At 60.1% G+C, this 57,671-nt stretch carries 47 protein-coding genes and 1 pseudogene (2 of these 48 running past the window's edge); 31 read left to right on the top strand and 17 right to left on the bottom strand.

Annotated elements, in window-relative coordinates; genetic code table 11:
• On the top strand, nucleotides 1-713 hold the end of the coding sequence (locus ACO08A_RS21445; protein ID WP_422037940.1) for a hypothetical protein. The gene continues 3,523 nt to the left of window position 1, outside the view; only the last 713 of its 4,236 coding nucleotides appear in the window; its start codon lies off the left edge, out of view; its stop codon occupies nucleotides 711-713.
• Nucleotides 714-766: 53 nt separating this feature from the next.
• Here the strand turns inward: ACO08A_RS21445 and ACO08A_RS21450 are convergent, their stop codons facing one another.
• Complete coding sequence (locus ACO08A_RS21450; RefSeq protein WP_422037941.1) at nucleotides 767-1,840, bottom strand: DUF2336 domain-containing protein; 1,074 nt, start codon at nucleotides 1,838-1,840, stop codon at nucleotides 767-769.
• Between the two features lie 352 nt (nucleotides 1,841-2,192).
• On the opposite strand from ACO08A_RS21450, the gene carB reads away from it, so the two are divergent.
• Genes carB through ACO08A_RS21470 form a run of 4 tightly spaced genes read left to right on the top strand, consistent with a single transcriptional unit; the run spans nucleotide 2,193 to nucleotide 9,865 of the window.
• Complete coding sequence (gene carB, locus ACO08A_RS21455) at nucleotides 2,193-5,456, top strand: carbamoyl-phosphate synthase large subunit (RefSeq protein WP_422037942.1); 3,264 nt, start codon at nucleotides 2,193-2,195, stop codon at nucleotides 5,454-5,456.
• Complete coding sequence (gene carA / locus ACO08A_RS21460) at nucleotides 5,440-7,206, top strand: glutamine-hydrolyzing carbamoyl-phosphate synthase small subunit (RefSeq protein WP_422037943.1); 1,767 nt, start codon at nucleotides 5,440-5,442, stop codon at nucleotides 7,204-7,206. Before carB ends, carA begins: the two co-directional genes overlap by 17 nt.
• A gap of 60 nt (nucleotides 7,207-7,266) precedes the next feature.
• The gene (locus tag ACO08A_RS21465; protein ID WP_422037944.1) at nucleotides 7,267-9,171 is read left to right on the top strand and encodes an ATP-binding protein; all 1,905 of its coding nucleotides are present in this window, start codon (nucleotides 7,267-7,269) and stop codon (nucleotides 9,169-9,171) included.
• Entirely contained in the window at nucleotides 9,149-9,865 is a 717-nt protein-coding gene (locus tag ACO08A_RS21470) for a helix-turn-helix domain-containing protein (protein ID WP_422037945.1), read from the top strand. Before ACO08A_RS21465 ends, ACO08A_RS21470 begins: the two co-directional genes overlap by 23 nt.
• Before the next feature lie 86 nt (nucleotides 9,866-9,951).
• Here ACO08A_RS21470 and fliP read toward each other — a convergent pair whose 3' ends face one another.
• Together fliP and ACO08A_RS21480 are read right to left on the bottom strand one after the other, a co-directional pair.
• On the bottom strand, nucleotides 9,952-10,728 hold the full coding sequence (gene fliP / locus ACO08A_RS21475; protein WP_422037946.1) for a flagellar type III secretion system pore protein FliP: 777 nt from the start codon (nucleotides 10,726-10,728) through the stop codon (nucleotides 9,952-9,954).
• Entirely contained in the window at nucleotides 10,725-12,314 is a 1,590-nt protein-coding gene (locus ACO08A_RS21480) for a hypothetical protein (RefSeq protein WP_422037947.1), read from the bottom strand. The genes fliP and ACO08A_RS21480 overlap by 4 nt, the downstream gene beginning before the upstream one ends.
• Nucleotides 12,315-12,731: 417 nt before the next feature.
• Between ACO08A_RS21480 and flgB the strand changes: the two genes are divergently transcribed.
• The 10 genes from flgB (at nucleotide 12,732) to ACO08A_RS21530 (ending at nucleotide 21,721) form a co-directional block, all read left to right on the top strand.
• The gene (gene flgB / locus ACO08A_RS21485) at nucleotides 12,732-13,136 is read left to right on the top strand and encodes a flagellar basal body rod protein FlgB (RefSeq protein WP_422037948.1); all 405 of its coding nucleotides are present in this window, start codon (nucleotides 12,732-12,734) and stop codon (nucleotides 13,134-13,136) included.
• A 30-nt stretch (nucleotides 13,137-13,166) separates the two neighbouring features.
• Entirely contained in the window at nucleotides 13,167-13,577 is a 411-nt protein-coding gene (flgC, locus tag ACO08A_RS21490) for a flagellar basal body rod protein FlgC (RefSeq protein ID WP_319382839.1), read from the top strand.
• 35 nt (nucleotides 13,578-13,612) lie between these two features.
• Entirely contained in the window at nucleotides 13,613-13,927 is a 315-nt protein-coding gene (locus ACO08A_RS21495; RefSeq protein WP_422037949.1) for a flagellar hook-basal body complex protein FliE, read from the top strand.
• A 21-nt stretch (nucleotides 13,928-13,948) separates the two neighbouring features.
• Nucleotides 13,949-14,215, top strand: a complete 267-nt coding sequence (gene fliQ / locus ACO08A_RS21500) for a flagellar biosynthesis protein FliQ (RefSeq protein WP_421983775.1) — start codon at nucleotides 13,949-13,951, stop codon at nucleotides 14,213-14,215.
• A 22-nt stretch (nucleotides 14,216-14,237) separates the two neighbouring features.
• Nucleotides 14,238-15,011 (top strand): flagellar biosynthetic protein FliR, encoded by a 774-nt coding sequence (fliR, locus tag ACO08A_RS21505; RefSeq protein ID WP_422037950.1) that lies wholly within the window; start codon nucleotides 14,238-14,240, stop codon nucleotides 15,009-15,011.
• A 9-nt stretch (nucleotides 15,012-15,020) separates the two neighbouring features.
• Nucleotides 15,021-16,100: a flagellar biosynthesis protein FlhB gene (flhB, locus tag ACO08A_RS21510; RefSeq protein ID WP_422037951.1), complete on the top strand. Its 1,080-nt coding sequence runs from the start codon at nucleotides 15,021-15,023 to the stop codon at nucleotides 16,098-16,100.
• A gap of 202 nt (nucleotides 16,101-16,302) precedes the next feature.
• Nucleotides 16,303-18,858: a cell cycle histidine kinase CckA gene (gene cckA / locus ACO08A_RS21515; protein WP_422037952.1), complete on the top strand. Its 2,556-nt coding sequence runs from the start codon at nucleotides 16,303-16,305 to the stop codon at nucleotides 18,856-18,858.
• 136 nt (nucleotides 18,859-18,994) lie between these two features.
• Nucleotides 18,995-19,813 carry a chromate resistance protein ChrB domain-containing protein gene (locus ACO08A_RS21520; protein WP_422037953.1) on the top strand — a complete coding sequence of 273 codons (819 nt, stop codon included), beginning with the start codon at nucleotides 18,995-18,997 and terminating at the stop codon, nucleotides 19,811-19,813.
• Between the two features lie 4 nt (nucleotides 19,814-19,817).
• Nucleotides 19,818-21,158, top strand: coding sequence for a chromate efflux transporter (chrA, locus tag ACO08A_RS21525; RefSeq protein ID WP_422037954.1), 1,341 nt, complete (start codon nucleotides 19,818-19,820; stop codon nucleotides 21,156-21,158).
• Between the two features lie 227 nt (nucleotides 21,159-21,385).
• The gene (locus ACO08A_RS21530; protein ID WP_422037955.1) at nucleotides 21,386-21,721 is read left to right on the top strand and encodes a cupin domain-containing protein; all 336 of its coding nucleotides are present in this window, start codon (nucleotides 21,386-21,388) and stop codon (nucleotides 21,719-21,721) included.
• Between the two features lie 25 nt (nucleotides 21,722-21,746).
• Here ACO08A_RS21530 and ACO08A_RS21535 read toward each other — a convergent pair whose 3' ends face one another.
• The 5 genes from ACO08A_RS21535 to ACO08A_RS21555 all read right to left on the bottom strand — a co-directional run bounded on the left by ACO08A_RS21535 (nucleotide 21,747) and on the right by ACO08A_RS21555 (nucleotide 29,193).
• Nucleotides 21,747-22,535: a hypothetical protein gene (locus tag ACO08A_RS21535; RefSeq protein WP_422037956.1), complete on the bottom strand. Its 789-nt coding sequence runs from the start codon at nucleotides 22,533-22,535 to the stop codon at nucleotides 21,747-21,749.
• A gap of 221 nt (nucleotides 22,536-22,756) precedes the next feature.
• Nucleotides 22,757-24,427 (bottom strand): sulfatase-like hydrolase/transferase, encoded by a 1,671-nt coding sequence (locus tag ACO08A_RS21540; protein WP_422037957.1) that lies wholly within the window; start codon nucleotides 24,425-24,427, stop codon nucleotides 22,757-22,759.
• 59 nt (nucleotides 24,428-24,486) lie between these two features.
• Entirely contained in the window at nucleotides 24,487-25,758 is a 1,272-nt protein-coding gene (locus ACO08A_RS21545) for a DUF3179 domain-containing (seleno)protein (RefSeq protein WP_422037958.1), read from the bottom strand.
• A 5-nt stretch (nucleotides 25,759-25,763) separates the two neighbouring features.
• Nucleotides 25,764-27,482, bottom strand: coding sequence for an alkaline phosphatase family protein (locus ACO08A_RS21550; RefSeq protein ID WP_422037959.1), 1,719 nt, complete (start codon nucleotides 27,480-27,482; stop codon nucleotides 25,764-25,766).
• 70 nt (nucleotides 27,483-27,552) lie between these two features.
• Nucleotides 27,553-29,193: a sulfatase-like hydrolase/transferase gene (locus ACO08A_RS21555; RefSeq protein ID WP_422037960.1), complete on the bottom strand. Its 1,641-nt coding sequence runs from the start codon at nucleotides 29,191-29,193 to the stop codon at nucleotides 27,553-27,555.
• A gap of 223 nt (nucleotides 29,194-29,416) precedes the next feature.
• Here ACO08A_RS21555 and ACO08A_RS21560 point away from each other — a divergent pair, with 223 nt between their 5' ends.
• Together ACO08A_RS21560 and ACO08A_RS21565 are read left to right on the top strand one after the other, a co-directional pair.
• A complete protein-coding gene (locus ACO08A_RS21560; RefSeq protein WP_422037961.1) occupies nucleotides 29,417-30,361 on the top strand; it encodes a helix-turn-helix domain-containing protein in 945 nt (314 codons plus the stop codon).
• 450 nt (nucleotides 30,362-30,811) lie between these two features.
• On the top strand, nucleotides 30,812-32,557 hold the full coding sequence (locus tag ACO08A_RS21565) for a CAP domain-containing protein (RefSeq protein ID WP_422037962.1): 1,746 nt from the start codon (nucleotides 30,812-30,814) through the stop codon (nucleotides 32,555-32,557).
• 41 nt (nucleotides 32,558-32,598) lie between these two features.
• Here the strand turns inward: ACO08A_RS21565 and ACO08A_RS21570 are convergent, their stop codons facing one another.
• Nucleotides 32,599-35,712, bottom strand: a complete 3,114-nt coding sequence (locus tag ACO08A_RS21570) for an efflux RND transporter permease subunit (protein ID WP_422037963.1) — start codon at nucleotides 35,710-35,712, stop codon at nucleotides 32,599-32,601.
• Nucleotides 35,705-36,832: an efflux RND transporter periplasmic adaptor subunit gene (locus ACO08A_RS21575; RefSeq protein WP_422037964.1), complete on the bottom strand. Its 1,128-nt coding sequence runs from the start codon at nucleotides 36,830-36,832 to the stop codon at nucleotides 35,705-35,707. The genes ACO08A_RS21570 and ACO08A_RS21575 overlap by 8 nt, the downstream gene beginning before the upstream one ends.
• Before the next feature lie 463 nt (nucleotides 36,833-37,295).
• Between ACO08A_RS21575 and ACO08A_RS21580 the strand changes: the two genes are divergently transcribed.
• Nucleotides 37,296-39,335 carry a M10 family metallopeptidase C-terminal domain-containing protein gene (locus ACO08A_RS21580; RefSeq protein ID WP_422037965.1) on the top strand — a complete coding sequence of 680 codons (2,040 nt, stop codon included), beginning with the start codon at nucleotides 37,296-37,298 and terminating at the stop codon, nucleotides 39,333-39,335.
• Nucleotides 39,336-39,392: 57 nt separating this feature from the next.
• Here the strand turns inward: ACO08A_RS21580 and ACO08A_RS21585 are convergent, their stop codons facing one another.
• Genes ACO08A_RS21585 through ACO08A_RS21610 form a run of 6 tightly spaced genes read right to left on the bottom strand, consistent with a single transcriptional unit; the run spans nucleotide 39,393 to nucleotide 45,107 of the window.
• Entirely contained in the window at nucleotides 39,393-40,673 is a 1,281-nt protein-coding gene (locus ACO08A_RS21585) for an amidase family protein (RefSeq protein ID WP_422037966.1), read from the bottom strand.
• Nucleotides 40,674-40,713: 40 nt separating this feature from the next.
• Nucleotides 40,714-41,367 carry a DUF2848 domain-containing protein gene (locus ACO08A_RS21590; RefSeq protein WP_422037967.1) on the bottom strand — a complete coding sequence of 218 codons (654 nt, stop codon included), beginning with the start codon at nucleotides 41,365-41,367 and terminating at the stop codon, nucleotides 40,714-40,716.
• Between the two features lie 11 nt (nucleotides 41,368-41,378).
• A complete protein-coding gene (locus tag ACO08A_RS21595; RefSeq protein ID WP_422037968.1) occupies nucleotides 41,379-42,659 on the bottom strand; it encodes a TRAP transporter large permease in 1,281 nt (426 codons plus the stop codon).
• Nucleotides 42,656-43,189, bottom strand: a complete 534-nt coding sequence (locus tag ACO08A_RS21600; protein ID WP_422037969.1) for a TRAP transporter small permease subunit — start codon at nucleotides 43,187-43,189, stop codon at nucleotides 42,656-42,658. Before ACO08A_RS21600 ends, ACO08A_RS21595 begins: the two co-directional genes overlap by 4 nt.
• A gap of 10 nt (nucleotides 43,190-43,199) precedes the next feature.
• Complete coding sequence (locus ACO08A_RS21605; RefSeq protein WP_422037970.1) at nucleotides 43,200-44,246, bottom strand: TRAP transporter substrate-binding protein; 1,047 nt, start codon at nucleotides 44,244-44,246, stop codon at nucleotides 43,200-43,202.
• A 33-nt stretch (nucleotides 44,247-44,279) separates the two neighbouring features.
• A complete protein-coding gene (locus ACO08A_RS21610; RefSeq protein WP_422037971.1) occupies nucleotides 44,280-45,107 on the bottom strand; it encodes a putative hydro-lyase in 828 nt (275 codons plus the stop codon).
• 111 nt (nucleotides 45,108-45,218) lie between these two features.
• Between ACO08A_RS21610 and ACO08A_RS21615 the strand changes: the two genes are divergently transcribed.
• Both ACO08A_RS21615 and ACO08A_RS21620 read left to right on the top strand, forming a co-directional pair.
• Complete coding sequence (locus ACO08A_RS21615; RefSeq protein WP_319382815.1) at nucleotides 45,219-46,091, top strand: LysR family transcriptional regulator; 873 nt, start codon at nucleotides 45,219-45,221, stop codon at nucleotides 46,089-46,091.
• 235 nt (nucleotides 46,092-46,326) lie between these two features.
• Nucleotides 46,327-47,865: an arylsulfatase gene (locus ACO08A_RS21620; protein WP_422037972.1), complete on the top strand. Its 1,539-nt coding sequence runs from the start codon at nucleotides 46,327-46,329 to the stop codon at nucleotides 47,863-47,865.
• Nucleotides 47,866-47,971: 106 nt separating this feature from the next.
• On the opposite strand, the gene ACO08A_RS21625 is transcribed toward ACO08A_RS21620, so the two are convergent.
• Nucleotides 47,972-48,496 (bottom strand): Crp/Fnr family transcriptional regulator, encoded by a 525-nt coding sequence (locus ACO08A_RS21625; RefSeq protein WP_422037973.1) that lies wholly within the window; start codon nucleotides 48,494-48,496, stop codon nucleotides 47,972-47,974.
• A 71-nt stretch (nucleotides 48,497-48,567) separates the two neighbouring features.
• Here ACO08A_RS21625 and ACO08A_RS21630 point away from each other — a divergent pair, with 71 nt between their 5' ends.
• The 11 genes and pseudogenes from ACO08A_RS21630 to ACO08A_RS21680 all read left to right on the top strand — a co-directional run.
• Nucleotides 48,568-49,167 carry a hypothetical protein gene (locus tag ACO08A_RS21630; RefSeq protein ID WP_422037974.1) on the top strand — a complete coding sequence of 200 codons (600 nt, stop codon included), beginning with the start codon at nucleotides 48,568-48,570 and terminating at the stop codon, nucleotides 49,165-49,167.
• A 300-nt stretch (nucleotides 49,168-49,467) separates the two neighbouring features.
• A complete protein-coding gene (locus ACO08A_RS21635; protein WP_422037975.1) occupies nucleotides 49,468-51,036 on the top strand; it encodes an ABC transporter substrate-binding protein in 1,569 nt (522 codons plus the stop codon).
• Nucleotides 51,037-51,106: 70 nt separating this feature from the next.
• Nucleotides 51,107-51,490: pseudogene (locus ACO08A_RS21640) on the top strand (ATP-binding cassette domain-containing protein); the annotation flags it as partial.
• A gap of 18 nt (nucleotides 51,491-51,508) precedes the next feature.
• Nucleotides 51,509-51,829, top strand: a complete 321-nt coding sequence (locus ACO08A_RS21645; protein ID WP_422041792.1) for an AAA family ATPase — start codon at nucleotides 51,509-51,511, stop codon at nucleotides 51,827-51,829.
• Nucleotides 51,830-51,835: 6 nt separating this feature from the next.
• On the top strand, nucleotides 51,836-52,639 hold the full coding sequence (locus tag ACO08A_RS21650) for an ABC transporter ATP-binding protein (RefSeq protein WP_422037976.1): 804 nt from the start codon (nucleotides 51,836-51,838) through the stop codon (nucleotides 52,637-52,639).
• Nucleotides 52,636-53,643, top strand: a complete 1,008-nt coding sequence (locus ACO08A_RS21655) for an ABC transporter permease (RefSeq protein ID WP_422037977.1) — start codon at nucleotides 52,636-52,638, stop codon at nucleotides 53,641-53,643. The genes ACO08A_RS21650 and ACO08A_RS21655 overlap by 4 nt, the downstream gene beginning before the upstream one ends.
• Nucleotides 53,640-54,515 carry an ABC transporter permease gene (locus ACO08A_RS21660; RefSeq protein ID WP_422037978.1) on the top strand — a complete coding sequence of 292 codons (876 nt, stop codon included), beginning with the start codon at nucleotides 53,640-53,642 and terminating at the stop codon, nucleotides 54,513-54,515. The genes ACO08A_RS21655 and ACO08A_RS21660 overlap by 4 nt, the downstream gene beginning before the upstream one ends.
• A gap of 2 nt (nucleotides 54,516-54,517) precedes the next feature.
• Nucleotides 54,518-55,405, top strand: coding sequence for a DMT family transporter (locus ACO08A_RS21665; protein ID WP_422037979.1), 888 nt, complete (start codon nucleotides 54,518-54,520; stop codon nucleotides 55,403-55,405).
• 326 nt (nucleotides 55,406-55,731) lie between these two features.
• Entirely contained in the window at nucleotides 55,732-55,977 is a 246-nt protein-coding gene (locus ACO08A_RS21670; protein ID WP_422037980.1) for a DUF3302 domain-containing protein, read from the top strand.
• Nucleotides 55,974-57,128, top strand: a complete 1,155-nt coding sequence (locus ACO08A_RS21675) for an HlyD family secretion protein (RefSeq protein ID WP_422037981.1) — start codon at nucleotides 55,974-55,976, stop codon at nucleotides 57,126-57,128. The genes ACO08A_RS21670 and ACO08A_RS21675 overlap by 4 nt, the downstream gene beginning before the upstream one ends.
• A gap of 183 nt (nucleotides 57,129-57,311) precedes the next feature.
• Nucleotides 57,312-57,671: the 5' end (the start) of an SLC13 family permease gene (locus ACO08A_RS21680; RefSeq protein WP_422037982.1), read on the top strand. 1,458 nt of this gene lie beyond the right edge of the window; the window shows 360 of its 1,818 coding nt (coding positions 1-360); its start codon is at nucleotides 57,312-57,314; its stop codon lies off the right edge, out of view.

Here is a 57,671-nt window from a genome sequence, read left to right on the forward strand (position 1 = left end):
AGCGCCTGGTGGAAATCGATCTGCTCGATCAGGCAACCGAATTGTTGCGTCATCAGGTGGACAACCGCCTGAAGGGCGCCGCGAGGGCGCAGATTGCCGCGGATCTTGCAGCGATTTACCTGATGGATCAGAAAGCCGACGAGGCGCTGAGGGTTCTCAACCGCTCCAGGCAGGCCAGCCTGCCGTCCACACTCGAGCGGCAGAGGAACATCGTTGAGGCGCGTGCGCTTACGGAAAACGGCCGTCCGGACCTTGCGCTCGAACTGGTCCGCAACATGCGTGGATCCGACGTCGACCGCCTGCGCGCCGATACCTTCTGGGCGGCGGAAAGCTGGCGCGATGCGGGTGAGCAACTCGAAGCGATGCACGGGTCACGCTGGTCTGACAACATTCCGCTCGACGAACTGGAAAGACGCGACATACTGCGCGCCGGCATCGCCTATTCGCTGGCCGGTGACCAGTTGAGCCTGGAGCGGCTACAGACCAAGTACACCGGTAAAATGGCGAACAGTCCGGAGGCGCTCGCCTTCGAGGTCGTGACGCGGCCGATCGAAACGCAGGGTGTCGAATTCCTGGAAGTCGCCAACCGGCTGGCCGACACGGATTCCCTTGAAACCTTCCTGCAGGAATACAGGCGCCAGTACATGTCGCCCAACCGGGCATCGGATGACCAGGCAGCGGCCGGAACCGCAACGGGCGATCCGGCGGGCTGACGCATCTTTCGCTGATTTGAATGAGACCGGTTGAAGCTGACGGCCGGACCGGCTCAGCCCAGCGCGCCAAGCGCGGGTGACGGCGGTGCGGCTGCCACGTGCGGCTTTTTCAGTTCTGCCTTGTAGCGCATGACCAGTTCCGGGATCGTGCGCGTGTTCCGGTCGAGCCAGCGGCAGCGGGCCTTCAGGAAATCCTTGTAGGTCTTGTCGTCGATCCCGGTCTGAAGCATCAGGCGCAGAATCGCGCCATCGGCATCCGACTTGAGCGTTTCCGCAACGACGTCGTCAGACAGATTGAGCTTGCGTCCGATCAGCCATATCGCGGCGTCAATGCGCTCGTCTTCGAAGAGCGTGCGCAATATGGCGTCAAACGACAATTCCCCGTTGGCGATCTGGATGCTGGCCTCGTGCCGTGAATACCGGACGCCGTCAATCTCGATATCGCCCTCGCGTTCAAGGTCACCGATCGAGGTGGCAAGGCGTTCCAGATCGTCTTCCTCCAATGCTTTCTTGAGAGGAGGAGGGATCAGCGGGCATTCTGTTTCCAGGACGAGTTTGAGCGTCTCCAGGAACTCTTCGTCCTTGATCGCCCGCTTGGCCATGCCCGCGAGCACTTCGATCTCCGTGTTGGCGAAGATCAGCAGCGCCAGCATACCCTTCACGGAAAACGGAACTTCCACGTTGTCGAGAAGAACGTGAACGACATTGCGGCTGCTGCGGGCAATCAGCGTGTCGCTCATTTCCTCGCTGAGATCCGGGCGGCGGGCAACGGACAGCCGTTTGTCGTTGCTGCCTGCCTTCGACAGGTTCATCAGCGCGGTCTGGCTTATGACCGGCGAGCATTCGATCACGGGTTCGGACAGATCGTAGTCTTCCTGGGTCAGACGATCGGCAAGGTCGGAGATGATGCGATCAGTCTTAGCCAGGCGTACCACGAGTTCATAGCGCGCTTCGCGATCGAGCTGATCAAAGACCGAAAGCACAATTCTGGAAAAAAGCTCCCGTTCGACGGGCGTCGGCTCATGCTCTTCCGAACGCGCATACTCGCCGACAAGCGTCCGGATCAGTTTTGACCGCGCTTCCGGTTCTTTGAGTCTTGCAAGTTGTTCAAGCTGATCGCGTATCACGGAACGTCCACACAAATTGCGGCCGACGGGCGGCCTCCCCACTGCCGCAGAGTATTACATGTTCAGATTAATATTCTTCTACTTTTGCTGACGGTAAATCTGTTGCCAGGAAGTGACGTTTCCATACCGTAAAAGCTTTTGAAGTCAGTCACATGAAGTACATTTTTTAAGTTTATCTTAATATGAAGATTTTCTTAAATATTCAATATCATGACTCAAAAATCACTGCGATTTCTAATGTTATTAGAATTGCTGTTCAAGTAAATCATGTTAAGTCGATGGCTCAACGACTAATAAACTCCCGCTGGAGCGGCGCTGCGCTTCAGGCAGCCAACTTTCTGGGAGATTTTCTTTGTCTAAGAGAACGGACATTGACACCATTGTCTTGCTGGGTGCCGGACCCATCGTCATCGGTCAGGCGTGTGAATTTGACTATTCGGGAACACAAGCCTGCAAAGCGCTTCGCGAAGACGGGTACCGGGTCGTGCTCATAAATTCCAATCCGGCCACGATCATGACCGACCCGGAAACCGCGGACGCGACCTATATCGAACCGCTGACGCCGGGTTCGGTGCAGGATGTCATTGCGCGCGAAATGCAGGCGCATCCGAACGAGACCTTTGCCATTCTTCCGACCATGGGAGGGCAGGTTGCCCTGAACGTTGCCCTTGCGCTCTCGGACAGCGGTTTTCTCACCGATGCCGGCATCGAGTTGCTCGGAGCGAGCCCCGACGTCATTCGAAAGGCCGAGGACCGCGAGTTGTTCCGCAACGCGATGGAGAAGATCGGCATCGAATGTGCGAAATCCGTTCAGGTGACTTCGATTGAGCAAGGTCATGCTGCCCTTGATGTAACCGGTTTGCCTGCAATCCTGAGGCCTTCATTCACACTGGGAGGAACCGGCGGCGGGGTTGCTTACACGAAGGAAGAATTCATTGATCTTCTGAAAACCGGTCTCGATGCGTCGCCCGTGGGTTCGGTTCTGGTCGAAGAATCCCTGTTGGGTTGGAAAGAGTCCGAGCTGGAAGTCGTCCGGGACAAAGCGGACAATTGCATCATTGTTTGCCCCATCGAGAACATCGACCCGATGGGTATTCATACTGGCGACTCGATTACCGTCGCACCGGCTCTCACGCTGACCGACAAAGAGTACCAGGCGATGCGTGACAACGCGATGGCGTGTCTTCGCGAGATTGGGGTCGATACGGGCGGATCCAATGTCCAGTTTGCGGTTGATCCTGAAAACGGCCGGCAAATTCTGATCGAGATGAACCCGCGCGTGTCCCGCTCTTCGGCCCTTGCGTCGAAAGCGACCGGATTTCCGATCGCACGGATCGCCGCGAAACTGGCGATCGGATACACGCTGAACGAAATCACCAATGAGATCACCGGATCGACACCGGCAAGCTTCGAGCCGACGATAGATTACGTGGTCACCAAAATCCCGCGGTTTGATTTTTCAAAATTCGGCGAAACGCATCCGCATCTCACCACATCAATGAAATCGGTGGGTGAAGTCATGTCGATCGGACGCAACTTCGCCCAATCGATGCAAAAGGCCCTGCGGTCTCTGGAGATCGGCCTCACCGGGTTCAACGAGACCCGCCACGGTTCGGACAAGGACAGCATTCTTCACGACCTGGAGAAGCCTGCTCCAATGCGGATCTTGCTGGTCGCACAGGCGCTGAGGGCCGGAATTGACGCGGAGACAATCTGCAAGCGCACCGGAATCGATGCCTGGTATGTGTCCCAGATCGCGTCCATTGTCGATCTCGAAACCCGGATACGGGGCGGCGAGATCCGTTTGTCCCAGGATCGCGACACGCTGTTGATGATCAAGAAGCAGGGGCTCAGCGATGCCCGCATCGGAGAACTTGCCGGGTACTCCGAGGCCGAGATAGCGGCCTTTCGCCGGAGCGCCGGTATCGAACCGGTCATCAAGAAGATCGACACCTGTGCAGCAGAGTTCAAATGCATGACGTCGTTCATGTACTCGTCCTACGAGGGCGATGGCATGTTTGCCCCGGAATGCGAATGCGATCCGTCGAACCGGCGGAAAATAGCGGTTCTGGGAAGTGGCCCGAACCGGATCGGCCAGGGAATCGAATTCGACTACTGCTGTGTGCATGCGTGTTCAGCGCTCGCTGAGATCGGATTTGAAACGATCATGATCAACTGCAATCCCGAAACCGTCTCGACAGACTATGACAGCTCCGACCGGCTCTATTTCGAACCGCTGACGCAAGAAGATGTTCTTGAGGTGTTGCGCAAGGAGCAGTCGAGCGGCGATCTGATCGGTGTTGTCGTCCAATTGGGGGGGCAAACACCCTTGAAACTGGCCGCGGCCATTCAGGATGCCGGTATCCCGGTTCTGGGGACACCGCCCCAGTCGATTGATCTTTCCGAGGACCGCGAAAGCTTCAAGGAACTGGTGGAGCGCCTGGGCTTGCAGCAGCCACCAAATGCGATCGCCCGTTCCGCAGCAGAAGCCCTTCGCTGTGCGCAGGAAATTGGCTACCCGGTCGTCATCCGTCCTTCCTACGTGCTTGGAGGGCTGTCTATGCGGATCGTGCGCGATGACGCCGAGTTCAGATCCTACATCGACACTGCGGTCAGCGTCTCGAATGACAGGCCGGTCCTGATTGACGGCTACCTTGAAAACGCAATCGAGTTCGACGTCGACGCATTGTGCGACGGCGATGATGTGCGGATATCAGGGGTCATGGAACATGTCGAACCGGCCGGGGTCCACTCCGGCGACAGCGCCTGCGTGATCCCGCCCTATTCCGTGCCGGCCGATATTGTCGAGCAACTCACCCGGCAGACTGCCGCGATTGCCCGGGAGCTCAAGGTCGTCGGACTGATCAATGTCCAGTTTGCCGTCAAGCGGGATCAGGTATTCCTGATCGAGGCAAATCCGAGAGCCAGCCGAACCGTCCCCTTCGTCGCAAAGGCGAAGGGCGTGCCGGTCGCCAAAATTGCGGCTCAGGTTATCGCTGGCCGCAAACTGCATGAATTTCCGGACATTTTCCCGGAAACGCGCGGGCTTTACTCGGTGAAGGAAGCGGTCCTTCCCTTCAAGCGTTTCGCCGACTGCGACACGCTCCTCGGGCCCGAGATGAAATCCACAGGCGAGGTGATGGGTATTGAATGCACCTTGCCGAAGGCCTTTGCAAAATCCCAGGAGGCGGCCGGCTTCTCGCTGGACCGGGAAGGGGCCGCAATCGTTCCCGCCATGCCGGCGGATACGGCGAGCTTCGTCGAAATGCTGAAACTCCTGCGCAAGAAGGGGATCGACATATGCGCGCCCGAGGGTGTGCGAAAGGTTCTCGGGACGCACGGCCTGGACGTCGGTGCCTATGAAGGCGATCCACTTGAGGAACTCGATCCGGACCAGATACGGCTCGTCCTCAATCCCGACGCGGCCGAATGCGCGGCGCCGGAGGCGAAGCGTATCCGGAAGTTCGCCCTTCGCAATGACATCCCCTGCTACACAACCATGCGGTCTTGCGATCTCGCCGTTGCGGCGCTGACGCAGAGCGGTTCCACCGCGTCAATCCGGCCATGCATTCAGCTACTCAATCAACAGGAGCGTGCCGATGTCCAATCGCGCTGACAATCTGCTCAACATTCTCGTCCGTCAACCGCTGACCCAGTCCTCGGAACTGGAAGCCAGTGTCATCAGTCAGTGTCTGTCCGAGATCAAGCGCATCGACGGGCACTTCGCCAACATTTCACTGCTTGGAAGCGCTGAAGCCCAATCGAACGAGTCGTTTCGCGAGGCCTTCGAACAGAATATCGGCGCGCCTTTCACCCCGCGCAACTTCCGCGACTACCGGCTTTCCCTCATCCGCAATGCCGATGCCTTCATCAACATTCGCACCGCCATGAGCGAGAGCACGGCATTCGAGGTCGCCTACAACATCTTTGGCGGCGAGAACGTGCCGATGCTGTTTGCGGTCTGGCGCAATGCGCCCATCAGGACAACGCTGATCCGGGATCTGGAGGATCTCGGAGACGTTACCTATGTGGAATTCGACAAGGCGCGCGACCTGCGCCGTCCGTTGTGGAATTTTCTCGAACTGGCGGCACGGCAGAAGTTTGCCAGGAGCAGCGACGCGCGCCCGGATCGCGATGCCGCGCCGGCGAAGAAGGTTTACGCCCGCGCCGCTGCGCCCGCACCGTGCCACCACTCGGCATTGCTTGCTCTCGCCGACGGGACCCTGTTTTACGGCAAGGGGATCGGCCGCGAAGGTATCGTGAGCGCGGAACTCTGTTTCAACACGGCAATGACCGGATACCAGGAGATCCTGTCCGATCCTTCCTACGCCGGGCAAGTGGTCACCTTCTCGTTTCCGCATGTCGGCAATGTCGGCGTGAACCGCGATGATGCAGAAGCGCAGATCCCTCTGGCGCGCGGTTGTGTGCTCAGAGATGAAATTACCGATCCCTCGAACCATCGGTCCGAATCCCATTTGGAAAAATGGCTTTGCGATCATGGCCTGACTGGTATCTGCGGCATCGATACACGCGCACTTACCCGTCATCTGCGTGAGAACGGCGCACAGAATTGCGCGATTTCCTTTGATCGCAGCGCCCGCCACGACCCCGCCGGCCTCGTCACCCTGGCGGCAAATCAACCCAGCCTCGTGTCGCAAAAACTTGTTGAAGGCGCCTCGACAAAATCAATCCGAATTGTCCAGGGCCAAGGAGAGAAAACCATGGAGAACACCCAGCCGCATATCGCGATCATCGACTATGGCGTCAAGGGCAACATCGTCGACTGCCTGACGAGGCGTGGTTGCCGGGTCTCGGTCGTGCCTGCAACCGTTTCGTCAAAAGAGGTCATGAAACTTGTGCCGGACGGCATTCTGCTTTCGAACGGACCCGGTGACCCTGTTGCAGTTGCACCCTATACGGTTCCGACCATCCGCAGCCTGACCCGGAACGGCCTGCCGATTTTCGGAATTTGCCTCGGGCACCAGCTGTTGGCGCTCGCCCTCGGCGGCAAGGTTTCAAAAATGCACTTCGGGCATCACGGGGCCAACCATCCGGTTTATGACAAGCACTCGGACACGGTTCTGATCACCAGTCAAAACCATGGATTTGTCGTCGATCGTGACAGCCTGCCAAAGGATGCGATCACGACGCATGTCTCCCTTTTTGACGGAACACTTGCCGGTTTTGAGCTTCCGAAACAGCAAATTCTCTCGGTCCAGTTCCATCCAGAAGCCTCGCCGGGGCCGCATGATGCTGCCTACCTGTTCGATGACTTTGTCGACCGCGCCCGGGCGAGCGTTGCCGAGAAAAAGGTGGCATTGGCCGGCACGTACCCGGAGCCCGACATGTCCGCGATGTCGGCTTGAATGGCCGCAGGACATGTTGCTTGAAACCCGCTATCCCGAGACAATCAAGATCAGGCGTTCATGAGCATACCCGAAGTCTTGAGCTCAATGGGGCTCCTGATCAGTGCCGGCCTGATCATGTTGATGATCGTGGGATTTGCATTCCTGGAGGCAGGTGCCGTTTCGCGCAAATCCGTGGCGGCAATTCTCACCAAGAATGTTGCGGCCCTGGCAGTCACCACGATGTCCTTTTACCTGTTGGGACATCAGTTGATGTTCGGCATCGGAGACGGAAACTTCCTTTCAGCCTATCAGGTCTGGGGGGACGGCGATCTACAGGAAGGCGGGTTGTTGCAACCCGCCTACTGGCTTTTTGTATCGCTCTTCGCGGTTTCCTCCACTTCGATCGTCTCCGGTGCAGTTGCGGAGCGTATGCGGATCAATGCGTTTCTGATCTTTGCCGCTTTCAACGGCGCGCTGGTCTTTCCCCTGATCGGCAATTGGGTCTGGGGTGGTGGTTGGCTGCAGCAGAACGGCTTTCATGACTTCGCCGGCGCAACGGTCGTTCACACGGCAGGCGGCCTGGCCGCCTTGATCGGAAGCCTGATACTCGGGCCGAGACTGAACCGCTTCGATCATCCGGGGGCGAAACGGCAAACCTCCCCGTCGTCTCTGCCTCTTGCGACGCTGGGTGTGTTTCTGCTTTGGATCGGCTGGTTCGGCTTCAATGGCGGTTCCGCCCTGCCTGTTGAAGATCTCGCAGGCTTTGCCGATATCCCGCGTATTGTCGCGTTTACGAATTCGGGTGCGGTTGGCGGAGTGCTTTTTGCCTGTGTCTATTCAAGGCTTGTCCTTCGCCGGTGGGACCTGGTGATCATTTTGAACGGTGCGCTGGCGGGTCTGGTGGCCATAACCGCGGCTCCGCACTCGCAACACGCCTATATGGGCTTTGTGTTTGGTGCATGTGGCGCTGCCATCATGATTGCAACGGATCGACTGTTGCTTCGCCTGAAGATCGACGACGCGGTCGGAGCCGTGCCGGTTCACCTCGGACCGGGGCTGTTCTCGGCGATCGTGGTCGTCAGCTTTGCCAATGACGCTTCCTGGGAAACACAGATCTATGGCTCAACCGCGATCTGTCTTGTCGTCGCCTTCGCCAACCTGCTTCTGTGGTGCGGGCTGACCATGCTCACCAACATCAGGCTGAACCCGTCCGAAGAAATACAGGGCGGCGACCTGACCGAAGTCGGACATGCGGCCTACGATCTCATCGATCCGGACATGAAGAATTTCTCCTACATCGCAACACATGACCTCAAGGAGCCGCTGCGCACGATCTATTCCTTCTCGCAACTGGCGGAAAAGACGGAAAACCGGGAGGAGTGCCGGCAATATCTGACCCGGATACGGGACGCGTCCGTGAAGATGCGCAGTCTCATTGACGATCTGATCATTTACTCCAGCCTGAATCATGTTGCCAATCTCAGCGAGCCGGTCGATTGCCGCAAGCTCGTCAATTCCATCTTTTCCGATCTGGAAAAACGCGGCGACGGAGGACGAGACCACACTCTGAAAATGGACGCGCTGCCCATCGTGACGTGCAATGCAACGCTCATGACGCATGTGTTCCAGAACCTGATCCAGAACGCCGTAAACTACCGGCATCCTGATCGTCCGTTGCAGCTCGAGATAGATTTCACCGAAAAGCCGAGCGTTTACGAGTTCGCGGTTTCCGACAACGGACTGGGTATTGCGCAAAACAACCGCGAAGCTGTGTTCGATGTTTTTTCGCGGTTTCATCCGCAGGCAAAACCGGCCGGTAACGGTGTCGGTCTCGCGATCGTGCGGAAGGCTGTCTTTCGTATGGGGGGCGTGATCTGGCTGCAGACGAAGCTGGGCGCCGGGACAAGCTTCTACTTCACGATACCCAAGGATCCAACGCCAACCCCGAAAGAGCATGCCGATGTACAACAGCTTCGATCCTGACGACAGGCTTGGCGCGAGGCTAAGGGAGAGACGCCGGCAACTCGGGCTCAGTCAGGCCGACCTTGCCAAACGGCTCCGTGTTTCGCCTCAACTTGTCCAGAAACAGGAAGTCGGCGAGTCCCGGATATCGGCCTTCCAGATTTTCAAGCTCGCCGAAGTCCTTGGTGTTCCCGTCGACTATTTTTTCGAAGTGCTTGAGACAAGCGGGAGCGGGCCGGTCCGGGTGCCAAACAAGGAAGACATCATATCGCCCAGACGTCATCGCCGCCTCAACGTGATGCTCATTGAAGACAACGCCAATGACCAGCTGCTGTTTGTAAAGGCCGTTGAGGCAAGCCGCCGCGAGGTCGACGTCACCTGCTACAGTTCGGCAATCGAGGCCGAAGCCCACTTCAGGCAAATCGGTCAACCCGGCAGCCAGACAGTTCCGCCAGACCTGATCTTTCTGGACATCCGGTTGCCGCAACTGCCGGGGATCGACTTTCTGCGTGAATTGTCGCGCAATCCCAACTACTGGAACCAACCCGTCATCATGTTGTCGAATTCGGTCGATGCCGCAGAGATGCACGAATGCTACAAGCGAAACGCGAGCGCCTTTGTCTGCAAGCCGCAGGACTACGATCAATTCGTCGCTGTTATGGATGTCATTCTTCAGTACTGGTCCGAGATCGCAGTCTCGCCGACATTCTACTAGAAGCTTCCGGTCTGCATAGTCCGGGTCCGATCCAGTTTTTGCGTCAGGAGGTTCTGGTACGTTCTGCTGGTGCCCCGCGAGCCAGGCTAGCCGCCGCCGAAACTCTTGACCAGCGATCCGGCCACCAGGTTCCAGCCGTCAACGAGAACAAAGAAGATGAGCTTGAAGGGCAGGGAGATGACGACAGGCGGCAACATCATCATGCCCATCGACATCAGCACCGACGCAATCACGAGGTCGATGATCAGGAAGGGAAGATAAAGCAGGAAACCGATCTCGAACGCACGTCTCAGTTCGGAAATCATGAATGCCGGAATGAGAGTTGCCATGGCCAGATCTTCCGGCCCTTCCGGGGCCTCCTGACCCGAGAGCTCCTGAAACAGTTCCAGATCCTTTTCGCGTACCTGTGACAGCATGAAGGTGCGAAACGGATCGGCCGCACGCTCATAGGCCTGATCGAATTCGATATCGCCTTCTATCAGCGGCTGGACACCCGCGTCATAGGCTGCCTGCAACGTCGGCATCATGATGAATGCCGACAGGAACAGCGCGAGGCTGACCATGACCATGTTGGGCGGCGCGGTCTGAAGGCCAATTGCGGAGCGCAACAGTGACAGCACAACCACGATACGCACGAAGCTTGTGGTCATGACCAGGATGGACGGCGCGAGCGACAGAACGGTCAGCAGGATAACCAGCTGAACGGCGCGTTCCGTCAGGCTGGCGTCGTCCCCGAAACCGACAGAAATTTCCTGGGCCAGGGCCGGCGATGAGAATGCGGACAAGATCACGGTGAGCGCAAGAAAGACGCCCACGTTCCAGAACCGCCACCGATGCCCCGCGTCGCGACGCTCTCCGATCATCGATTTTGCTGTCCGCCCAACTCGAAGAGGATCTTGGCCATTTCATCCTCGATCGGGTTCTTGTCGCCCAATCCCTGAACCACCCGTGGTTCCGGTTCAGCTCCCGGAACAATATCAAGCGTCGCCGCTTGCTTCGCAGCCGAAGGGGCCGATCCTTCGGATCGCATTTCCGGACCTTTTACGGTCGGAACCGGCGAAACGGAACTGTCTTCAACCGGACCGGATTTTTGCGGGTCCGGCGTTTCGATATCGATGAGATCATCCATCTCAAGATCCAGCTTGAGTTCTCGGGGAGGGGAGGCCGATGCGTCTTCGGACGGTGCAGTCTCCTCTTCAACTGGTGCATCTTCGCTGATGGCATCCGCCTCAACGGCCTCTGCCGGTTCGTCGTCACCCCAGTTGAACCTTTCCGTGTTTCCAAACACGTCGGACAGCTTGAGTTTCTCATCCTCCCGGTTCACTTCGGCATTCGGTTCATTATCCCCATCGTCGGCAGACCCGGTTGGATCGACCGGCGGCGTCTCTGCATCCTGTTCCTTGAACATGAAGCCGCTGTCGTCGGGTTCCTTTGGTACCTGAACCGGGGTGAGCAGCGCGGTCTTGGCGCGCGCAGCGGGGCCTGACGAGGGGGGCGTAATCGTGTGGACTGTCTGCGACGATCGTTCGCGCGCGGCGATCGAACGTCCGAGGCTCTTGAGCGGCGCCGATGCGCCTTCATCGCTCTCCGAAGCACTTTTTTCCAGGTCGGGTTCCGGTGCCGGTTTGAACGCCGGCTCTTCCTTGGCTTTCGAAGGAGCGCCGATTTCGGGTTCTGTCCTGTTCTTCACAGCAGCTTCGATCCCGGCCGCGTCTGCGGTCTCTTCCCTGACATTTTGCGCGGCGCTCGTGGACCGGTTGAAACCGTTTTGAGTGGCCGCCCTCAGAAGGTCCGCAGCCCTGTCCGGAGGCGTGCCGGTTTCTTTTTCCTGCGTCTGCCTCGTAATCACGGTGGGGGCGGGGGGAGCCACGGGCGGGGTCTTGTCTTCGTTTTTCAGCGGGGCAACCGGCCGGACCGCCGCGCCGACAGCGGCAGCCTTCGGGGCCGGTCTGACAGCCGGTTCGGCCCTGGCTTTCAGCGGAACCGCTGGCACAGGTTCCGGCTTCACCATTGCGGCAACAGGCTGCCGTACTGGCTCTTCCGGTCTGGCCGGAATGTCCGGGCCCGGCGCGGTCGGCATCTTCATTGGTCCCGAGCCGGTACTGGCGGGGACCGCGTTCGGGGCCTGCCTTTGTGCCGCCACCGGTGCGTTGCGGACGATGTTCTGCTCGACGACCAGATCGCTCGGTCCACCGACCAGCAGAAGATGCTCGACATTGTCGCGGCGGATCAGGACAAGCTGTCTGCGGGCGTCGACATTCGTGCTGTCCATGACCGCTATGCGCGGTTGCCGGCTTCTGTTCTGCGGGGCGTTGGAGCCCGTCAGCCGCTTCAGAACGAAGACGAAGATGCTGAACAGCAGCAGGACAACGATCAGTGCCAGTATGGCGGCGATGACCTGGGTTGCGCCGCCGCTTACGTTGAACGTTGATTCAATCCAGTTGTACATGTTGACCTCGTACCGCCCCGCCAGCGGAATGTTCTCGTTTTGCCGATACACCGCGCCGTCGTCGCAATTGGGGTATCTCCAGTTTTTCCCCAGCAATTGTTGCCGTTGCCGGGTCTGGGTTCAGCGATTTGCGGAGGCTGTTTCTCCGTCTTTCGAATGTGTCGATAATCCGGCAATTCGCCACAATTTCCCGTTTTGCTTGTTGCCGGAGACCGAATCTCTTTCCGATGTAAAATTAACAGAAGTGGGCAAATATTGCCTGTTTTGAGGCAGCTCGAATTCGCGAATTGCAAAGGAATGTCGGTCTATTCCACTGTTTTTTGTAGAAGTTCCGCCATTTGCCAATTCCTGCATTAACTATTCGTTAACCATTTAGGCGGCAATGATTGCCTAGTTGGTTAACACATGGTGAAAAAGATGGCCGCAATGGACTTGCCGCTCTTCCAGGCGCTGAAGTCGAAGATGCAGTGGCACCAGACCCGGCAGAGCGTTCTGGCTGAAAACATCGCCAATGCGAATACGCCCGGATATGTGTCCAGGGACGTCAAATCGTACTCGTTCCAGGACCATATCGGTCTCCAGAATGCAGCCGTCAGTACCGCGGTCACCAAGGTCGGTCATATCTCAGGGGCCGTGTCCGGCAATCTGCCTGCGAAGGTCGAGAAGCTGGACTCCTTTGAGATCACGCCCGACGGCAACAATGTAAATCTGGAAGAGCAGATGATGAAAATCACGCAGAACCAGATGGATTTCCAAGCCGCGACGACCCTCTACACCAAAGGGCTGGGTCTCATCCGGACCGCGCTTTCCAAGAGCGTTTAGCGCGCCGCAGATTGAAGGAGGATTGGCAAGTTGGACCTGATCAAATCCCTGTTCGTCTCCGCGAGCGGGCTGAAAGCCCAGAACGGCCGGATGCGCATCATCGCGGAGAACATCGCCAATGCGAATTCAACGGCGCGCACGCCGGAGGAGGAGCCCTATCGGCGCAAGATCCCGACCTTCCAGAGCCATTTCGACAAGGAACTCGGCGCAAAGACCGTCGAACTCGGCAAGGTCGCCGAGGATACTTCCGATTTCAAGTCGACGCATATGCCGGGACATCCCGCCGCCGACGAGAACGGATATGTGCTGCAGCCGAACGTGAACACGCTGATCGAGACAACCGACATGCGGGAAGCCCAGCGTTCCTATGAGGCCAATCTGAATGTCATCGAATCCACGCGCCGGATGTTGCAGCGAACGATCGACATTCTGCGCGCCTGAGTTCTGGAATACACTTACTGAAAGGGGCCGGAGCCGTGACCACTCCGTCAATTGCAAACAATGCCTACCAGCTGGCTGCCAAACTCCAGCAACAAGCCAGAACAATTGAAGAAACCACTCCCGAGACCACCGGGATGGATTTCGGCCAGATGGTAAAGGAAGCCGTCGATACCGTTGTCGACAAGGGGCAGCAGGCCGACGAGAAAGCGATCGGGATGATCGAAGGTAACACCGGCGTCGTCGATGTCGTCACGGCCGTGGCCGAGACCGAAGTCGCTCTGGAAACCATGGTCGCGGTTCGTGACCGTGTCATTTCCGCCTATGAAGAAATCATGCGGATGCCGATCTGACTGCGCCTTGGGGGATTTGACATGACCGGAGGCGAAGTCCTCGATCTGGCCCGCGAGGCCGTCTGGACGATGATCCTCGTGGCCGCGCCGGCCATGGTCATCGGGCTGCTCGTCGGCGTCGTGATCGCTCTGTTCCAGGCACTGACACAAATCCAGGAAATGACCCTGGTCTTCGTGCCCAAGATCCTCGCGATTTTCGTGACCATCCTCGTGACGCTGCCGTTCATGAGCCAGTTGCTTCAGGCGTTCATGGGACGGGTCACCGAAATGATCCTGACGACCGGCTGAAGGGGCTCACGGGCGCGACCTCATGACCATTCAGCTAGATTTCCTGCCGGATGTCGCCGCCGCCTTCCTGTTGATGTTCGCCCGTCTCGGAACGATGCTGATGCTTCTTCCCGCGCTGGGCGAGAGCTCCATTCCGATGCGGTTCCGGCTGACCATCGCGCTTGCGCTCACGCTGGTGATGTATCCGGTCGCAGCATCGCTCTATCCGGACAACCTCACATCAAACATGATGCAGCTGCTTTTGCTGCTGGGAGGCGAACTTGCCATCGGGTTCGGCATCGGGCTGTGCGCGCGCCTGATCACATCCGCTCTCCAGATTGCCGGCATGATCATGGCGAACCAGTCCGGGCTTGCCTTTGCGCTGGGAACGGATATCGCCAACGAAGGTCAACAGGGGGCTCTCTACGGCAACTTTCTGGCCGTCCTGGGGATCACGCTGGTCTTCGTGTCGGATTCGCACTACCTGGTCATTGCCGCCCTCTATGACAGCTTCACGATTTTTCCGCCCGGCAATCTGCCGCCCATGAGTGATTTTGCGCAAAACGCCACGGAAACGGTTGCGCATGTGTTCACGATTGCGGTGCGCATGAGCGCGCCGTTCCTGGTGGTCGGGCTGGTGTTCTATTTTGGTCTCGGCCTGCTCAACAAGCTGATGCCGCAAATGCAGATCTTCTTCATCGCGATGCCCGTGAACATCGCCGTGGGTCTGTTCCTTCTCATGGCGCTGATTGCGACGCTGATGATGTTCTATCTCGAGCATTTCCAGGAATCGATCGGCAAGTTCGTTATAGGGTGACGGGTCGACATGGCTGACGATACCGACGACTCAGAAAAGACTGAGGACCCCACGCAAAAGCGCTTGAAGGAAGCGCATGACAAGGGGGACGTTCCCAAATCGCAGGAGGTCAGCACCTGGTTCACCCTTGCCGGGGCAACCCTGATGATCGCTATTTTCGCGCCGGGGGCGGCGGCCTCGCTCAGCGGTCTCATGAAGGGGTATATCGAACATGCGCACCAGATCCCCGTGGACGGCTTCGCCCTGAAGGCGCTCTGGCGCGATACGGGCCAATCGGTCGCCCTGATCGTCGGGCTGCCGCTGATCTCGCTGCTGGTGATGGCCGTTGCCGGCAACCTGATACAGCATCAGCCGCTTCTGACCGCCGAGACGATCAAGCCCAAACTGTCCAAGATCTCGCCGCTCTCCGGTTTCAAGCGCCTGTTTTCCGCCGACAGTCTGGTGAACTTCGCCAAGGGCATGTTCAAGATCTCGATTGTCGGTGCGCTCATGGTGGCGGTGATGTGGCCGCATCGCGACGAGGCCGACATCATCATTTTCGCCGAGACAAGCGTCATCCTGGAGGAGGCCCAGGTCCTGATCCTGCAGCTGCTTGCGGCCATCCTAGCGGTCATGACGGTCGTGGCAGCGGCAGACTACGCCTACCAGAAGAACAAGTGGTTCAATAAACAGAAGATGTCCCTTCGCGAGGTGAAGGAAGAATTCAAGCAGACCGAGGGTGATCCGCAGGTCAAGGGCAAGATCCGGCAACTGCGCATGGAGCGGTCGCGAAAACGCATGATGGCGGCGGTGCCGCAGGCGACCGTTGTCGTGACCAACCCGACGCACTTTGCCGTTGCGCTCAAGTACGAGGAAGGCATGGGTGCACCGCTCTGCCTTGCCAAGGGCACGGACGCGATCGCCCTGAAAATGCGCGAGGTCGCGAAGGACAACGAGGTTCCTGTCGTTGAGAACCCGCCGCTGGCGAGGGCACTTTACGCAACGGTGGAAATCGATCAGGAAGTTCCCGAAGAGCACTACAAGGCGGTTGCCGAGGTCATCGGCTTTGTCTTCAGAATGCGCAAACGTGCGTCCTGGAGAGCAAACTAGGACCCTGACCCCTACTCAATCCCTCTTGAAGACATGCTTTTGGGGTGCAGACCGGTGCGCGGCTTCACCGAGCGTCAAAAAACGCCTTCAAACGCGTGAATTTCAACAGAAGTAAGCGTCATATCAGTTGAAATTGGGGGGCAAGCACAGAATGCTTGCAGACGGCCCCAAAGAAACCGAATCGGGCCGGGAGACAGGACGTATGAGTGACACGGACGGAGCGCCGGGCGGGCCGATGATCAGCCGGCCGGAGCGCTCCGGTAATATTGGCCTCCTGATAGGTCTGGCTGTGCTTCTGGTCGGGGCTGCTGCTGCCTTTGCGGTCATGGACCGCGAAGTCGCCCAACCTTTCATCCTCGCGCTGCTTGGCATTCTGGCGGTGGTCGGTGTTTTCTGCCTGTTTGCCGGTGCCATCGGCTTTCTGCGCCTGTCGGCGCGGCCGGGGGAAGCCAATCCGCTGGCGGCTGCCTTTGTCGACACGATGGATGACGGCGCCCTGATCACCGATACCGACGGACGCCTGGTTTATGCCAATACCGCCTATGCCGAACTGACCGGAGCGGACACGCCTTCCGACATCCGCGTCGTCGAACGGGTGTTCTCCTCCGATCCGGACGCCGCCGACGCGATCTTCAGGCTGTCCCAGGCAATGCGTGAAGGCCGCAAGGTTCAGGAAGAGATCCGGATGCCGTTTCCCCTCGGCCGCGTCGAGGGAACCGCGCGCTGGTACCGGGTTTCCGTCAGGCCGTTGCAGGCCTCCGGGGAGCGCAGCGGCAAGCAGATGTCGATCTGGCAGCTTGCCGACATCACCCGTGACCGGGCCGAACAGGAAAACTCCTTCCAGGAACTTCAGCGGGTCATCAATTTTCTCGATCATGCCCCTGCCGGGTTCTTCTCAAGCGATTCCAGGGGCCGCATCGTCTACCTGAACGCGACGCTCGCCGACTGGCTTGGTTACGATCTCGCGCAGTTTGACGCGGGCGATCTCGACCTTTCGGAAATTGTGCGCGGTGACGGCACCGAGCTGATCCGCTCCGTCAAGGGCCAGGCCGGCGAGGTCAAGAGCGAGACCTTCGATCTCGATTTCGTCACGCGCAACGGGCGCGGACTGCCGGTGCGGCTGCTGCACCGGGTTCCGTTCGGGGAAAACGGCCAGGCCGGGGACAGCCGCACGCTGGTGCTGAACCGGTCGCGAGGCGAGGGCGAGGAAGCGTCCGAGGCGCTGCGTGCCGCCGAGGTTCGTTTCGCCCGCTTCTTCAACAACACACCGATCTCGATTGCATCGCTCAACAACGAGGGCCGGGTCCTGCGGACGAATGCGCCGTTCCTGAAACTGTTCGGTGCCGCCGACACGGTCGAGGAATCGCCCAAGCTGGAAGCCTATGTCGCGGAGAGCGGGCGCGAGGACCTGTCCAGGGCCCTCTCGGCAGCAGCCAAGGGCATCGGCGAGATCGCACCGATCGACATTCCGCTGGTCGAGGGGAACGATCCGCGTTCTGCGACCTTCTACGTGTCCGCCGTCCAGGACGGTGAAGGCGACGGCGAGACGGCGATCGTCTATGCTCTGGAGACGACGCAGCAAAGGGCGCTGGAAGCCCAGTTCGCGCAAAGCCAGAAGATGCAGGCGATCGGTCAGCTGGCCGGCGGCGTGGCACATGACTTCAACAATGTGCTGACCGCCATTATCGGCTTTTCCGATCTGCTTCTGGCCAGCCACCGGCCCACCGATCCGTCCTTCCAGGACATCATGAACATCAAGCAGAACGCGAACCGCGCCGCCGGGCTCGTGCGGCAGCTGCTCGCGTTCTCGCGCCGCCAGACGTTGCGGCCGCAACAGCTCGAACTGAACGATGTCCTTGCCGATCTGTCGATCCTGCTGGATCGCCTGCTCGGGGAGAAGGTCGAGCTGAAAGTGGTTCACGGCCGCGATCTGTGGCCGGTCATGGCGGATCTCAACCAGCTTGAGCAGGTCATCGTCAATCTGGCCGTGAATGCGGGAGACGCGATGGCCGAGGGCGGACGGTTGACGATCCGCACCAGCAACGTTGAAGAAGCCCAGTCCACCCAGTTCGAAAATACGCGGGGCATGCCGCCCGGCGAGTACACCCTTGTGGAAGTGGAAGACACCGGCCACGGGATGCCGCCGGAAATCATGGAGAAGATCTTCGATCCGTTCTTTTCCACCAAGGAAGTCGGCAAGGGAACCGGCCTCGGCCTGTCGACCGTCTACGGCATCGTCAAGCAGACCGGCGGGTTCATTTTCTGCACGTCCGAAGTCGATGCCGGTACGACCTTCCGGCTGTTCCTGCCGCGGCACATTCCCGAAATTGTCGAGGAACCCAAGCCCGAACCCAAGGAAACGGAACCGGAGAAGGTCGCCGATCTCACCGGATCGGCCACGATCCTTCTCGTGGAGGACGAAGAAGCGGTGCGGGCCTTTGCCGCGCGTGCACTCGCGTCACGAGGCTATACGGTCCATGAAGCCGGCTCGGGAAACGAAGCGCTTGAGGTTATGGAAGAGGCCGGCGGTGAAATCGACCTGGTCGTCTCCGATGTGGTCATGCCGGAAATGGATGGCCCGACGCTCCTCGTGGAGCTTCGCAAGACCCAGCCCGATCTGAAGATCATCTTCGTGTCCGGATATGCCGAAGACGCCTTCGAAGAGAACCTGCCCGAGGGCGAGCAGTTCTTCTTCCTGCCGAAACCGTTCACGCTGAAGCAGCTGGCGACGACCGTAAAAGACGTCCTGAACGGGTAACGTAAACCACGGGAGCCTGTTTTCTTGACAGGCTTCCGGCAATTTGGCACTTAAATCCCATGGGGCGAGCGAACACCCCGTGAGGCGTAAGCTGAAGTTTCGCGTCCTTGAAACCCATTCCACGGGAGGACGCGCCATGCCGTCTCTGAACTCCATATCTGTTTCACAGCTTTCACGACTTGTCGGTACGCCCGATGCACCGGTAATCCTTGATGTGCGTATCGATGAGGACTTCGCCGCAGATCCCGGTTTGATCCCGTCGTCCTTCCGGCAGCCGTTCCGAAGTGTCGACGATCTTGCCGGCCGGCTGCAGGGCAGGCGGGTGGTGGTCGCCTGCTGGAAAGGGCTGAAGCTGTCGGAAGGGGTTGCGGCGATCCTGAGAGCCAGCGGCATCCATGCCGAATTCCTGGAGGGCGGATGCACCGGATGGCGCGAGGCAGGGCTGCCGATGGTGCCGGCTGCAAGTCTGCCTGGCAGGAATTCCGAAGGACAGACCGTCTGGGTGACGCGCCATCGGCCTAAGATCGACCGGATTGCCTGTCCCTGGCTCATACGCCGGTTTGTCGATCCGTCCGCCCGGTTCCTTTTCGTGTCACCGGCACAGGTCGATGCGGTCGCCGAAAAATTCGGCGCCACGCCGTTCGATGTTGAAAATGCCTTCTGGAGCCACCGCGACGATCGCTGCAGCTTCGATACGATGCTGGAGGAATTCCAGCTTCAAAGCGCACCGCTCTCAAGGCTCGCCACCATCGTGCGGGCTGCCGATACCAATCGGCATGACCTGGCACCGGAGGCCGCAGGGCTGCTGGCGGCTTCGCTCGGCTTGTCACGCATGTACAAGGACGACTTGCGGCAGTTGGAGGCAGGCATGGGTCTTTACGACGCCTTCTACCGCTGGGCGCGCGATGCGACCGATGAAGGACACGACTGGCCCACGACCGGCGGCAGGGGCTGATCTCATGCCGAGACAGTCCGAAACTTCCCGGTCTCCGGACGGGTGTGCTCCGCTGTGCAGGGATATAGCGGTTTCCTGGAGGCGGCTGTTTGCCGTATTCGGCAGCATCGGCCTTCTGTCATTCGGCGGTCCCGCGGCCCAGATCGCGCTGATGCATCGCAAGCTGGTAGAGGAAACCGGCTGGCTGTCCGAGAGAGCCTACGCCAACGCCCTTGGCTTCTGCATGCTTCTGCCGGGACCGGAAGCCATGCAGCTTGCGACCTATTGCGGCTGGAAGCTGGGGGGCATTGCAGGCGGGCTCATTGCGGGCCTGCTTTTCGTGATCCCGGGGGCAATTGCCATCTTCGCGCTGGCTGGCCTCTATGCCGTCTTCGGCAATGTTCCGCTGATGTCGCAGCTGTTCCTGGGCATCAAGGCTGCTGTTCTCGTTGTTGTGCTGGAAGCCCTGCTGAGGCTTTCGAGGCGGGCCTTGAAAGAGCGGAAGGAATGGATCATTGCCGGTCTGGCTTTCGTGGCCATCTTCTTTCTGTCTCTGCCGTTCCCGCTGATCGTGCTCGCCGCCGCGCTGTTCGGCGCAGCGACGGGCAGGGGAACCGGCTGTGATGCGGGCGATGGCGGTGCCGGTTCACACGCCGGTACCGATGTTTCCTTCGCCGCAACCCTTGCCCGTATCTCCGTCTGGCTGGCCTTGTGGCTCGGACCGCTGGCACTGCTCGACTGGTGGGGCGGAGCCCCGGTCCTGAGCGAGCTCGGCTGGTTCTTTTCCAAGCTGGCCGTTGTGACCTTTGGCGGCGCATACGCCGTTCTTGCCTACATGGCGCAAGACGTTGTCATCCTGCACGGCTGGCTCAGCGCAGGTGAAATGATGGACGGGCTCGGTCTTGCCGAGACGACACCCGGGCCGCTGATCCTGGTAACGCAGTTCGTGGGATTTCTGGCCGCCTTTCAGAGCGGCGGCCTCTGGTTGGGCCTGGCCGGCGGCCTCGTCGCGCTGTGGGCAACGTTCGTTCCCTGTTTCTTGTGGATCTTCGCCGGCGCACCCTACATTGACCGGATATCGGCGTTGCCAAGGCTGCAATCGGCTTTCTCGGCCATCATCGCTGCCGTGGTCGGGGTTGTGCTCAATCTCTCGGTCTGGTTCGCACTGCATGTCGTCTTCGGGTCCGTCAGCGCCGAGCGGTGGGGGTGGTTCACCCTCTGGGTGCCGGAACTGACAAGCCTGGACTGGCGGGTGCCTGTGCTCGCGATATTTAGCGGCCTTCTCCTGCTCCGCTTCCATGTCAACCTGATCTGGACCTTGCTCGCTGCGGCGCTCGCGGGTGTGGTCCTGTCCCAGGTCGGCTGAAGTATGGCGATGGGGGTGATGAAAGGTTAGAAACTGATTCCGGATGCGGCTTCAAGTCATTGTTTTCGAATAGGAATGTTCGTTTCTCGGCAGGTTTGGACACGCCCGATTCCCGATACCTGCGAGACCGTTTTCTGCCGTCAACGGCGATCTGGGCAGGGCGCTTGCACGGGAGGTCTTGAGCGGGCACTGTGCTTTCGTTGTGTCATCGCATTTGAGGTAGAAGCATGCAGTTACCGGATTTCATCAAGAATTTTCCCGCACTGGACATCCCGTTTCCCGAAGATGTGGTGACCTCGCATGCGATCCAGTCGGACGCCGGGCTTGTTGTCTTTTTCGATTTTCAGAAGGATTTCGTTCTGCCGCCCCATGCCCATCTCGCCCAGTGGGGGACGGTGCTGGACGGGGAGATCGAATTCACGATCGACGGGGAAACGAAAACCCTCGGCCCCGGCGCCATCTACGACATCCCGAGCGGTGCCGAGCATGGGGCTGTCATCAAGGCCGGCACGAAGGTCATCGACGTGTTCGAGGAAGCGCACCGCTACCCTGTCAAGGGGTGACGCACGGCGGGCGCCGCGTCACCGCTCAGAAACGGGCGACGACGCCAAGCAGCGGGCCGTGGGTGATGGTGTCATAGCCGAAGCTGTCGGTGCCGGTCTTGTCGTTGTCGTAGTCGACACTCAACGCCTTGTACTGCATGTGGGCCGACCAGGTCTTGTTGAAGTGGTAGCCGATGCCGCCCTGGACGTTCCAGGTGAAATCGGACGCCACGCCGAAGCCGCCAATGTCGCCCCTGGCGTTGGCAGACCATTTGTCGTTGAACATGTGGAAGGCGCGAATTCCGACCACGGGATCGATCCAGTCGTCGCCGCGGGAGATATCGAAATTGCCAACGAAGGTGCCCTGTGCGTTGAGGTCCAAGTTGATGTCCCAGTAGCGTCCGCCGGCATAGACGTCGACAGAGGTCTGCGGCGAGTTGTAGACGCGGTAGAACAGCATTCCCTCGACGATCAGCTGATCGACCCCGACACTGATGCGCCCGCCACCGGCGCGCACATCGGCGGAGGCACCGAGCCCCATATAGGCAATGTCGAGCATTGCGCCGACTTTCTGCTGGTAAAGGGCTTCAGCGCGCACCATCGCTCCGAAGCGAAGGTTCTCCAGGATCGTGCCGGTGTCGACGTCGATATCTGTCGCCGGAAGGCGGCCGACCTGCGTGGTTCCGGTGATGTTGGCGGCGACAAAATAGGGCGCGATCATGAACTCCCAGGCGCGGTTGACCCGCTCGTTGACCTGGTAGGGTTCGGTTGCAGGTTGTGGCAGATCAGCCGCGTATGACGTTGAGAACGGCAAGCTCGCCGTGAGTAAAGTCAAACCCACGCCGCACGCTTTGGCAGAATTACTGTAAAAATTGCGCATGAAATCTTGCCTTCTTGCCGCATTTTCAGTTCAAATCAGATGAACCGCTTGATTTTATTCAAACATATGCATGACGCGGTCGCCACCGGCTGAGCACAAAAAGTCCCGGGCATGGCGGAAATGCAACATCGTCAAAGGTGAGGATGTCCGCGTTTCCCGGGTCTCCCGTCCTCGCGTCATTGCTCTGGTGTTTTCCGCATGAACAGCCACTCCTCGAGCATCGCCTGTGTTTCGGGGCGCAGGTTTGTCACCCCGTCATAAGGCATGCCGACGTCCGGTTTCATGTCCGGATACTTTTCCTTTCGCATCAGATGGCGCTGCAGCATGTTCACGAATTTCGCGCTGCCCCAGGCGCCGATCTCGGTGGACACCGGATACTTCTCCTGAGGATCGCGGAAGAGGTCGTAGAAGTCGGCGAGAATGGCATTCTCGATGCTGCCGCCGGGGATCGCGAGCTTGTACTGCTCCTTCACCACGGCCTCCAGCTTGTTGATGTTGTAAAGGAACACGTAATCGCGGCGGCCGAATTCCTCACCGTTCAGCAACAGTGATGTCTGGTCGATCCCGTCGATGATGCGGTCTGTCGGAATGTTGCCCTTGGCGCCTCCGAGGCGGGCGAGGGTGGTGAAGAGGTCGCTGACATGCACCATGTCACCGACGACCGAGTTTGCCTCGATGACGCCGGGCCAGCGCACGAAGGCATCGACGCGCACGCCGCCTTCCGTCGTCTTGCCCTTGCCGCCCTTGAAGATCATCGGGGTATATCCGGACTGGGGCGAGTACTTCGTGAAATGACCGTTGTCGCCCATGACGATGACGATGGTGTTGTCTGCGATACCCAGCGTGTCCATTTCGCGCATGAGATCGCCGATCCACTGGTCGACAAGTTTCATCTTCTCGACATAGATGCCGCCATTCGGGGTTGTGTATTCATCCGTCGTGGTGCGCGGACCGGTCAGCGGGTAAAGCGGCCAGTACTGCAGGAAGAAAGGTTCGTCCTTCGCGGCGAGTTCGCGCAGTTGTTCCATCGCCTGGTTCTGGTAGCGGACGTTCATTTCGTGATACTTGGCTTCGTTCCAGCGCTCGCCGACGGCCATCTCCACTTCCTGAACAGGTTCGTTCCGGGTACCCTCGACGCCCGTGACAAGGCGGGATGAATCGGTCCTGAACCAGCGGTCCAGCGTGAAGCGGTCATCGTAGTTGTTGTCGCCGATGCCGATGGAGACTTCCTCGTCGGCGGCGTCATCGTGATAGATGGTCAGCTGACCCTGCTGATGGACGGGGAAAACGGCGTAGTCGAAACCCTGAAAATTCGGCCAGGACGCCTGTATGTCGCCCATGTGCCATTTGCCGACATGAGACGTGTTGTACCCGGCTTCGGACAAGACCTCGGCGAGCGTGACTTCCGCGTCCGCGAGGCCGAAACCGGAGAGCTCGACCTGGGTATTGCCCATGCCGTTGCGATGGGGTTGGCGCCCGGTCATGAAGGCAACACGGGTGGGGGTGCAGGAGGGTTCGGTATACATGCGGGCAAGCCGCATGCCTTCGCTGGCAAGTTCGTTGATCGCAGGCGTCTTGTAGCCGCGAATGGCGTTCAGGGTCGCGCTGCCGAGATCGCCGAAGCCGATATCATCGATCAGGATGTAGAAGATGTTCGGCGGTTTGCCGTCGTTGCGGTCTCGGATTTCGGCGAGGGCGGTATCGAGAGCGGCATCTTCCTGCGCCCATTTCTCGCCGTTCTGGGCCTGGAGAATGTAATATTCCGCATCATGGACGATGGGTGCGTTCTGTGCATGGGCGGGCACAGTCAGCAGTGCGAGTGTCATTGCCGTCAGCAGTCTGTTCATTGCAGGCTCCCGGTTCTTGTTATAAGCCAATGGTTCATTTCCTTCGCAGCCGCCGCGTCTCACTGTGCGGCCTCGGTTTCAGCGTCGCTTGTCTCGTTTTTCTCCGAGGCCTCGCCGATCCGGTTGATGTCGGTGTTGGGAAAGTATTCGGCCCACACGTGCCAGAACATTCCGGGGCGGAGGTTTTCGACCCGCTGCAGCCTTCCGGCCGGCGTCATGCCGAAGAAATCGATCTCCGTGACCGGTGCGCCCGTGTCGTTGTACCAGACGCCGAGGCTCTCGAATTTCGGATCCCACGCGACCACCAGATCCCTCGTTCCGACCCGGGCATTGACGATGTTGCCGTTTTCAACGACGAAATCATCCGTCCAGCAAACCGCGTCACCGTCGTTGTCGACGCCCCAGACATAGGTCTTGTTGTGCAGGCGCTTGTCGGCAGCGCGGTTCATGTTCCCGATGATCGGTTCGTTCACCCGGTGCTGGCGGGAGATTTCAGATGAAAAGATGGTCTCGATGGCGAGGTCGAACAGAAACAGGAACGGGTTTTCCGACGGCCTGTTGATGAAGACCTTGCCGTCGGGATAGGCCTTTTTGAAACCGCGCATGGTCATCCGGAAGGTCGGCCAGGGACGCATGGCCAATTGCGGCCGGACAGGGCAGGTGGCGCCATTTTCGGAAGGGGTGCCGTCCCGGTCGCGAAACCCGTAGATCTGCTGGATCGGTTCGCCGGTCCGGTTGTCGCGCAGGATCAGATTGTTGCCGTGCTGCGCCAGCACTTCAAGGTCCAGGTCCTGTCCCTCGATCTTCGGCGTGTAGCCGATCCCCAGATTGGCCATCGCACAATAGGTCATGATGACGTTTTCGCCGTCCAGCCCTTCGCGGTTGCCGGCAAGATGCGGGCGCATGATCTGAGCGTCCGGATGCGCGCGGGCGACGCCGTTGTTCTCGATAACAAGGACCTGACTGGACGGGCTGACCCATTCCATAGCGTCCCTGACGGGAAGGTATTTTGCCGAATTCTTCTGGTTCCTAAGGCCGACATGCACCCAGACATAGGGAAAGGCATAAAGGACGATCAGCAGCAGAACGGCGACAAGCCAGAGCCAGAACGGGCCTCCTCCCAACAGCAGGTGGGACAGCGTCATCACCGCTGCCGCAGACAGTCCGACGGCAAGAAGCCGGTACTCGTTGCGAATGAACCGGGCCATGTTGTCCCGCTTCACCTTCAGAACCATTTGCGTGACGTCGCCGAGATCCCGGAAGTAGAGGAGGCCGATGACAAGTGAGACAGCGAGCCCGGCGTAGAAAAGAAGATTTCCAATAATTGCCATTTCCCCTACCTTGTTTCCGAAGTATTGGCATTATTACTTATTTTTGCATCGGCAAGTGTTTCGAAGAGCACTCCTCCGGATGCTCCGCTCGGAATTGTTGTTCCGAAGATTGTGCTTAAAGTTATCGCTACGTCAATCGTCGCGACCCGCCTTGCGATCCTCGCAGGCTGGATTCCGGGGCCTGAAAACAGGATCGGAACATGCGTGTCGTAGCGCCAAGGCGATCCGTGCATGACGGCAATGGCACCTTCTTCGAACAGGAAGGAATAGGGTGTCTGAACCACGTAAATGTCGCCGGATCGCTGCGGATGATGGTTGCGCCTGATCGGTGCCTGAAGGAAGTCGCCGTCCTGCTCCGGCAGCGGCACGGTGGGCATTGCCATGGCGATTCCCTTTTCAGCCATCAGGTCTTCCGCGACGCGGCGCTCGATCTCCCGCCGATCCGCACCGGCCTCGGAAATCGCTTCGTGGTCGAGGTAGACGTAGGGGCGGAAGAAGTACTGGATCGCGTCCTTTACGCCGAATTCCTCGAAAAGGACGGGATTCAAATTTGCCGTGAGGACCTCGGTCGAATTTCGGTAGGCAAGGAACCCGGTCTCGTTCAGCTCTTCCGGCATTTCCGGCATGCCGTGATCGGCAGAAAGCACGTACAGAACATGATCTGCACCGACCGTCTCGTCGAGGAAGGTGAAAAACGTGCTCAACGTCTGGTCCAGACAGCGCACTAGTTCTTCGTTTTCGAGGCTCGAGGGGCCGAAGAAATGATTGGTCGCATCCACGCCGGAGAAGCTGACACTCAGATAGTCTGTCCAGTCGTCGGCACCAAGCTGTTCGGCCGTGACGATCGTCTTTGCAAAATCCGCTACCAGACGGTCACCGGTCGGGGAAACAAGGACCTGGGTGTAATACATCCCGTCCTCGGGGGCACCGTAGTGATGGGGAAACGCCTTGCCGAAGCCACGCAGGTCCGTTGCGTAGGACCGATCCTCGATGTCGAATAGATACGGGGTCTCGAGGCATTCCGGAAACCATGTCTCACCGACCATGACATCTGCGGGACGTGCAGCGTTCCACTCGATTGCCCAGTCGGGATACGCATCGTAGTAGAAGCTGCTTGTTTCGAATGCGCCGGTTGCGGTCGACATCCAGAACGATTTGCCGCGATGTCCGCCCATGGCGACGGCAGAGCGGTCCTTGCCGGACACGGAGAACACCTTGGAGCGGCCGTTGTTCGACTTGGACAATTCGTCCGCGAACGTGCTTGCCAGAAGGTTCACGGGAGAACGGCCATTGGATTTTGCAGCAGCTTGCGTCGGATCGACCTGATCGCCTTCACCGCCAAATCCCGGCATGGGCAGCATCGGATGGTCGGGATCCTCGATATTGTAGCCGAGACGGCCTTCCACGCGATTGAACCAGGCATTGCCGATCATGCCGTGCTCCGACGGGTGGGCTCCCGTCGACAGGGTGGCATGTCCGACGATTGTTTCAGTGTTCGCGTGCAGGTGATGGGCATCCGTGTACCAGAGGCCGCCTTCCGTAAGGCGGCGGAACCCATCCGGTCCGAAACTCTCGTGATAGCGGTTCAGGAGGTCACCCCGGAGGCCGTCGACCGTGATCTGAACGATGAGGCGAACCGGTTCTGCGCGCGTGGCCGCCGGGAGGGTGGCGATGGCAAGGGATGTCAAGAAAAGCAGCCATGCGCGGCGTTTCGTGTTTCGCAATGTCGCTCCTCCGTTCCTGTTGTGACCGGCAAGAGCCCGCAACCGGTCGGTCACGGGCCCTCGCGATCCTTCATTGCCAGCTTGCGAAGACTTCACGCGTGAGTTCGCTTTCCGGCCTGAGGTTTTCGATCCCCTCGTAGGGCACTCCCTTGCCGAGTGGCAGGTGTGGGTATTTCGCAATCGTTTTCTGGTGACGCTTGACCATGTCCTGGAATGAGGCCCCGGACCAAAGCGAATAGCCGACGAGGGGATGCTCCTCACGCGGGTCGCGATAAATGTTGTAGACGGGTGCAGCAGCCCCGGGGACGCCGGGTGCCGGCAGGTGCATCTTGAACTCCTGCTTGACGACCGAACGCAACACCGGTCCCTCGTATACGTAAACATAGTCACGCCTCGAGTTGCCTTCGCCTTCCAGGAGCAAAGCCGTCTGGTCAAGCCCGTCAATGACGCGATCCCTGGGAATGAACTCGGTCGCGTCTGCAATCCGGGCGAAGGTGGTGAACAGGTCCGAGACATGGATGATGTCCCCGGCGGCGCTGCCCGCTTCGATGATGCCGGGCCACCGGATGAAGGCGTCTGTTCGCACACCCCCTTCAAGGTGTTGTGTCTTGCCACCCCGGTAGATCAGTTGATTGAGGCCGGACGGCCCTTCGTAGTGATACATCAGGCCGTTGTCCGCCATCAGGATGACGATGGTGTTGTCGCGCAACCCCAATTCGTCCACCCTGGTCAGCAGATCCCCGATCCAGCCATCCAGGAGCTGCAACTTGTCGGCATGGAAGCCACCGTTCCGGGAAATTGCCTGATCCGGATAAACGAAATTGAGCGGGTACAGCGGCCAGTACTGCAGAAAGAACGGTTCGTCCTCGCCGGCGAGCCGTTCGAGCTGCTGCAGGATCTGGCGCTGGTAGCGTTCGTTCATGTCCTCGTATTTGGCCTGGGTCCATTCTTCGCCCGCGGCCATGTCGACTTCCCGGGCCATGCCTCCGGCCTCGGCTTCGACACCCGTTACCAGGCCGTAGGGTTTGAAGCGCTGGTCGATGGCGAACTGGTTGCTCTGGCCCGATGCGTGGAAGCCGAGCATGTTGTTCGCGGTCATGGCTTCGCGGGTCATGAGGCTGAGCTGGACCTGCTGGTGAAGCGGGAAGGCCGCCCAGTCAAAACCCTGATTGTGCGGATAGGCCTGTTCAATGTCGCCCTGGTGCCATTTGCCCACGTGGGCGGTGTTGTAGCCGGCCTGTTTCAGAATTTCGGCAATCGTGACTTCTTCAGCAGAAAGGCCTTCACCGACCAGCGCGACCTTGACCTCCTCGACCCCGGCACGGACCGGATGGCGTCCGGTCAGCATCGCCGTCCGGGTCGGCGTACAGGACGGCTCGGTGTACATGCGCATCAGGGACAAGCCCTCTGACGCGAGTTCGTTTATGTTCGGCGTGTCGATCCCGGTAACGTAGTTGAGGGTGCGATTGCCCATCTGGCCGAAACTGACATCGTCGATCAGAATGTAGAGAATATTCGGCGGCTTGCCGCCATTCGCCTCTCGGATTTCGCTGAGCCGTGTTTCGATCCTCTGATCCTGTTCGGCCCACTCGTCTTGCTTCTGGGCGAGTAGGTATTCGAATTCCCCATCACGGAGGATCGGATTGTCCTGCGCGTTCGCGCCGGTGTAACCGATTGCCAATGTCAGCAGAAATGCCGATGTCAATCTCATCTGCTTGCCTCCCAATAGGTGCCGGGGACGCTCACGGCCGCAATTTGCGCTGCTCAGAGGGAACCTTGCTGCTGGCGACGAGCCCCGTCTTTTGGCGGTTTTCTCCGCCTAAACGCAAAACTGACCGAAAACCTCCGGATCGATTTGTAATGTTTGCCAAATTGACTCTACGAAGGTTCCTCTGCTCCCATGATCGAAATTGCGAAATGGAGGTGCAATTTACTTGAAGAGACAAGGTTTTCAGGCCAGCCTCGTTGCCGAATTTTCGGACGTCGACCAGCTGTGCCATGACATCCGGAATTGGGATCTTCAGTTCCAGCCGCTCGGCCCGGTCCCGGTACGTCAGACCATCGCCAAGATCATTCAGGGACACGCGGCTCAGTTCGATTGCACCTATGCCCGCTTTCACATGAATTTCGACCAGCGCGGGGCACCGCCACAGGGGAAAGTCACGTTCACCATCCCCGGAAAGAGGCTGCAGGAATTGTGGTGGCGGGGTCACAGCACCGGGGAACACGATGTTCTGGTCTATCTGCCCGGCACGGAGCTCAAATCGATCTCGGCCGAGGACTTCGAGGTACACCTGATCGCCGTCGATGTTGCGGTGATTGCAGATTATTTCAATCGGTGCGGTCTCACCGTGCCTGATCCGGCAAAGCTTCCAAGCGTTTTCAGGGCACCGGACAATATCTTGAGGAAAGCGCGTTCCATTCTCGGAAAACTCGATGAGCAGCCGGCGCTTGTCGACCCTTGCACGCTGGATGCGCTCGTGGAGAAACTGATCATTTGCTGGGTCGTTCAGACCGGTCTGCAGCCACGGAGCCTTGCACCGAACGCCTCGCGTATCGTGATGGAGGAAATCGTGGCTGCGGTCGCCTCCGATGACATTGCCGATCTGCGGATTTCCGAACTCTGCCGACGCGGAGGAATTTCCCGGCGGGCGCTGGAGATTGCTTTCCAGGACAAGTTCGGCACGGGACCTGCAGCGTTCGTGAAGTCGGCCAGGCTTGCGCATGCGCGGCGGCAACTGCAATTGGCCGCGGATGCTGACGTCACGATCGCCGATGTCATGGATGATGTGGGTTTTTCCCATGTCGGGCAGTTCGCACAGGACTACCGCAGGATGTTCGGCGAAAGGCCGTCCGACACCTTGAGGCGATACAGCTGAACCCTTCCGTTGGGGCACTTGTCATTGCACCAAATGGGTTCGTTCGGCGGGTTTCGATCATGTGATCGTCTGAACGGTTCAGCACATATATTGCTTGCAAGAAATTGAAGCTTGCTTGCGCAAGATCATGAAATTCCCTGTTTATTGACAAGAGTTTACTTTCAATTTGTTTGCTGTCTTTGTGCAACCGGAATTGATTGTTCCAAACGGATTTTGACAATTTTCCGGTGGCCTCAAGCCGCATTGTCCCTTGCGGAACGAAACTAACGCTGCGTTGAAAAGCCTTTGCTCGCGTTGCTTCAAGGCGAACCGGCGACAACCGTTCATGCCCGTATCGCGGGTCAGTTTTTCTGACACATCTTTAGCAGAATCCTTCCGCAAAGCGGCGTTTCTTTCGCCCGATTTCATCGCAAGCCTTCCGGCGCGATGTGAGAAAAGAAAGGAAACGCTATGGTCGACAATCCCGTTAAGGCACTCAGTGCCAGCGAGCAGTTGATCCTGGAGCTTGTCAACAAGGAGCGCGCGGCAGCTGGGCTCGAGCCGCTTGCAACGGACGGGCGGATCAATGCCGCTGCACAGAAACATTCCGAATGGATGGCGGACGGACGGGTTCTCAATCATACCGGTTCGGGTGGCTCAAGTCCCTGGGACCGCATGAAGGCAGAGGGCTGGACGGAGTATCCGATGGGGGAGAACATTGCCTACAATCCGTTCAACCAGCATCAGCCGATTTCGGGCGCCTATGTTCCCCAGGCGGTCGTTGAGGGAATGCACACCGGCTGGATGAACTCGTCCGGCCACAGGGCCAACATCCTGAGCTCGAATTACACGGTGATCGGCATCGGCGATGCGATCGGCGGGCATCCGAGTTCCCCGAACCATTCAACCAGCTACGCGACGCAGAACTTCGCCGGGACGGCGAAAAACTATGTCACCGGCGTGGTTTTCGATGACGCGGACGGCGACAAGTTCTTCGATATCGGCGAGGAACTCGGATCGGCAAAGGTCACGATCGTCAACGCGTCGGGCCAGACGGTCGCCACAACCTCGACCGATCCGGGAGGCGGGTACAGCATCGCGCTGGCAAACGGGTCCTATACCGCCAGGTACACCGGGACCGGCATCGACGGCACGATCGAGAAGTCGTTTTCGATTTCCGGCAGCAACGTCAAGCTCGACGTCAAGGACGGATCGGAGGGGGGCGGGACGACACCACCACCGACGGGCGGCAGCGGCAATGACACGGTCTATTTCACCAACGGTGACGACTTCTGGGAAAACGGTTCGCCGAAGGATATCGGCGGCGCCGGTATCGACACGCTGATCATCAACAAGGGGTCCGTCTTCAACACGTCCGGGCTTTCCTGGTACGGGTTCGAGCGCTTCATCGGCGCGGACGGCAACGACCGCGTGGTGGGCAATGACGCCAGCGTCGACTACCGGCTGAGCGGGGCCGGCGGCAACGACACGCTGCAGGGCAACGGCGGAGACGACACGCTGCTCGGCGGCCCGGGAAACGACCGGCTCTTCGGCAAGGCCGGAGACGATGTCATCAAGGGGGGTGCCGGACGGGATGTCATGTATGGCGGCGCCGGAGACGACGAGATCCACTACGGCAATGGTGATGTCTTCTGGGACAACGGCACACCGCGCAACATCGGCGGTTCCGGTGTCGATACGCTCATTGTCGAGGCAGGCTCGCGCTTCAACACGTCGGCGCTGTCGAAATACGGTTTCGAGAAGTTCACCGGCGCCGAAAAGGACGACAGGGTTGTGGGTGACAGCGGTAACGTTGACTACGTTCTGAAGGGCGGTGGCGGCAACGATTTCCTGAAAGGAAGTGCGGGTACCGACACTCTGATCGGCGGTGCGGGCAATGACCGAATGGAACCGGGGGCATCTTCCGGCGGGGTTCAGAAACTCGCGGGCCAGTCCGGCAACGACACCTATGTGGTGACCTCGAAATCGGGCCGGGTCGATATTGTCGAACTCGCCGGAAACGGCAATGACAAGCTGATCTTCAAGGATCTCAAAAGATCGGATGTCGACGTGTCGATCAACGCGAATGACAAGATGGTCCTGTCCTGGGACGACGGGGCCGGGAGCGTGACGATCAATGACGCGGGCGCGCACCTGGACCAGTTCGTGTTCCAGTTCGGGGCGGTCTATCAGCCTGACGATTTCGCCATTCTCTGAGGGCGTCGCGAGCGTGCTCCCTCAGGGGAGCGCGCTTCGCGTCAGGCGGCATTGCCGCCCTCCAGTTCCTCTGCAAGGCGTTTTTCCGAAGCGCCCGGCGGCTGCGACCATCCCGCGATGATCCGGTAGACCGCCGGTGTCAGGAACAGGGTGAAGATGGTGGCAAGGCCCAGCCCACCCACAACGACCCAGCCGACGGCGGTTCTCGCCTCCGCGCCTGCGCCGCTTGCCAGCACCAGCGGGATACTGCCGGCGACGGTCGATGCCATCGTCATCATCACCGGTTTCAGCCTGATCCGCATGGCGTTGCGGATGGCGGTGTCCACGTCCTCGCCCTGCTGGCGGAGCTGATTGGCGAATTCGACGATCAGGATGCCGTTCTTCGCCATGATGCCGACAAGGATCACGAGGCCGATCTGGCTGTAATAGTTGAGACTTCCACCGGAGATCAGAATCGCCAGGAGTGCCGTTCCGAGGCCGCATGGAACGGTGATCAGGATGATCAGGGAGCTGGAAAAGCTTTCGAACTGTGCGGAGAGCACCAGGAAGACAATCAGGATAGCCGCTGCGAACACCAGCAGCGTGGTCGTCTCACCCGTTTCAAGCGTGGCGGCCTCACCGAGAAACACCAGGCGCCCCTCGTTGCCGAGGATGTCCGGGGCGATTTCCTTCAGCCGGTCGACCGCGGTTCCAAGATCCACGCCGCTTCCCAGATTGGCCTGCGCCGTCACGGCGCGCTCGCGCGCTTCGCGGCTCAAGGTGGAGGCCGAGGCGGCAACGGACAGCGTTGCGACAGACGAAATCGGCACAAACTGGCCGTTGCCGGCGCGCAGGAACGTGTTTTCGAGATCGCCCTGGTCGTTGATCGGCCGCCCGCCGAGTTCCAGCCGGACCTCGACCGTTTCGTTGTTCAGGAAGATCTCCGACGCCTTGTTGCCTTCAATGACCGTGTTGAGTGTCTCGATCACGTCCCTTGGTTCGATGTCCAGGTTTGCCGCCTGGTCGCGATCGACCTCCAAGAGCAGTTGCGGCTGGTTGACCTCGTTGACAAGCTGGGCGTTGGCAAATGTCGGATCACCCTCCATTTTCGCGATCAACTCGCCCGCGAGATCGCCCAAGACATCGTATTCCTTGCCGACAACGGCGAACTGGACACCCCGTCCGGCACCGCGGATGCCAAGGCTGTTGGAGGCGCGCAAGGCGATGAAAGCCCCTGGTATACGGCTGACCGGACCCTGTATCTGGGCCGCGATTTCCTGCTGGCTGCGTGCACGCTCCTCCCAGGGCGCCAGCCGGACGAAGACAAGGGCGAAACTCGTCGATCGCAGCCCGATCAGCGACTGAACTGCCACGACCTCACCGGAGGCGACGAGCGGTTCCAGGATTTTTTCAACCCGGGCCACCTGCCGGCTGGTGTAGTCGAGGCTCGCGGAGGAAGGAGTCCGGAGGGCGATCATCACCGTGCCGCGATCTTCGGATGGCGTAATTTCCTGGGGGAGGGAGCCGTAAAGCGCCAGGGATCCTCCGGCAAAGGCCAGCGCGCCAAAAAGGACAAGGTAGCGGGCCTTCAGAATGAAACCGATCAGGTTGCCGAAACCTGTCAGAAATGCGCTTTCGCCTTCTGCCTTTTCGCTCCGTTCACGCTTTCCGTCCGGTTTTCCCGGATCGACGAAAGAGCAGAGGGCCGGGGCCAATGTGAGCGCGACGAAGGAGGACAGGGCAACGGAGAATGCCAGAACAAAGCCGAATTCACCGAAGATGCCGCCTGCCTGTCCGGGAAGAAAAGAAATCGGAATGAAGACGGCGGCGAGCGTGGCCGTCGTCGAAATGACGGCGAAAAACACCTCCCGGGTTCCGACGGCGGCCGCCGCGAATGCGCCGAGGCCCTGTTTGCGGCGGCGCACGATGTTTTCCAGAACGACAATGGCATCGTCGACGACCATGCCCGTGGCCAGAACGAGGGCAAGCAGCGTGATCGTGTTGACGGAAAAGCCCGCCGCCCAGATCGCGCCGAGGGTGCCGGTCAGGGCAATCGGAACGGCGACGGCAGGCACCACGACCGCCCGAAGCGAGCGCAGGAACAGGAAGATGACCGCCACCACGATGACGATGGCCATAGCAATACTCGTGACGACGCCCGAAATGGACCGCTCCACGAAGACCCCGTCATCGGCCACGATCATCAGGTGCGCGCCGTCCGGCAGGTCTTCCTGCAATCCGGCAACGGCAATGCGTGCGGCATTGGAAATCGACAGCGTGTTGGCATGGGACTGGCGAATGATGTTCAGCCCGACGGCCGGTTGGCCGTTTATTCGGGTGATGACCGACGGGTCGTCGGACGTGAACTGAACAAAGGCGACGTCTCCGATCACCGTCTCGCGGTTGAGGCGGATCGCAGAGATCTCGGCCTCTGTCGTGGTCGAAGCGACGGATCTGACTACGAGCTCCTGGGTGCCGGTTTCCAGCGCTCCCAGCGGAATATCCAGGTTGGCGCTGGCAAGGGCAGTGCGCATGTCGGCAAGGGAAATGCCGCGGCTGGCAAGCGCGACGGGGAAGAAGGTAACGCGCATGATCCGGGCGTAGTCGCCTGCGACCTGAACTTCCGACACGCCGTCGATCGACAGCAGCCGATCCGACACGATGCCCTCCGCGAGCGATGTCAGCTCCGTCAGCGGCAGCGTCCCGCTGAGGGCGAGGCGCATGATCGGGTCCGCATCCGCATCGCTTTTCTGCACCGTCGGGTCTTCGACATCGTCGGGCAGATTGCGCTGGGCCCGGGAGACGAGATCCCTGGCGTCATTCGCCGCGTTGGTCACATCGGTCGAGGCGTTGAGTTCCAGCGTGAGGCTGGCGCTGCCATAGGACGACGTCGCGGATATGTTTTCGAGCCCTTCCAGCCGCGCGAGCGCGTCTTCCAGAACGCTGGTCACTTCGGAATCGACCGTGCTCGCGGCAGCACCGGGATAGGTGGCGCGCACCGATATGACCGGACTGGAGACGTTCGGAAGCTCCCGGACCTCCACACCGTTCAGTGCGGTAATGCCCGCTATGATCACGAGCAGGTTGAGCACAAGCGCCAGGATCGGACGGCCGACGAAGGTTGCCGCGAAGCCGAGCCGCTCCCGCGTCATCTGGTGCGGCGGCAGATCATCCATCGGTGTGCTCCGCGACCTCGACGGCGACGGACACGCCCTGGCTGACCTTGAAAGCGCCGTCCTTCACGACGACGTCGCCTTCGGCGAGATCGGCCTCCAGCCAGACACTGTCCCCGAGCCTGTGGCGTAGCACGACGTCGATCCTTTCAGGCGCGTTGTCGGCGGCAAGCTTCCAGACATAGGCCCCGTTCGGGCTCCAGAGGATCGAAACGGCCGGAACCATCGGCATCGGGGTATCGGCACTGGCGAGGCTGACGCTGAACGTCATGCCCGGCAAAAGAACATTCTCCGGGTTCTTGACCTGCGCGCGCACACGCACCGTGCGGAATTCCTCGTCGATCGAGCTGTCGAATGCGGTGATTTCGCCATTGAAGACACGCCCGACGAGGGCCGGCGTCGTCAGGCGCACCGGAACGCCCGTGCTGATCTGGCTGATGGCGGTCTCGGGCACCGTGAATTCGACGAGAAGACTGCTGGCATCGACCAGAGTAACAATTTCAGACCCTTGCGAAAGATAGCTGCCGACCGTGAGATCATTGAGATTGATCCGGCCGGAGAACGGGGCCCTGATCACCCTTCGATCATATTCGTACTGGGCCTCGGCGACCTTGGCTTCGGCGACCGCGAGAGACGCACGGGCCTCATCGACCTGTGCCTGCGAAACGGCGTTGCTGCTCTGGCTCAGGAGTGTCTGATACCTGTTGAACGATGCCGACTGCTGCTCAAGCTCGGCCTTGGCGCTGTCGAGGATGATTTCCTGGGTCTTGCGCTCCAGGGTGACGATCGGATCACCTGCGCTGACATCGGTGTTCGGCTGAACGTGGATTTCTTCAACGGTGCCGGCGACATCCGCCGTCACGTGGATCAGGCGGATCGCCTTTCCCGTTCCGATTGACTGGATCCTCGAGCGCGGAGGGGTGAACGCGACATCCGCCGTTGTCACGACAATGGCGTTGCTCGGAAACGTCTGCTCGGTCGAACTGCCGCTGTTCGCGGCCTGAGCCGTTTCTTGTTGACCGGCCTCTTCGTCCCTTCCCGGGATCAGCCCGGTCGCGGATATCCAGACACCCAAGGCGAACGCGCAGGCAAGCGCAACAATCGACCCTGCAATCCTCGTCATGGAATCAGCCCTCATGCGTTTCCCGAAGCAATCGTCATCTTGGTCGAACAGATCACAGCAATTGCGATTTTTGCAAGGCATTGACGGCCGATGGACGCCGCCACTCCGACACAAGCAGTATCAAGCTATGCGCTGATTGCGGCATTTTCTACGTATACGATTTTTAGTTTCTTCGTTTTTGTTTTGAATTTCAATGTAAATTCTTTGATTTTGAGTGAGTTGAATTTTGTTTTTGTTTTGCTTTTCGTAATTGATTTTATTTTTTACTTGTGAGCGTAGAGCGCTATCTTTAGCGTTGATCGGTGAATCGCTTCCGGAACGGGGAATTCCCTCACTTCCGTTTGAAAATAGACTTGTGGCGCTGGGTGAAGTGACGCTTCAGAATCGGTTCGCTTCACCCCTTGTGGCCGGGCGCCGCGACAATGGCGATTCATCGGTTCAAAATACCAAGAGGTAGTTCGACATGTGTGAATTGTGTTTCGCGACCGGCCGTACCGAAGACATCCCCATCGTAGCCGGGTTCAGTTGCGATGACGGCACCGGACCGGCGGCAGATCCGTCGGCCGGCGGATCCGGTGTCTCGTCCGCGCCGCTGCCTGTTTTCAGCAACGACCAGATTGCGGATCAACTGACCCGGGAGACTTCCAGCGGGGCTCCGATCTCGTTCGATGCGGGGCCGGGCGACACGATCACGGTCGACATCACGGGATTGACGAGCGCGGGCAAGTTTCTCGCCACCAATGCACTCGAAGCCTGGGAAAACGTGACCGGTCTCAACTTCGCCTTCGTCTCGAGCGGTGCCCAGATCACGTTCGATGACGAAAATTCAGGTGCCTATGCCAGCTTTTCCTGGTGGAGCAATGGCGATCTGATCTCCGCCGACGTCAACGTTTCCAAAAGCTGGCTGAATTCGTACGGCACGAGCATAAACAGCTATTCGTTCCAGACCTATATCCACGAGATCGGTCACGCGCTCGGCCTTCGGCACGGCGGAAATTACAACGGTTCGGCCACCTACGGGGTCGACAACCACTATCAGAACGATTCCTGGCAAGCGACGGTGATGTCCTATTTCAGCCAGACCGAGAACACCTTTATCAATGCGAGCTACGCCTACGTGATAACGCCGATGGTGGCCGACATCATCGCGGTTCAGGATCTTTACGGCGTACCGACCAGCATTCGCACCGGCGCAACGGTCTACGGAAACAACTCGAATGCCGGCGGCTATCTGGAGACGTTTTTCGATTCAAATCAAACGGCTGCGATGACGATCTATGACAATGGTGGAACGGATCTGTTCGACTTTTCCCACTACGGCGCAAATCAGCGGATCGATCTCAACCAGGAAGCCATTTCGAATGTGGGCGGGCTGACCGGCAATCTGATTGTCGCGCGCGGAACGATCATCGAAAATGCCCATGGGGGCAGCGGCAATGACAACCTGATCGGAAACAGCGCTGACAACACGCTTCTGGGCAACAACGGCGATGACGACCTGATCGGCGGCGGGGGCAATGACATCCTGCGCGGTGGCTATGGCAATGACACCATGTCCGGCGGGGCTGGCAACGACACGGTCTACTATACCAACGGTGACAAGTTCTGGGTGAATGGAACCCCCCAGGATGTCGGCGGAAGCGGGATCGACACGCTGGTCATGGAGAGCGGATCGGTCTTCAATACCAGCGGCCTGTCCTGGTACGGCTTCGAGAAGTTCATCGGGGCGGGGCGCAATGACAGGGTCGCCGGAAATGACGACACGGTGAACTACGTCCTTGATGGTGGCGGCGGCAACGATACGCTGATCGGCAGCGGCGGCGATGACGAACTCATCGGTGGCGGCGGCAACGACTTCCTTCGTGGGGGCTGGGGCAGTGACACCGTCTCCGGTGGTTCGGGAAACGACACGATCTACTACGGCAGCGGTGATGTCTTCTGGGACAACGGCACACCAAGAGACATCGGCGGGAGCGGCCGGGACAAGCTGATCATCGAGTCCGGCTCCAAGTTCAACACTTCCGGCCTTTCCTGGTACGGGTTCGAGGAGTTCCAGGGCGCGGAAAAGAACGACCGCGTTGTCGGCAACGAGGCCGGTGTCGACTACTGGATGAACGGCGGTGGCGGCAATGATTTCCTGAAGGGCAACGGTGGTACGGACACGCTGATCGGCGGGTCGGGCAACGACACGCTGGATGCAGGCGGGTCCTCGGGCGGCTGGCAGAAGCTGGAGGGAGAGGCGGGCAACGACAGCTATGTCGTTTCCTCTGATGGCGGCTTCATCGATATCGTCGAGCTTGTCGGCAAGGGCATCGACACGCTGCTGTTCAAGGATCTGAGGGTTTCGGATGTCGAAGCGTCCACCGATAGCGACAGCAACATGCTGCTCACCTGGGCCAGCGGGGCGGGGCAGGTGCGGATCAACGATCTCGGCACCCATATCGAGAACTTCGAGTTTTCGAACGGAACCGTTCTTCAGGCCGACGACTTCGCCTTCGTCTGAGAGACCGGTTGACGTGCGGAGCCGGCGGCCTCGTGCCGGAAGTATCCGCCGCCGTGCTCACAGGGTCTGCAGACCGGCCTCGACAGCCTTGGCGCAGGCGAGCAGATCGGCGTCCCGTCCGCCGGCAGCGACGAGCATGGCACTCAATGTGCTGTCCGCGTGCCGGTACGGCATGGCTATGGCGCAGGCATCGGCGACATTGGCGAGGGACGGGTTGCGAAGCGCGAGAAGATTCAGGCGGTTGAAGGCGTCATCGTCGGCAAGCTCTTCAATTCGCGGCGGCAGCCTGGGCGTGGTCGGCAAGAGCAGCATGTCTTTGCCGATCTCATCCCGGAAGGTCGCGATGAAATGCTGACGCCTGTTCAGTGTCTGCCGGTACTCCACCGCCGAGATTTCTTCGGCCCGGCGCATCCGTGCATGAACGCGCGGATCGAACTGGTCCGCCGATGCCTGAAAATGCGGCTCGTAGTGGGCGCGCGATTCCACCGAGGTCATGTGCCAGGGGGGGACGCTGTCATAGAGCGACATGGCGGCAATCTCCCGCTCGACGATTTCCAGCCCCATCTCCTGAAGCGCTTTCACGACTGCCCTGAAACCGTCTGCAACAACGTCATCCATCTCGGTGAAACCGAAATTGGCGGGAACGATCAGCCGCACCGGGCCGGGGTCGGCGGGAACCGTGTCTTTCGCCGCCATAACCTGCCAGGCAAGCTCACATGCGGCGACCGATTTCGCCATGGGGCCGAAACTGTCGAGACTGTCGGAGAGCGGTTTGCCGCCGACCATCGTGACGGAACTCTGGGTCGGCTTGAAGCCGGTGATGCCGGTGAAGGCGGCAGGAATGCGCAAGGACCCGCCGGTGTCGCTGCCGATTGCGATGTCGCACAATCCGAGGGCCACCGAAACGGCACCACCGCTTGTCGACCCGCCCGGCGCACAGCCGGGATAGGCGGGGTTTCGAGGCGTTCCATGGTGCGGATTGAGCCCCAATCCGGAATAGGCGAACTCGGACATGTTGGTGAGGCCGACAAAGACACCGCCTGCTGCATCGAGGCGCGCGATGGCGGGTGCATCTGCCGTTGCAGGCGGATCACCGGCAAGGACGCGGGTCGCACTGGTCGTCGTCTCGCCTTCAACATCGAAGAGCGCCTTCACGCTGATCAGGGCTCCGGCAAGCGGGCTCCCGGCTTCAGCTGCCGTGGTTGCCTGGCTTCGCGCCCGGTTTTCGAGCAGCTTCAGGAACACCGCCTCGGCCGCGGGGTCGCCAGCCGCGCGTTCCAGAGTGGTCTCAAGACGGCTCGCAGCCGTGTCTGGTGTCCAGGGAAATGATGCGCTCATTCGGGGCAGTCCTGTGATGGCGAAGAAGGCGGGAAGGGCGTCACGAGATGATGCGGAGAGTAGCCGTTCGGTAGCTCCAGTCAATGGAGTGGCCGCGCACCGGATCGCTCAGCGACATTCTGAATCCGGGGGCGGGACGCACGCCGCCGATCGCCGGAAGCGTTCCGCACAGCATGGCGGTGCCGTCCGTGAGCGGGGCTCCCTGCATGAGCTGTTCAAGCGGCAGGATCGAAGCGAGTTTTCCGTCCTGATAGGGAACCCAGCTTCCCGCTTCTTCAATCCACGATTTGAGCACAAGATCGTCAAGATGCGGGCTGACCGCTTCAAACGGCCAAAGGACATCCGCGACCGGTTTCGCGCAGATCTGCTTGGAGGCGGCGACGGAGTGGGCTTCCAGAGCGCGATCCGTGTGATCCGATGCAAGGCCGAGCCAGACCCTGCCATCCTGCTTGAGCAGAAAAGGTTCGGCTTCTCCCGATGTCTGCTCGCCAAGTGTCTGGATCCGAGTTTCCTGTGTCAGCAGGGCGGGGGTGCACTGGTAGTAAAGCGGAACGCCTGAAGGCGCGGGAACCCCAATCGCGGCAAGTTCTTCTATGTGATGGTCAACAGCGGCCCGGTCGCGGCCGGTCCAGCCGGCCACGATGAGCTTTTCGGGAGTGCTTTCCAGCACTCCGGTTTCGGTCTGAAATTTCATGAGCGGTTCTCTTAGAGGGTTGACGGCAGGGACAGGGCGAGCTGTGGCATGAGGATGAGCAGGCCCACCATTGCCAGCATGGCAAGCGCGTAGGGAATGCAGCCGAGCATGACGTCGCTGAAACTGCCGGATTTGCGGGCGGCCTGAACCACGTAGAGGTTGAGCCCGACCGGCGGCGTGATCAGGGCCATCTCCACCAGAATGATCATCAGGATGCCGAACCAGATCTTGTCGTAGCCAAGCTGCACGATGATCGGCACGACGATCGGGATCGTCGCGACCATCAGGGAGAGAGTCTCTATGAAGAAGCCAAGCACGATGTAAATCAGGATGATCACCAGCAGCGTCTCCAGCGGACCCAATCCCAGGCCGGACAAGACGTCCTGAAGCGCGCGGCTGACGCCGGCCGCGGTCAGGGCGAAGTTGAGCACGTAGGCGCCGATGACGACCAGCATGATCATCGCGGAGGTCTTGACGGATCCGCGCAGCGCGTCCTGCAGCATCTCCCAGTTCAGCGCCCGCTGATGCGCGGCGATCAGGAGCGCGATGGCAACGCCGACCGTGGCCGCCTCCGTGGGTGTGGCCCATCCGGCATAGATCGAGCCGACGATCGCGGCAAAGAGCCCAAAGATCGGCAGAAGATCCGCGAGGCCGTCGAGTTTTTCCTTCAAGGTGCTGGATTGGCGCGGGCCGCCCAGGGAAGGCTTGAACACGCAGATGATCACCGTGATCAGCATGAACAGCCCGGCAAGGAAGAGGCCCGGAATCAATCCGGCGAGGAACAGCTGCGGGATCGAGCTCTCGGTCAGAAACCCGTACACGATCAGGTTGATCGAGGGCGGGATCATGATGCCGAGCGTTCCACCGGCGGCGATGGCGCCGGAAAAGAGTTTCGGATTGTAGCCCAGTGCCTGTGCCTGGGGCATGGCGACGGTTGCCACCGTCGCGGCGGTGGCGACCGACGAGCCGGAGGTAGCCGAGAACATGGTCGAAGTCGCGACGTTGGCGTGGATCAGTCCGCCCGGCATCCAGGCGACCCACTTTTCAAGCGCCGTGTAGGTGCGCCGGGCGACGCCGCTGCGCACCAGGATCTCGCCCAGAAGCACGAACATCGGAATGGCGATCAGGGTTGCCGAGTTGGACGAGGACCAGACGATCTGGCCCAGCCCGCGCATCAGCGGAAAGGGGCTGAAGAATTCGTCGATCCCGAAAGCCAGCAGAAACAGAACGATGCCGACGGGAATGGAGAGCGTCAGAAGGCCCAGCAGGCCGACGGAGGTAAAGGCGATCATGCTTCCCCCTTTGCGCCGGCGACGGCATCCACGGCTTCGTAGTCGGAACTCAGGAAACTGACGAGGACGGACGCAAGCAGCACGCAGGCCGACAGAGCGAACCAGACCCACCCGGCCCACCACAGCGACTGCGGGAGCCAAAGGGGCGTTTCAAGCGGCGTGTTGGCGCGGGCGCCGGTCGACAGCGTCTTCTCCAGGACGCCCCAGCCCCGCCAGGCAACGATGATCGCGGTGCCGGCGAGGCAGGCAAGAGAGATGGTGTCGAACACCGCCCGGCCCATGGGGACGAGGCGCTGGCGAAGCAGGTCGATGCGCACATGCGCCTGCTCCGTCAGGGCGTAGCTGATGCCCCAGCTTGTTGTCACGGCCATGACGTAGCCGGAGATTTCGTCGACACCCCCGAGCGACCCGCCCAGCCGGCGTGCAATGATCTCTATGAGCGTGAACGCGACGCAGGCAAGCAGGACCAGGCCTACGAGGATTGCTACGCGATCATTGATCCGCCGAAGGGCGAGAGCCAGGGACGTCATCGGAAATGCCTCAGTTGCTTTCCAGTTTCACACCGGTGACCTTGCCGACGCTGTCGCTCCAGCGTGCCGCCCAGTCACCGCCCGCGCGTTCTGCCCAGTCCGGAAGCACTTCGGAGATCAGAACCTCCTTGGCCTTGGCCTGATCGGCCTCGCTGGCTTCGACCAGGATCAGGCCGCGCGCATCACCATAGGGGCATTCGCCGTTGCCCGTCAGGCAGGCGACGTCGTTTTCAAGGGCGTTCTGGGCCGTTTCCCAGGCCGGTGCCTCGAGACCTTCCTTCACGCCCTTTTCCAACGCGGCCTTCTGGGCGTCGGAGAGCGAGTTCCACTTGTCCAGATTGATCGCGGTCACGACCGGGTCCCAGCCGCCAAGGGGCAGCGGCATGAGATGCGTGGAGACTTCCCACCAGCCGGCATTGTAGCCGGACCCCGCCCCGGTGATGGCGCAATCGACAACACCGCGCTGCAGGGCACCGGGCACTTCCCCGAAGCCGACATTGACACCTTCCGCACCGAGCGCTTCCAGAAACTTGGCCGTCATCCTGCCGGATGCGCGGATCTTCTTGCCCTTCAGGTCGTCAAGCGAGCCGATCTCGGCATTGCAGAAAACCACTTGCGGCGGATAGGGGGCGATCCCGAGCACCTTGGCGTTGAAGACGTCCTTGTAGATGTCATCGACCATCGGGCGGGCGGCTTCGACAGCCTTTTGCGCGGTCGCCGCGTCCGTGGCGATTAACGGGACATCCAGGCCTTCCAGCGCAACGCTGTCCGAGACGGCGTAGTCCGCCACCGTCATGCCGACATCGAACACGCCCTGGGAGAGCATGCGGAAAACGTCGCCGCCGGCGATCCCCATCTGGTCGTGCGTGGTCAGCGCTGCAGTCAGGTCACCACCGGAGAGTTCGGGAAGCTTTTCAGTCCAGAACGGCGCTTCATACTGCTTGTGCAGCGGTAGCCCGCTCCAGCTGCCGACGACGGCAAGCTCCTCGGCCTTGACGTTGGTTCCGGCGGAAATCGCGATCATGGAGATCGCGGACATCAATACCAGTCTGTTCATATCGTTCATCCTCTGTTTTTCCAGATCTTTCAGCTAGTTATCGTTATAGGCGTAAAGCGGGGCAGTGGTTTCCGAGACGTCTGTTATCAGCATCGCACCCGGTGCGTGCGTGATGGAGAGCGGTGGTTTCGATCGCATGATCGCCGCTTGCGGTGTGACCCCGCAGGCCCAGAAAACCGGGACTTCGCCGGGGCCGAACGCGACCGCTTCGCCCCAGTCAGGTGCGTTCAGGTCGGATATGCCGATTTCGGCCGGATCGCCGACATGGACCGGAGCGCCATGGGCAAGCGGAAACTTCCCGCAGATATCGTACACTTCACCGATCCGGTTTTCGGCGATCGGGCGCATGGACACGACCATGCCACCCTTGAAGGGTCCGCAGGGTGCGGTCTCGATCGATGAAAGGAACATCGGCACGGTCACGTTGCTGTCGATATGGCGCATGGCGATGCCTGCCTTGCGCAAGGCGTTTTCGAAGGTGAACGAGCAGCCGATGGCGAAGGCGACGAGATCGTCGCGCCAAAACGCGTGCAGATCGTTGACCTGCTGCTCCAGTACCCCGTGGCGGTAGATGTTGTACCGGGCGGCATCCACCCGGATGTCGACGTCAGCGCCGAGGCGTGCAATGGCGGGTTCGCCGATGCGGGAAACGCCTGCCAGCGGGCAGGGCTTCGGGTTCAGCCGGCAATAGGTGTGAAAGTCATCGGCAAGGCCGGCCGGCAGGATGGCGAGATTGCACTGCAGATTGCCTTTTGCGAGGCCTGCCGTGTGTCCGTTGTAGCGCCCGTCCCGGATCATCCGGCGCTGGGCCGAAAGGTCCATATCGAACAGGTCGGGAAGCTGTGCGCGCTCGCTGGTCATGTCCACCTCGAAAGTCGGTGGCAAAATGCTGCGGTCTAACTATTATCAAGTCAAATCGTGATTTTTTGTCCAAGGTGATCAATTTTTCTTATCACTTTGCGGGGAGGCGCCATGACCTTTGAGCAGCTCAAGACCTTTCTCAGTGTCGCGCGCATGGGCGGCGTGCGCAGGGCAGCGGAACAGCTGAATGTCTCGCAACCGGCTGTTTCAACACGAATTTCCAGCCTTGAAACCTATCTGGGCACGGAGCTGTTCAGCCGGGTGTCGACAGGCGTCGTGCTGACCCGCCAGGGCGTTCTGCTGAGAAACCATGCCGAACAGATCATGGAAATCATGGAGCGCATCAAGGGAGAGGTCATGGCGGATGACAGTGTCAGCAGTCTCTTGCGTCTCGGCGTCGCCGAGACCGTGGCGCAGACCTGGCTGCCCGATTTCATCCGGGAGCTGCACAACCGGTTTCCCAGGCTCAAGATCGAGGTTTCGGTGGACATATCCGTGAACCTGCGCGAGATGCTGCTTGACCGGTCGCTCGACCTGACGATGCTGATGGGTCCGGTTTCGGAATACAGCGTCGACAATCTGGATCTGCCGCCGTTCGAGCTGTCCTGGTACCGGCCGATCGACCTGCCGGAACCGGATCTGAGCACCACGCCGGTCATCACCTATAACCGGAACTCCCGCCCGCACCGGGAACTGACGCAGGAGCTTCGCGACAGATACGGCAGTTCCGCCCAGATCTTTCCGACGAATTCCCTGTCGACCGGGTTCGAAATGGTGGCCTCCGGCATCGGTGTCGGCATCCTGCCGCGCGTCCTCGGGCGGCGGCTGGTCGAAGAGAAGCGGATCACCACCTTCGACCCGGGCTGGCAGGCGACACCGCTGCGCTTCACCGCGACCTATATCGGCGAGCCCAGGAACGAACTGATCGAACGCGCAGCACGGATCGCCCAGGACGTGGCGCGCGACTTCGGAGAGGCGGGTTAGGGGCAGACAGCGCTGAGACCACGAGGGCACGTTCCGGACCGGGGATCAGGAAATCTGCCGAGTGTGCCGCGCACTCGAAACGTGCAAATTCCGCCAGATCACGATCATTCCGACGTGTGATGCACACTTCAAGGCCTTTCTTGCCAGAAAACGGGAAAAAGGCCTGTTTTATCTGCGGTTAGCCGATAATCTTCCCTTTGGGAAATTTTTTAACCTGATCAAGGAGGATCATTTCATGCTGAGGAGACTGATGGTTGCGGCAATTGCCGCCGCGTTGCCGGGTCTTGCCATTGCCCAGGACAGTGCCAAGCCGAACGTGCTGGTGATCTGGGGAGATGACATCGGCCAGTTCAATATCAGCGCGATCAATCGCGGCATGATGGGGTACCGGACACCGAATATCGACAGGATTGCCGCCGAAGGGGCCTATTTCACCGACTGGTACGGCCAGCAAAGCTGCACCGCAGGGCGGGCTGCCTTCATCACCGGGCAGTCGCCGATGCGGACCGGTCTGACCAAGGTGGGGCTGCCCGGTGCACCGGAGGGCATGCAGATCGAAGACCCGACGATTGCCGGTCTGCTCAAGACCCACGGCTACGTGACCGGTCAGTTCGGCAAGAACCACCTGGGCGACCGGGACGAGATGCTGCCGACCAACCACGGTTTCGACGAGTTTTTCGGCAATCTCTACCACCTCAATGCGGAGGAGGAACCGGAGCACCCGGACTATCCGAAAGATCCCGCGTTCCGGGAAAAGTTCGGCCCGCGCGGCGTCATCAAGTCAAGCGCGGACGGTGCAATCGAAGACACGGGGCCGCTCACCCGCAAGCGCATGGAAACAGTGGATGAGGAAGTGACCAGCGGCGCGCTCGACTTCATGCAGCGCGCGGTCGACCAGGACAAGCCCTTCTTTCTGTGGTGGAATTCGACACGGATGCACATCTTCACGCACCTGAAGGAGGAAAGCGAGGGTGTGACGGGATACGGCATCTATGCGGACGGCATGGTGGAACATGACGGCCATGTCGGCCAGTTGCTCGACAAGCTCGAGGAACTGGGCATCGCCGACAACACCATCGTCATGTATTCCTCCGACAACGGCGCGGAAACATTCACGTGGCCGGATGGCGGCACAACGATGTTCAAGGGTGAGAAGAACACTCAGTGGGAGGGTGGCTTCCGTGTTCCGACGCTGATCCGCTGGCCCGGCACGATCGAACCCGGAACCGTGGTCAACGAAATCGGTGCTCACGAAGACATGCTGCCCACTATCCTTGCAGCTGCGGGGGATCCAGACATCAAGGCCCAGTTGCTCGAGGGCGGCGTCGAAGCCATCGGACGCACCTACAAGGTTCACCTCGACGGGTACGATCTCGGTCCGGCCCTGAGGGGAGAAGCGGACTGGCCGCGCGAGGAGTTCATCTACTGGACCGACGACGGGTCCGTGGCCGCACTTCGCTGGAACGACTGGAAGTTCACCTATCTCAAGCAGCACGCGGAAGGCTACAAGGTCTGGACGACACCTTTCGAGGTTCTCAGGGCGCCGTCGCTCACCAATCTGCGGATGGATCCGTTCGAGCGGGCTGAAGCCGAGGACGCGATGGGATATCAGCGCTGGTGGGTCGAGCACATGTTCGTCTTTGCACCGGCCGGTGCCTATGTCGCGCAATGGCTCTCCAGCTTCCAGGAATTCCCGCCGCGCCAGAAACCGGGAAGCTTCAATCTCGACAATGTCATGGAAGCGATGACGGCCGGGTCCCAGGGCAACCAGTAGTCCGGCACGAGATCAGACACGTTAGGGCAGGGCGGCAGAGGCCGCCCTGCTTTTCTGGGCAGGACTGGCCAAACGGCTCTGCAGTGAGCATTCACCGGTACCGCATCTACGCGCGCCGTTTGGCCAGTTCCCGATAGAGCGCCTCGCGTGACACGCCAAGCATATGCGCGAGGTGCTGAATTTGCCCTTTCGGCGGAAGGCTGCCGTTGTCCGTCAACCAGGCGTCGAGCCGTTGGGACACGGTTTTCAAGGATCTGATTTCGGACAGCATGCGCGCTTTCTGCAGGGACACGGCGAGTTGAGCGGCCCACAACCCGGCCAAATCGGGTGAGATGCGCAGCACCTCGTGAAACTCGGCAACGGGTAGGGAGCGGAGGCTTGATCGGGTCCTTGCAACGCAATCACAATGATAGACCTGCGAATAGGCCGATGCCTCTGCAAGCACAAAGCCTGATACAGCCCGGTTCAGGACAAGCGGCGTTCCGGCGCGGGTGTGGCGTACGAGGGCCAGCTCTCCGCTCATCACATAAAACATCGAGCGGACGGGGTCAGCCGTTCTGAACATGGTCTGACCCGCTTCCAATATCAGGGGCCGCCCATTTGCAAAGACGTCTGCGATATCAATCGACATGATAGTGATCATATGTGCAGTGCCGGCTTGCTGCTACTGGCAATCCTCACGGATGTCGAAAGGAACGTGAAATGCCTGTCGGACTGATCAGAACCCTTGTCTTTGCCGTTTCGCTGCTGCCCCTGTGCGCCTGGGGTCAGGAGCACGCGCATGGGAAAGCTGCGGCTCCCTATGCTGGCATGCAGGAACGGCAGATCAAAAGCCTGTCGGAACGCGATGTTGAAGAGTTGCGCCAGGGGCGGGGGTGGGGCCTTGCCCTGCCTGCGGAATTGAATGGACATCCCGGCCCGGTGCATCTTCTGGAGTTGAAGGACGAACTGGCGCTGACCCCGGAGCAGGTCGACACCATCGCGCAAATATTCGAGGACATGACGTCCGACGCGATTGCGGCAGGCGAGCGGCTGATATTGGCGGAAGCGGCCCTGAGCGATGCCTTCGCCGGAAAACGCCCGGACACAAAGAGGCTTCGCGAGCTCCTTGCGGACGCGGCGCAGGCAAGGGCCGAGCTCCGTTTCATCCATCTGTCACGCCATCTGTCGACGCCGGCGCTCCTCAGTCAGGACCAGATCGAGACCTACAATCTTCTGCGCGGCTACGCGTCCGATCGGTGTTCAGCGGTGCCGGAAGGGCACGATCCGGACATGTGGCACCGGCACAATGGCTGTGAGTAGCTGCCGCGCTGTCCGGCTGAATTCATGCGGGTGGAGCGGGCAGGGGTGATAGTGATCACGCCGGAAAACCGGCACTCAGACGTTCGCTGTCTCAGGTTTCAGGGCGAACTTCAGAGAGATCACGGTGGCCATAAGGTGGTCGCTACGCCGGCTCCGAGGGGTGTCGTTTCTTTCCGCCAGGCCCTTTACTCCGCCACCGTATGATCCGGATATTCTTCAAAATCCTCTTGTAATGTTATTTTGTTACATATACCCAATGGTGTGTTCTATTCTCATGTTTTCCGTATCCGGAGCTGAACCTTGTCCCAACAGAGATCTAAACCGTCCATCGTCGCGCTGATGGGTGTCAGCGCACTCTCATTTGCGGCCTTCGCGATGCCGTCGCTGCCCGTCCAGGCTGCCGAGAAAACAATGCGTATCGCCGTGCCGTTCGGACCGAAGAGCAGCGTTCCGGATCCGAGAGCCCGCCAGAATGGCTGGCTCAGCAACCGTGCGGGCGTGTCGGAAACGCTGATCGGGCTCGGCTATGACATGACCATGCAACCCCGTCTTGCCGAGACGTTCCAGAACCTGTCGCCGACGGAATGGAAGCTGACGCTGCGCAAGGACGTGAAGTTCCATGACGGTTCGGACATGACCGCGCAGGATGTGAAGGCCTCCTTCGAGAAATTCGACATCGAGGGGCATCCCGGCCATAACCCGCGCCTTTCCAGGCTGCTCGGTATCGAAAGCATCACGGTCGAAGACGACCATACGCTGGTGTTCAAGACCAAGTCGCCGAATTCGGCATTCCTCTGGTCCCTGACCGAGCCGTCCGCAGCCGTTCTGAAAGACGGAACGGATGACTTGCCGCTGATCGGCACGGGCCCGTTCGTGTTTGTGATGGCCGAGCCGGACAAGACCTACCAGACGCGCAAGTTCACCGACTACTGGGGCGGGGAGCCGAAGCTGGACGGGATCGTGATGGATGCGCTGTCCGACCCCTCTGTTGCGGCCTTGGCGCTGCAAGCCGGTGATGTCGACCTGGTCACCAACTACCCGGAGCCGGATTTTGCAGCCCTCAAGGACAAAGGCGAGGGCCAGCTGTTCTCCAATCCGACGACACGTCTCTTTTTCTTCCAGGTCCGGACAGCCGACGGACCTCTGGCCAATGACACGCTTCGTACCGCCGTCTCGCTCGGGCTCGATCGCGAGACGATTGTCGCCGCGTCCCTGAACGGTGTCGGCGGTGAAGTCGCGAACAGCCTCTTTCCGGCAACCATGGCCTCCTGGGCGAACGGCAACCTGACGCTCGACTACGATCCGGAGAAGGCCAAGGCGCTTCTGGATGAAGCCGGTATCACGGACACCAATGGTGACGGCAACAGGGAACTGGACGGTGAGGAGATCTCGCTGAAGATCCGTTCCTACGAGGGCCGTGCTGCGCTGCGCCCGACCCTTGAGATCACGCAGGCGCTTCTGCAGCAGATCGGCATCGGGGCCGAAATCGCGATGGGTGAGTACGACGCCAACAACGAGGCCCTGAAAGCCGGTGAGATCGACATGCATCTTCAGGCCTGGGGCACCGCGCCGCAGGGCGATCCCGACTACTTTCCGAGCACGCTGGTGGAATCTGGTGTCGGATACAATTTTTCCGGCTACTCCAACGAAGAACTGGACGCGCTCCTGAAAAAGGGCCGCGAGGATTTCGACGATGAGGTTCGCAAGGAGCACTACGACCGCATCCAGGAAATCATCAACGCAGACCTGCCGTTGATCCCGGTCTTCCACAAAACCCAGGTTTCGGTCGGAAACGGCAAAGTGGACGGTTACAAAATCCATCCTGCGGAAACCTATCTCGTGACCCCGGACCTGACACTTGCCGAGTGATGCAACCGAGCTTCTGAGGCTTGAGAACCTGTCGGCCCGCATCGGCCGGCAGGTGCTCTTGTCCGACATCAGCCTGACAATCTCGCGTGGCGAATGCCTCGCGATCGTGGGCGGATCAGGGGCCGGGAAATCAACGCTGTTGCGTTGCCTCATGGGCCTGACCCGTCCGGCGAAACCGTTCGCCGGCCGGCTTCATTTCAACGGTCAGCACATCGATTTCTCAGATCCCGGCAAGAACAAGCGGCCTCGCGGGATCGGCTATGTTCCGCAGAACCCGGACCACGGGTTCGATCCGCTCAAGCGCCTGACCTGGCAATGGCGGCAGGCGGCCCGGGTTGTCACCGGCCGTGCCGGGATTTCCGGGACACAGGCACAGCTTCTTGAAGAGCTTGGACTGAAGCCGTTCGAAAGGTGTTTTCCCCATGAATGGAGCCGCGGCATGCAGCAACGTCTTCTGCTGGCCATGGCCCTGATGGGAGAACCGAAGCTGCTTGTGCTGGATGAACCGACATCCGCCCTTGATCCTCTGATTGCCGCCCAGGTTCTGCGCGCCGTGATGCGGCACGCCGAACGGCTTGGTGTCGCTGTTCTGATTGTCACGCATGATCTCTCGCTTGCGGCTCGATACGCGGACCGTGCGGTTATCATGAACGCGGGTCGTGTGGCGGAAAGCGGTGAGACCGCCACGCTTCTGAAGGATCCGCAATCCGAGTATGGCCGGCTGTTGGTGCGCCATCGCGAGTGGGGCGACCTTGAAAGCACCAGCGCGTCAGGCGCAATCGCCGCGGAATGAATACAGATGCTGCTTGTCGACAAACTTGACCTGACGATTGCCGGGAAATCGATCCTTGAGGATGTTTCCTTCTCCGTTGACGTGGGGCAGACGTTGTGTATTGCCGGTGAAAGCGGCTCGGGTAAAAGCAGCCTGCTCAAGGCGATGAACGGTCTGATGCCCGCGCGTTTCGACCGGCTTTCCTTCCACCCGAAGGATCACGCACACGTCCTCCACGAGGGCAAGTGGCAGGGTGGACCCGGATTGAACGGCAGCAGATGGGTGATGCAGGACCCGATCGCCGCCTTGAACCCCAAGGCGGCGCTGGGCGCGTCGATCGCTGAAAGCATCCATCTCAAAAGGCCGGCCGCGGCGGATCTTGCCGATGCGGTTTCAGCTGCGCTCGCCGATGTCGAACTCCCTGCTGAAATGGCAGCGCGCAAGCCGTCCGAGGTCTCTCTGGGACAGGCCCAACGCGCCTGCCTTGCGCGCGCCCTGATCGCCCGGCCATCACTCATCTTCTTCGACGAACCGCTCAGCGCCCTTGACGCGATTGTGCAGAAACAGATCGCGGCGACCATGAAACGCATCCAGGAGCGGTATCGCATCACCTTCGTGATTGTGACCCATGATCTCGGATTCGCGGCGGCTTTTGCGGATCAGATGCTGGTGCTCCGGATCGGGAAAGTGGAAGCGTATCAGCCGGCGAAGTTGTTTTTTGAAACACCGGCAAGCCGGTATTGCGCCGATCTCGTAGAGGCGGCGCGGGATCTGGGAAGCCTGCCGCAGGCACGGGAAGAGGCTCACCGTCACGGGGAGGCTCAACTGTGAGCACAGGGGCGTTTCGTCTGTCCGGGCCAATTGGCTCACTTGCAAAACGGCTGTCCGGCCTCGCGGCCGTCCTTCTCGGGGTCAGTTTCATCACGTTCACGATGACCTATTTCGCCCCCGGTGACAAAGCGGCGGCGATCGCCCATGCGCGCTATCCCGAAACTCAGAGTTTCCCTCCTGAAATCCTGGAAGGCATTCGTGCGGAATTCTCGTTGAACGAACCCTTCCTGGTCCAGTTTTTCCAGTGGCTTCTGCGTTTTGTGAAAGGGGATTTCGGCAACTCCTTTGCGTCCAATGTTCCTGTCTGGGATGTCTTTGCCGCCAATATTGCCGAGACGCTGACGCTCACCGCCGTCTCTCTCGTGATCGGGCTGGCGGCCGCGTTTTGCCTGAGCGCCGTTTCGGTCTGGCGTCCGGGCAGTCTGGCCGACCGGTTGGCGGTCGCGCTTGCCTCGATTGGCGCGGCGATGCCGAACTACTGGCTCGGCCTTCTGCTGATCCTGCTCTTTGCCGCCCACCTCAACTGGCTGCCCGCCTACGGGACCGGGACACCGGCGCATATCGTCCTGCCCGCAGTGACACTTGCCTTCTGGATTACCGCGTCGCAGACACGCCTTTTGCGCGCATTTTTCCTGGAGGCGAAATCTGCGCCTTACATTGAAACCCTCAGATTGCGGGGTGTCAGCGAGAGCGAGATCTTCTGGCGTCACGTCATGCGCCATGCCGCTGTTCCGGCGCTCACCATGATCGGCCTCGATGTGGCTGCCCTGCTTGAGGGAACGGTCATTGTCGAGCTGACCTTCGCCCGCGGCGGCGTCGGCTCGCTGCTGGCCGGGGCCGTGCTCTCCAGGGACTATCCTCTGATCCTGTTCCTGGTGATGTTCTTTGCGCTGGTCTATGTCCTGATCAACTCCCTGATCGAGATCATTCAGGACGTGCTTGATCCGAAGTCACGTCTGTTGGGGTCTGCTGTCACGGAAACTGCCAAGGAGGCCCGGTCATGACAGTTGCCGACGCTCCGATCCTTTCCGAGCAGGTTGACCTCAAACAGCAACTGCAAAATCGCAGTCTGAAGCGGTTCCTGGCGCGTTTGTGCAGCGGTTTGCTTCTTGTGGGCGCGCTGGTCTGTGCCGGCTTCTTCCTCACGCCTTACGACCCGAACACGCCGGACTTCCTGAACCGGCTCTCGCCACCCTCGGCGGCGCACTGGTTCGGAACGGACCAGCTTGGCCGGGATGTCGCGACACGATTGCTCTACGGCGGGCTTTGGTCCGTCGGCCTGGCGCTCCTGATCACGTCCTTCGGGGCGATCGCGGGTACTGTCGTCGGTCTCGCTGCCGGCCATTTCGGCCGCGTTGCCGACACCGCGTTGATGCGCGTGACGGACAGCTTCTTCGCGTTTCCGGAACTGATCGCAGCGATCACCATCGCGGGTGTCCTCGGGCCGAGCACGGCGAACATGGTGCTGGCGCTGATCCTTGTCGGCTGGATGCGGTTTGCGCGCCTGGCTCGCAGCCTGAGCGTCGAGATCGCTCACCGCGACTTCGTCACCCAGGCCCGGCTCAACGGCCTGCCGTCCAGGTTGATCCTGTGGCGTCACATTCTGCCGAATATCGGCCCAAGCCTCCTGGTGTTGTGGACCAATTCCTGGTCGCGGACCATCCTGTCTATCTCCGGTTTGAGTTTCCTGGGTTTTGGGGTGCAGCCGCCAAATGCCGAGTGGGGGGCGATGCTGCTGGACGGCAAGGCCTATATGCAGACAGCGCCGCATCTCATGATCTTTCCGGGCCTTGCAATCCTTGTTTCCGTTCTGGCGATCAACCTGACCGGTGACCAGCTGCGCGATCTGCTCGGCAGCAGCGCAACTTCGGACTAGAAATGTCGATTGATTTCAAAGGGATCAGCCTGCGGGTCGGTGCCACGTTCTTCTTCACGCTGATGGTGCTTTTCATCAAGTGGCTCGCCGACGAGATTCCGGTCGGTCAGGTCGTGTTTTTCCGGAGTGCGTTTGCTCTGATCCCGCTCGTCCTGTTCCTGATGTGGACGCGCGAGTTTCCGTCCGGGCTCAGAACGAAACGCCCGGGCAGTCATGTCGCCCGCTGCATCCTGGGCTGCCTTGCCATGTTTGCCAGTTTCGCGAGCCTGAAATATCTGCCGCTCTCCCATGCCTCGATCATCGGCTACATGGCGCCGATCCTTGCCGTCGTCCTTGCCGGGATCCTGCTGAAGGAAACAGTCACGCCCGCGCGCTGGTTCGGGGTCCTGTTCGGTTTTCTCGGAATGCTGGTGCTCATCCTGCCCACGGCCTCAAGCGCTGATGTCGACATGACTTACCTGACAGGCGTCGGCCTGGCGCTTGCAATGGCGGTTCTGACCGCCGGTGCCAAGATCCAGATCCGCAGTCTTGCGCTGACCGAAAATGCCGGTGCGATCGCCTTCTACTTCGCGCTGACCTGCACGCTCGCGGGACTTGCGACCCTGCCGGCCGGATGGGCAACGCCCAACTGGACCCAGCTCGGCCTTCTGGTCTGCACCGGATTTGCAGGCGGGATCGCGCATATCCTGATGACCCTGAGTTATCAGTACAGCGAAATCTCGAAACTGGCCGCCTTCGAGTATCTGGCGCTGGTATTCGCAGTGATCGCCGATGCGCTCTTTTTCGAACTTCTCCCCGAACCGGCCTTTTACGCGGCGGCGGCATGCATCATCTGCGCGACGCTCGTGGTGGCGCTGAAGGACAGGGTGCCGAAAACTTCGGCGGCTTAGGGCCGGGGAGGCCACGGTTTCATGGCAATCCCGTTTGCCGCGGCTTCTGGCGTTCGCGCATCACGGCGGCGCGCATGGGGAGCGCAGCAGCCAACATGCTTCCGCTTGGCAATTCTACGAGTGGCGGGACACGCGTACGTTGGCTAATGTATTTAAAACGCTACATGAATACGGGCAACATATGCCTGTCGTGACGGCGAGGAGTGTGTTTCGGACGGAGTGGCCCCTCGGAAACATGGGAGTGAGTTCGGAGGGGTGCCTGACTTTCATGAACGCGTCTTCGCCGGTGCGCGGAGCGCCGTGACAGGGGAAAGTGGAACAGCACGATGATGTATTTCGCTCTTTTTGTTCTGATCGTTCTGGGCCTATCCGCCGTTGCGATTTGGGTGTTCCTGGCAATCGCGCCCGGACGCATTGCCGATCAGCGCGGTCATCGACGCGCAGATGCCGTAAGGGTGTGCGGATACTGGGGTGCACTGACACTCGGTATCCTGATGCCGCTTGCCTTCATCTGGGCCTATGCGGATGGTGCGGCCGGGGCGGCGGAGCGTGACGCAGGAAACCAGGCATGATCGTCTTTCTGACGCTCTGTTACTGCGCCCTCCTTGCCGGCCTGGTGAAGTTCAAGATCATACCGTTCAACACGTTCTGGAAACTCTCGCCCGTCCTCTGGATGGTCGTGCTGTTCGTGGTCCTGTTCATCCCGATGCAGTGGGGTGCGCCGTCAGGCCCGATCCGGCTTTACCAGAACGTTGTCGAGATTGTCCCGAACGTCACCGGTGAAGTCACGGAGGTTCCGGCCGAGCCTCTGGTGCCGATTGCCGCGGGCGCGGAACTCTTCAAGATTGATCCGACCCCGTTTCAGGCGGCCGTCGATCAGAGCCGTGCAGCCCTGGCGGAGGCCCGGCAAGCGGTACCGCAGCTGGGTGCGGCCCTTGAAGCTGCCCAGGCAGCCGTCGCGGAAGCCGAGGCACTGCGCGACCGGTCCAAGGACGAATTCGAGCGCTTTCAAACCGCCAATGAAAGTGCCAGATCGGCGGGCAACAGGAGCCTGGCCTTCAGCGAGAGCGATGTGGAGCAGCGCCGGCTCACCTATGTCGCCTCGGAAGCCACGCTTTCGCGTGCGCTCGCCACTGCGGAACAGGCGCGCCTGGCCTACACCTCGAACATTGACGGCGTGAATACGACCGTGGCGCGTCTCGAAGCGGAGCTGCGGCGGGCAGAATTCGATCTTGAGCAGACAATCGTGCGCGCGCCGTCCGATGGATTTGTCGTCAGTTTGACTCTCCAGGCCGGACAACGCGTTGCCAACCTGCCGCTTCGGTCCTGGATGGCGTTCGTGCCCTTCGAACAGCGCCGTCTGGTGGTCGCGGTCCCGCAATCCCGACTGCGCTACGTGCGCCAGGGCCAACAGGCCGAGGTCACGTTCGCGCATTTCCCAGGTCAGATTTTCGATGCCGTTGTCGATGAGGTCATTCCCATCAACGCGGCGGCGCAGGTCCCGCCGAACGGTGTGCTGCCTTCGCTGGCGCAGCTTTCCGGTCCGAACGAATTGATGGGCGTTGTCCTGAAGCTCGCGGATCGCGCCGAGATTTATGCGGAGATCCCGGCCGGCGCTGGCGGAACGGCCGCGATTTACACAACTTCGGTTCAGCCGACGCATATCATTCGCAAGGTGATGATCCGGATGGACGCCTGGCTGAACTACATCGTTCCGAATTGACCCTGCCGAACGGGCCCGGTTGACGGAACCGTTCTTTGCGAAACCGGACACTTTCGTCTGCATGTGCCGGCTCGAGCCCAAATTGCTTTCGCAATCGGAAGATTCGGACAAGAATGAAGACGTGACGTCACCGTGCTCCCTTGGCAGTCGGTTGGGCGACAATGTGAGAGAGTGCAATTTGCAATGACATCAGATGCCGCCTTCGTTTTTGTCCTGATCGGGGTTGCCGCCGTCCTCATGGCGAGCAACCGGGTGCGCTATGATCTTGTCGCTCTCCTGGTCGTCGTCGCCCTGGTCCTGGGGAATGTTCTCACCGTCGGTCAGGCCCTGTCCGGTTTCGGCAGTTCCGTGGTCATTCTGGTGGCCTGTCTGCTGGTGGTCGGCGAGATGCTGCAGCGGACCGGCGTGGCGCGATCCGTCGGCGACCTGATCCTGAAACGGGGCGGGACGAACGAAACCCGGCTCATGATCCTGTTGATGGTCAGCGCGGGGTTTCTCGGCAGCGTGATGAGTTCGACGGCCGTCGTCGCGATTTTCATTCCC

The sequence above is a fragment of the Roseibium sp. genome, assembly GCF_965232425.1.
Lineage (GTDB): Bacteria > Pseudomonadota > Alphaproteobacteria > Rhizobiales > Stappiaceae > Roseibium.

Coding starts and splice junctions, on each gene's coding strand:
- carA (WP_422037943.1), top strand. CDS start 5,440: ATGTCCAATCGCGCTGACAATCTGCTCAACATTCTCGTCCGTCAACCG.
- ACO08A_RS21465 (WP_422037944.1), top strand. CDS start 7,267: ATGAGCATACCCGAAGTCTTGAGCTCAATGGGGCTCCTGATCAGTGCC.
- ACO08A_RS21470 (WP_422037945.1), top strand. CDS start 9,149: ATGTACAACAGCTTCGATCCTGACGACAGGCTTGGCGCGAGGCTAAGG.
- fliP (WP_422037946.1), bottom strand. CDS start 10,728: ATGATCGGAGAGCGTCGCGACGCGGGGCATCGGTGGCGGTTCTGGAAC.
- ACO08A_RS21480 (WP_422037947.1), bottom strand. CDS start 12,314: ATGTACAACTGGATTGAATCAACGTTCAACGTAAGCGGCGGCGCAACC.
- flgB (WP_422037948.1), top strand. CDS start 12,732: ATGGCCGCAATGGACTTGCCGCTCTTCCAGGCGCTGAAGTCGAAGATG.
- fliQ (WP_421983775.1), top strand. CDS start 13,949: ATGACCGGAGGCGAAGTCCTCGATCTGGCCCGCGAGGCCGTCTGGACG.
- fliR (WP_422037950.1), top strand. CDS start 14,238: ATGACCATTCAGCTAGATTTCCTGCCGGATGTCGCCGCCGCCTTCCTG.
- flhB (WP_422037951.1), top strand. CDS start 15,021: ATGGCTGACGATACCGACGACTCAGAAAAGACTGAGGACCCCACGCAA.
- cckA (WP_422037952.1), top strand. CDS start 16,303: ATGAGTGACACGGACGGAGCGCCGGGCGGGCCGATGATCAGCCGGCCG.
- ACO08A_RS21520 (WP_422037953.1), top strand. CDS start 18,995: ATGCCGTCTCTGAACTCCATATCTGTTTCACAGCTTTCACGACTTGTC.
- chrA (WP_422037954.1), top strand. CDS start 19,818: ATGCCGAGACAGTCCGAAACTTCCCGGTCTCCGGACGGGTGTGCTCCG.
- ACO08A_RS21530 (WP_422037955.1), top strand. CDS start 21,386: ATGCAGTTACCGGATTTCATCAAGAATTTTCCCGCACTGGACATCCCG.
- ACO08A_RS21540 (WP_422037957.1), bottom strand. CDS start 24,427: ATGAACAGACTGCTGACGGCAATGACACTCGCACTGCTGACTGTGCCC.
- ACO08A_RS21545 (WP_422037958.1), bottom strand. CDS start 25,758: ATGGCAATTATTGGAAATCTTCTTTTCTACGCCGGGCTCGCTGTCTCA.
- ACO08A_RS21555 (WP_422037960.1), bottom strand. CDS start 29,193: ATGAGATTGACATCGGCATTTCTGCTGACATTGGCAATCGGTTACACC.
- ACO08A_RS21565 (WP_422037962.1), top strand. CDS start 30,812: ATGGTCGACAATCCCGTTAAGGCACTCAGTGCCAGCGAGCAGTTGATC.
- ACO08A_RS21570 (WP_422037963.1), bottom strand. CDS start 35,712: ATGGATGATCTGCCGCCGCACCAGATGACGCGGGAGCGGCTCGGCTTC.
- ACO08A_RS21575 (WP_422037964.1), bottom strand. CDS start 36,832: ATGACGAGGATTGCAGGGTCGATTGTTGCGCTTGCCTGCGCGTTCGCC.
- ACO08A_RS21580 (WP_422037965.1), top strand. CDS start 37,296: ATGTGTGAATTGTGTTTCGCGACCGGCCGTACCGAAGACATCCCCATC.
- ACO08A_RS21585 (WP_422037966.1), bottom strand. CDS start 40,673: ATGAGCGCATCATTTCCCTGGACACCAGACACGGCTGCGAGCCGTCTT.
- ACO08A_RS21590 (WP_422037967.1), bottom strand. CDS start 41,367: ATGAAATTTCAGACCGAAACCGGAGTGCTGGAAAGCACTCCCGAAAAG.
- ACO08A_RS21595 (WP_422037968.1), bottom strand. CDS start 42,659: ATGATCGCCTTTACCTCCGTCGGCCTGCTGGGCCTTCTGACGCTCTCC.
- ACO08A_RS21600 (WP_422037969.1), bottom strand. CDS start 43,189: ATGACGTCCCTGGCTCTCGCCCTTCGGCGGATCAATGATCGCGTAGCA.
- ACO08A_RS21605 (WP_422037970.1), bottom strand. CDS start 44,246: ATGAACAGACTGGTATTGATGTCCGCGATCTCCATGATCGCGATTTCC.
- ACO08A_RS21610 (WP_422037971.1), bottom strand. CDS start 45,107: ATGACCAGCGAGCGCGCACAGCTTCCCGACCTGTTCGATATGGACCTT.
- ACO08A_RS21615 (WP_319382815.1), top strand. CDS start 45,219: ATGACCTTTGAGCAGCTCAAGACCTTTCTCAGTGTCGCGCGCATGGGC.
- ACO08A_RS21620 (WP_422037972.1), top strand. CDS start 46,327: ATGCTGAGGAGACTGATGGTTGCGGCAATTGCCGCCGCGTTGCCGGGT.
- ACO08A_RS21625 (WP_422037973.1), bottom strand. CDS start 48,496: ATGTCGATTGATATCGCAGACGTCTTTGCAAATGGGCGGCCCCTGATA.
- ACO08A_RS21630 (WP_422037974.1), top strand. CDS start 48,568: ATGCCTGTCGGACTGATCAGAACCCTTGTCTTTGCCGTTTCGCTGCTG.
- ACO08A_RS21645 (WP_422041792.1), top strand. CDS start 51,509: ATGGGAGAACCGAAGCTGCTTGTGCTGGATGAACCGACATCCGCCCTT.
- ACO08A_RS21650 (WP_422037976.1), top strand. CDS start 51,836: ATGCTGCTTGTCGACAAACTTGACCTGACGATTGCCGGGAAATCGATC.
- ACO08A_RS21660 (WP_422037978.1), top strand. CDS start 53,640: ATGACAGTTGCCGACGCTCCGATCCTTTCCGAGCAGGTTGACCTCAAA.
- ACO08A_RS21665 (WP_422037979.1), top strand. CDS start 54,518: ATGTCGATTGATTTCAAAGGGATCAGCCTGCGGGTCGGTGCCACGTTC.
- ACO08A_RS21670 (WP_422037980.1), top strand. CDS start 55,732: ATGATGTATTTCGCTCTTTTTGTTCTGATCGTTCTGGGCCTATCCGCC.
- ACO08A_RS21675 (WP_422037981.1), top strand. CDS start 55,974: ATGATCGTCTTTCTGACGCTCTGTTACTGCGCCCTCCTTGCCGGCCTG.